Source organism: Mycobacterium sp. BK086 (assembly GCA_004362315.1).
In the GTDB taxonomy this organism is placed as follows: Bacteria; Actinomycetota; Actinomycetes; order Mycobacteriales; family Mycobacteriaceae; genus Mycobacterium.
In genome coordinates, this window is record SNWL01000005.1 from 340,472 (window position 1) to 396,082 (window position 55,611).

The 55,611-nt window shown below is 67.6% G+C and carries 59 protein-coding genes (2 of these 59 only partly in view); 39 read left to right on the forward strand and 20 right to left on the reverse strand.

The genetic code is table 11. The annotated features are described in order from the left end of the window. The 4 genes in view from dprE2 to EV580_RS18040 are tightly spaced (each overlapping or abutting the next) and all read left to right on the forward strand, a layout consistent with a single transcriptional unit that may run on beyond the window. Positions 1 to 73, forward strand: partial view of a decaprenylphospho-beta-D-erythro-pentofuranosid-2-ulose 2-reductase gene (gene dprE2, locus EV580_RS18025; RefSeq protein WP_133692571.1) — the final stretch only. It extends 671 nt beyond the left edge of the window; the window shows 73 of its 744 coding nt (coding positions 672–744); the start codon falls outside the window, past its left edge; it ends in the stop codon at positions 71 to 73. Then, positions 70 to 1,272 carry a precorrin-6y C5,15-methyltransferase (decarboxylating) subunit CbiE gene (gene cbiE, locus EV580_RS18030; protein ID WP_133692572.1) on the forward strand — a complete coding sequence of 401 codons (1,203 nt, stop codon included), beginning with the start codon at positions 70 to 72 and terminating at the stop codon, positions 1,270 to 1,272. Before dprE2 ends, cbiE begins: the two co-directional genes overlap by 4 nt. Continuing rightward, positions 1,269 to 2,024 carry a precorrin-4 C(11)-methyltransferase gene (gene cobM, locus EV580_RS18035; RefSeq protein ID WP_133692573.1) on the forward strand — a complete coding sequence of 252 codons (756 nt, stop codon included), beginning with the start codon at positions 1,269 to 1,271 and terminating at the stop codon, positions 2,022 to 2,024. Before cbiE ends, cobM begins: the two co-directional genes overlap by 4 nt. Then, on the forward strand, positions 2,024 to 2,752 hold the full coding sequence (locus tag EV580_RS18040; RefSeq protein ID WP_133692574.1) for a cobalt-precorrin-6A reductase: 729 nt from the start codon (positions 2,024 to 2,026) through the stop codon (positions 2,750 to 2,752). The genes cobM and EV580_RS18040 overlap by 1 nt, the downstream gene beginning before the upstream one ends. Here EV580_RS18040 and EV580_RS18045 read toward each other — a convergent pair. The 4 genes from EV580_RS18045 to cobG all read right to left on the reverse strand — a co-directional run bounded on the left by EV580_RS18045 (position 2,681) and on the right by cobG (position 7,373). After that, positions 2,681 to 4,084, reverse strand: coding sequence for an HNH endonuclease signature motif containing protein (locus EV580_RS18045; RefSeq protein ID WP_133692575.1), 1,404 nt, complete (start codon positions 4,082 to 4,084; stop codon positions 2,681 to 2,683). The genes EV580_RS18040 and EV580_RS18045 overlap by 72 nt on opposite strands. 76 nt (positions 4,085 to 4,160) lie before the next feature. Next, positions 4,161 to 5,621 carry a precorrin-2 C(20)-methyltransferase gene (locus tag EV580_RS18050; RefSeq protein ID WP_133692576.1) on the reverse strand — a complete coding sequence of 487 codons (1,461 nt, stop codon included), beginning with the start codon at positions 5,619 to 5,621 and terminating at the stop codon, positions 4,161 to 4,163. Next, entirely contained in the window at positions 5,618 to 6,244 is a 627-nt protein-coding gene (locus EV580_RS18055) for a precorrin-8X methylmutase (protein WP_133692577.1), read from the reverse strand. Before EV580_RS18055 ends, EV580_RS18050 begins: the two co-directional genes overlap by 4 nt. A gap of 16 nt (positions 6,245 to 6,260) precedes the next feature. Next, a complete protein-coding gene (cobG, locus tag EV580_RS18060; protein WP_133692578.1) occupies positions 6,261 to 7,373 on the reverse strand; it encodes a precorrin-3B synthase in 1,113 nt (370 codons plus the stop codon). A 30-nt stretch (positions 7,374 to 7,403) separates the two neighbouring features. Here cobG and EV580_RS18065 point away from each other — a divergent pair, with 30 nt between their 5' ends. From EV580_RS18065 to EV580_RS18090, 6 genes are read left to right on the forward strand one after another with little or no spacing between them, the layout of a single operon-like run. After that, positions 7,404 to 8,861: a flavin-containing monooxygenase gene (locus EV580_RS18065; RefSeq protein WP_133692579.1), complete on the forward strand. Its 1,458-nt coding sequence runs from the start codon at positions 7,404 to 7,406 to the stop codon at positions 8,859 to 8,861. 32 nt (positions 8,862 to 8,893) lie between these two features. Further along, on the forward strand, positions 8,894 to 9,814 hold the full coding sequence (locus EV580_RS18070) for a DUF4129 domain-containing protein (RefSeq protein WP_353619854.1): 921 nt from the start codon (positions 8,894 to 8,896) through the stop codon (positions 9,812 to 9,814). Continuing rightward, positions 9,811 to 10,287 carry a hypothetical protein gene (locus tag EV580_RS18075; protein WP_133692581.1) on the forward strand — a complete coding sequence of 159 codons (477 nt, stop codon included), beginning with the start codon at positions 9,811 to 9,813 and terminating at the stop codon, positions 10,285 to 10,287. The genes EV580_RS18070 and EV580_RS18075 overlap by 4 nt, the downstream gene beginning before the upstream one ends. Then, on the forward strand, positions 10,284 to 11,252 hold the full coding sequence (locus EV580_RS18080) for an AAA family ATPase (RefSeq protein ID WP_133692582.1): 969 nt from the start codon (positions 10,284 to 10,286) through the stop codon (positions 11,250 to 11,252). The genes EV580_RS18075 and EV580_RS18080 overlap by 4 nt, the downstream gene beginning before the upstream one ends. Then, a complete protein-coding gene (locus EV580_RS18085) occupies positions 11,252 to 12,508 on the forward strand; it encodes a DUF58 domain-containing protein (protein WP_133692583.1) in 1,257 nt (418 codons plus the stop codon). The genes EV580_RS18080 and EV580_RS18085 overlap by 1 nt, the downstream gene beginning before the upstream one ends. Then, positions 12,505 to 12,924 (forward strand): hypothetical protein, encoded by a 420-nt coding sequence (locus EV580_RS18090; protein WP_133692584.1) that lies wholly within the window; start codon positions 12,505 to 12,507, stop codon positions 12,922 to 12,924. Before EV580_RS18085 ends, EV580_RS18090 begins: the two co-directional genes overlap by 4 nt. Here the strand turns inward: EV580_RS18090 and EV580_RS18095 are convergent. Continuing rightward, the gene (locus EV580_RS18095; RefSeq protein ID WP_133692585.1) at positions 12,921 to 13,853 is read right to left on the reverse strand and encodes a TauD/TfdA dioxygenase family protein; all 933 of its coding nucleotides are present in this window, start codon (positions 13,851 to 13,853) and stop codon (positions 12,921 to 12,923) included. The two genes, EV580_RS18090 and EV580_RS18095, sit on opposite strands and share 4 nt — an antisense overlap. A 96-nt stretch (positions 13,854 to 13,949) precedes the next feature. Here EV580_RS18095 and cobN point away from each other — a divergent pair, with 96 nt between their 5' ends. From cobN to EV580_RS34650, 7 genes are all read left to right on the forward strand, one after another. Beyond that, positions 13,950 to 17,519, forward strand: a complete 3,570-nt coding sequence (gene cobN / locus EV580_RS18100) for a cobaltochelatase subunit CobN (RefSeq protein WP_133692586.1) — start codon at positions 13,950 to 13,952, stop codon at positions 17,517 to 17,519. A gap of 9 nt (positions 17,520 to 17,528) precedes the next feature. Then, positions 17,529 to 17,909 (forward strand): PPOX class F420-dependent oxidoreductase, encoded by a 381-nt coding sequence (locus tag EV580_RS18105; protein WP_133692587.1) that lies wholly within the window; start codon positions 17,529 to 17,531, stop codon positions 17,907 to 17,909. Between the two features lie 41 nt (positions 17,910 to 17,950). Continuing rightward, a complete protein-coding gene (locus EV580_RS18110) occupies positions 17,951 to 18,349 on the forward strand; it encodes a PPOX class F420-dependent oxidoreductase (RefSeq protein WP_133692588.1) in 399 nt (132 codons plus the stop codon). Positions 18,350 to 18,411: 62 nt separating this feature from the next. Beyond that, positions 18,412 to 18,891: an FxsA family protein gene (locus EV580_RS18115; RefSeq protein WP_208114634.1), complete on the forward strand. Its 480-nt coding sequence runs from the start codon at positions 18,412 to 18,414 to the stop codon at positions 18,889 to 18,891. A 39-nt stretch (positions 18,892 to 18,930) separates the two neighbouring features. Further along, entirely contained in the window at positions 18,931 to 20,523 is a 1,593-nt protein-coding gene (locus tag EV580_RS18120) for an amidohydrolase (RefSeq protein WP_133692589.1), read from the forward strand. Next, positions 20,516 to 22,252 (forward strand): apolipoprotein N-acyltransferase, encoded by a 1,737-nt coding sequence (gene lnt / locus EV580_RS18125; protein ID WP_133692590.1) that lies wholly within the window; start codon positions 20,516 to 20,518, stop codon positions 22,250 to 22,252. Before EV580_RS18120 ends, lnt begins: the two co-directional genes overlap by 8 nt. Beyond that, positions 22,249 to 23,022: a polyprenol monophosphomannose synthase gene (locus EV580_RS34650; protein WP_133692591.1), complete on the forward strand. Its 774-nt coding sequence runs from the start codon at positions 22,249 to 22,251 to the stop codon at positions 23,020 to 23,022. The genes lnt and EV580_RS34650 overlap by 4 nt, the downstream gene beginning before the upstream one ends. Before the next feature lies 1 nt (position 23,023). Here the strand turns inward: EV580_RS34650 and EV580_RS18135 are convergent, their stop codons facing one another. Then, positions 23,024 to 23,362 (reverse strand): RNA polymerase-binding protein RbpA, encoded by a 339-nt coding sequence (locus EV580_RS18135; protein ID WP_133692592.1) that lies wholly within the window; start codon positions 23,360 to 23,362, stop codon positions 23,024 to 23,026. Between the two features lie 141 nt (positions 23,363 to 23,503). Here EV580_RS18135 and EV580_RS18140 point away from each other — a divergent pair, with 141 nt between their 5' ends. The 10 genes from EV580_RS18140 to EV580_RS18185 all read left to right on the forward strand — a co-directional run bounded on the left by EV580_RS18140 (position 23,504) and on the right by EV580_RS18185 (position 32,127). Further along, complete coding sequence (locus EV580_RS18140) at positions 23,504 to 23,833, forward strand: hypothetical protein (RefSeq protein WP_133692593.1); 330 nt, start codon at positions 23,504 to 23,506, stop codon at positions 23,831 to 23,833. Continuing rightward, a complete protein-coding gene (locus EV580_RS18145) occupies positions 23,833 to 24,852 on the forward strand; it encodes a zinc-dependent alcohol dehydrogenase (protein ID WP_133692594.1) in 1,020 nt (339 codons plus the stop codon). Before EV580_RS18140 ends, EV580_RS18145 begins: the two co-directional genes overlap by 1 nt. Before the next feature lie 34 nt (positions 24,853 to 24,886). Continuing rightward, a complete protein-coding gene (locus tag EV580_RS18150; RefSeq protein ID WP_166654763.1) occupies positions 24,887 to 26,113 on the forward strand; it encodes an alpha/beta hydrolase in 1,227 nt (408 codons plus the stop codon). Between the two features lie 51 nt (positions 26,114 to 26,164). Next, positions 26,165 to 26,860 (forward strand): hypothetical protein, encoded by a 696-nt coding sequence (locus EV580_RS18155; protein ID WP_133692595.1) that lies wholly within the window; start codon positions 26,165 to 26,167, stop codon positions 26,858 to 26,860. A gap of 173 nt (positions 26,861 to 27,033) precedes the next feature. Continuing rightward, positions 27,034 to 27,840: an ABC transporter permease gene (locus EV580_RS18160; RefSeq protein ID WP_502703936.1), complete on the forward strand. Its 807-nt coding sequence runs from the start codon at positions 27,034 to 27,036 to the stop codon at positions 27,838 to 27,840. Then, the gene (locus tag EV580_RS18165; protein WP_133692596.1) at positions 27,837 to 28,574 is read left to right on the forward strand and encodes an ABC transporter ATP-binding protein; all 738 of its coding nucleotides are present in this window, start codon (positions 27,837 to 27,839) and stop codon (positions 28,572 to 28,574) included. The genes EV580_RS18160 and EV580_RS18165 overlap by 4 nt, the downstream gene beginning before the upstream one ends. 38 nt (positions 28,575 to 28,612) lie before the next feature. Then, positions 28,613 to 29,614 carry an ABC transporter substrate-binding protein gene (locus EV580_RS18170; RefSeq protein WP_133693121.1) on the forward strand — a complete coding sequence of 334 codons (1,002 nt, stop codon included), beginning with the start codon at positions 28,613 to 28,615 and terminating at the stop codon, positions 29,612 to 29,614. A gap of 11 nt (positions 29,615 to 29,625) precedes the next feature. Continuing rightward, complete coding sequence (locus tag EV580_RS18175) at positions 29,626 to 30,723, forward strand: LLM class flavin-dependent oxidoreductase (RefSeq protein ID WP_133692597.1); 1,098 nt, start codon at positions 29,626 to 29,628, stop codon at positions 30,721 to 30,723. A gap of 40 nt (positions 30,724 to 30,763) precedes the next feature. Beyond that, entirely contained in the window at positions 30,764 to 31,126 is a 363-nt protein-coding gene (locus tag EV580_RS18180; RefSeq protein WP_133692598.1) for an ArsR/SmtB family transcription factor, read from the forward strand. Beyond that, positions 31,126 to 32,127, forward strand: coding sequence for a cation diffusion facilitator family transporter (locus tag EV580_RS18185; RefSeq protein ID WP_133692599.1), 1,002 nt, complete (start codon positions 31,126 to 31,128; stop codon positions 32,125 to 32,127). The genes EV580_RS18180 and EV580_RS18185 overlap by 1 nt, the downstream gene beginning before the upstream one ends. Here EV580_RS18185 and EV580_RS18190 read toward each other — a convergent pair. Continuing rightward, positions 32,124 to 32,807, reverse strand: a complete 684-nt coding sequence (locus EV580_RS18190) for a hypothetical protein (protein WP_133692600.1) — start codon at positions 32,805 to 32,807, stop codon at positions 32,124 to 32,126. The genes EV580_RS18185 and EV580_RS18190 overlap by 4 nt on opposite strands. Positions 32,808 to 32,883: 76 nt before the next feature. On the opposite strand from EV580_RS18190, the gene EV580_RS18195 reads away from it, so the two are divergent. The 4 genes from EV580_RS18195 to EV580_RS18210 all read left to right on the forward strand — a co-directional run bounded on the left by EV580_RS18195 (position 32,884) and on the right by EV580_RS18210 (position 37,089). Further along, positions 32,884 to 34,404 (forward strand): carboxylesterase/lipase family protein, encoded by a 1,521-nt coding sequence (locus tag EV580_RS18195; RefSeq protein ID WP_133692601.1) that lies wholly within the window; start codon positions 32,884 to 32,886, stop codon positions 34,402 to 34,404. 83 nt (positions 34,405 to 34,487) lie between these two features. Beyond that, positions 34,488 to 36,473 (forward strand): DUF7064 domain-containing protein, encoded by a 1,986-nt coding sequence (locus EV580_RS18200; RefSeq protein WP_133692602.1) that lies wholly within the window; start codon positions 34,488 to 34,490, stop codon positions 36,471 to 36,473. Positions 36,474 to 36,552: 79 nt separating this feature from the next. Next, positions 36,553 to 36,843, forward strand: coding sequence for a hypothetical protein (locus EV580_RS18205; RefSeq protein WP_133692603.1), 291 nt, complete (start codon positions 36,553 to 36,555; stop codon positions 36,841 to 36,843). A 27-nt stretch (positions 36,844 to 36,870) separates the two neighbouring features. Next, a complete protein-coding gene (locus tag EV580_RS18210) occupies positions 36,871 to 37,089 on the forward strand; it encodes a hypervirulence associated TUDOR domain-containing protein (RefSeq protein WP_133692604.1) in 219 nt (72 codons plus the stop codon). 9 nt (positions 37,090 to 37,098) lie between these two features. On the opposite strand, the gene EV580_RS18215 is transcribed toward EV580_RS18210, so the two are convergent. Continuing rightward, positions 37,099 to 37,986 (reverse strand): SCO6745 family protein, encoded by an 888-nt coding sequence (locus EV580_RS18215; RefSeq protein WP_133692605.1) that lies wholly within the window; start codon positions 37,984 to 37,986, stop codon positions 37,099 to 37,101. Between the two features lie 116 nt (positions 37,987 to 38,102). On the opposite strand from EV580_RS18215, the gene EV580_RS18220 reads away from it, so the two are divergent. Continuing rightward, positions 38,103 to 38,846, forward strand: coding sequence for a DUF4333 domain-containing protein (locus EV580_RS18220; protein WP_255496983.1), 744 nt, complete (start codon positions 38,103 to 38,105; stop codon positions 38,844 to 38,846). A gap of 1 nt (position 38,847) precedes the next feature. Here the strand turns inward: EV580_RS18220 and EV580_RS18225 are convergent, their stop codons facing one another. Further along, a complete protein-coding gene (locus tag EV580_RS18225) occupies positions 38,848 to 39,552 on the reverse strand; it encodes a FadR/GntR family transcriptional regulator (protein ID WP_221218359.1) in 705 nt (234 codons plus the stop codon). A 139-nt stretch (positions 39,553 to 39,691) separates the two neighbouring features. Between EV580_RS18225 and EV580_RS18230 the strand changes: the two genes are divergently transcribed. Together EV580_RS18230 and EV580_RS18235 are read left to right on the forward strand one after the other, a co-directional pair. Further along, positions 39,692 to 40,195 (forward strand): gluconokinase, encoded by a 504-nt coding sequence (locus EV580_RS18230; RefSeq protein WP_133692607.1) that lies wholly within the window; start codon positions 39,692 to 39,694, stop codon positions 40,193 to 40,195. Continuing rightward, positions 40,192 to 41,619 carry a GntP family permease gene (locus EV580_RS18235; protein WP_133692608.1) on the forward strand — a complete coding sequence of 476 codons (1,428 nt, stop codon included), beginning with the start codon at positions 40,192 to 40,194 and terminating at the stop codon, positions 41,617 to 41,619. The genes EV580_RS18230 and EV580_RS18235 overlap by 4 nt, the downstream gene beginning before the upstream one ends. Before the next feature lie 9 nt (positions 41,620 to 41,628). Here EV580_RS18235 and EV580_RS18240 read toward each other — a convergent pair whose 3' ends face one another. The 4 genes from EV580_RS18240 to EV580_RS18255 form a co-directional block, all read right to left on the reverse strand. Beyond that, positions 41,629 to 42,264, reverse strand: coding sequence for an RDD family protein (locus EV580_RS18240; protein ID WP_133692609.1), 636 nt, complete (start codon positions 42,262 to 42,264; stop codon positions 41,629 to 41,631). Between the two features lie 89 nt (positions 42,265 to 42,353). Beyond that, positions 42,354 to 43,271: a DoxX family protein gene (locus tag EV580_RS18245; RefSeq protein ID WP_133692610.1), complete on the reverse strand. Its 918-nt coding sequence runs from the start codon at positions 43,269 to 43,271 to the stop codon at positions 42,354 to 42,356. A gap of 43 nt (positions 43,272 to 43,314) precedes the next feature. Then, a complete protein-coding gene (locus EV580_RS18250; protein ID WP_133692611.1) occupies positions 43,315 to 43,815 on the reverse strand; it encodes a DUF6328 family protein in 501 nt (166 codons plus the stop codon). 36 nt (positions 43,816 to 43,851) lie between these two features. Continuing rightward, positions 43,852 to 44,424, reverse strand: a complete 573-nt coding sequence (locus EV580_RS18255; protein ID WP_133692612.1) for a TetR family transcriptional regulator — start codon at positions 44,422 to 44,424, stop codon at positions 43,852 to 43,854. 82 nt (positions 44,425 to 44,506) lie between these two features. Between EV580_RS18255 and EV580_RS18260 the strand changes: the two genes are divergently transcribed. Next, entirely contained in the window at positions 44,507 to 45,187 is a 681-nt protein-coding gene (locus EV580_RS18260) for a class I SAM-dependent methyltransferase (protein ID WP_133692613.1), read from the forward strand. On the opposite strand, the gene mmpH is transcribed toward EV580_RS18260, so the two are convergent. Genes mmpH through manT form a run of 3 tightly spaced genes read right to left on the reverse strand, consistent with a single transcriptional unit; the run spans position 45,177 to position 48,236 of the window. After that, a complete protein-coding gene (mmpH, locus tag EV580_RS18265) occupies positions 45,177 to 46,253 on the reverse strand; it encodes an MMP endo-(1,4)-3-O-methyl-alpha-D-mannosidase (protein ID WP_133692614.1) in 1,077 nt (358 codons plus the stop codon). The genes EV580_RS18260 and mmpH overlap by 11 nt on opposite strands. Beyond that, positions 46,237 to 46,968 (reverse strand): class I SAM-dependent methyltransferase, encoded by a 732-nt coding sequence (locus EV580_RS18270; RefSeq protein ID WP_133692615.1) that lies wholly within the window; start codon positions 46,966 to 46,968, stop codon positions 46,237 to 46,239. The genes mmpH and EV580_RS18270 overlap by 17 nt, the downstream gene beginning before the upstream one ends. Further along, a complete protein-coding gene (manT, locus tag EV580_RS18275) occupies positions 46,962 to 48,236 on the reverse strand; it encodes an MMP alpha-(1->4)-mannosyltransferase (protein WP_133692616.1) in 1,275 nt (424 codons plus the stop codon). The genes EV580_RS18270 and manT overlap by 7 nt, the downstream gene beginning before the upstream one ends. A 190-nt stretch (positions 48,237 to 48,426) precedes the next feature. On the opposite strand from manT, the gene EV580_RS18280 reads away from it, so the two are divergent. Beyond that, complete coding sequence (locus tag EV580_RS18280) at positions 48,427 to 49,122, forward strand: MBL fold metallo-hydrolase (RefSeq protein ID WP_133692617.1); 696 nt, start codon at positions 48,427 to 48,429, stop codon at positions 49,120 to 49,122. 1 nt (position 49,123) lies between these two features. Here EV580_RS18280 and EV580_RS18285 read toward each other — a convergent pair whose 3' ends face one another. Beyond that, positions 49,124 to 52,054: an aminotransferase gene (locus tag EV580_RS18285; protein ID WP_133692618.1), complete on the reverse strand. Its 2,931-nt coding sequence runs from the start codon at positions 52,052 to 52,054 to the stop codon at positions 49,124 to 49,126. 56 nt (positions 52,055 to 52,110) lie between these two features. Here EV580_RS18285 and EV580_RS18290 point away from each other — a divergent pair, with 56 nt between their 5' ends. The 3 genes from EV580_RS18290 (at position 52,111) to EV580_RS18300 (ending at position 53,818) form a co-directional block, all read left to right on the forward strand. Next, entirely contained in the window at positions 52,111 to 52,668 is a 558-nt protein-coding gene (locus EV580_RS18290; protein WP_133692619.1) for a nicotinamidase, read from the forward strand. Further along, the gene (locus tag EV580_RS18295) at positions 52,665 to 53,459 is read left to right on the forward strand and encodes a ketosteroid isomerase family protein (protein WP_133692620.1); all 795 of its coding nucleotides are present in this window, start codon (positions 52,665 to 52,667) and stop codon (positions 53,457 to 53,459) included. Before EV580_RS18290 ends, EV580_RS18295 begins: the two co-directional genes overlap by 4 nt. 149 nt (positions 53,460 to 53,608) lie before the next feature. Continuing rightward, positions 53,609 to 53,818, forward strand: coding sequence for a hypothetical protein (locus EV580_RS18300; protein ID WP_133692621.1), 210 nt, complete (start codon positions 53,609 to 53,611; stop codon positions 53,816 to 53,818). Positions 53,819 to 53,910: 92 nt separating this feature from the next. Here EV580_RS18300 and EV580_RS18305 read toward each other — a convergent pair whose 3' ends face one another. The 3 genes from EV580_RS18305 to EV580_RS34655 all read right to left on the reverse strand — a co-directional run. Beyond that, a complete protein-coding gene (locus EV580_RS18305; protein WP_133692622.1) occupies positions 53,911 to 54,732 on the reverse strand; it encodes a DUF1206 domain-containing protein in 822 nt (273 codons plus the stop codon). Between the two features lie 68 nt (positions 54,733 to 54,800). Beyond that, positions 54,801 to 55,169, reverse strand: coding sequence for a DsrE family protein (locus EV580_RS18310; protein WP_133692623.1), 369 nt, complete (start codon positions 55,167 to 55,169; stop codon positions 54,801 to 54,803). A gap of 28 nt (positions 55,170 to 55,197) precedes the next feature. Further along, positions 55,198 to 55,611, reverse strand: partial view of a PGRS repeat-containing protein gene (locus EV580_RS34655; RefSeq protein ID WP_133692624.1) — the 3' end only. It continues 843 nt past the right edge of the window; only the last 414 of its 1,257 coding nucleotides appear in the window; the start codon falls outside the window, past its right edge; its stop codon occupies positions 55,198 to 55,200.

The following is a 55,611-nucleotide window of genomic DNA, read 5'->3' on the forward strand; positions in this document are numbered from 1 at the left end:
GGCGCCGCTTGCGGTGCTGGCCTCCGCATTTCGGATGACGCCTCGCTTCGTATGGCGGAGGATGCCCCGATGATCTTTGTGGTCGGTATCGGCGCCGACGGGATGGCTGGCCTGGCGCCCGCATCAGCGGCTGAATTGCGCAGGGCAACAGTTGTTTACGGCTCCCGGCGGCAGCTCGATCTGTTGGACGATTCGGTCGCCGCCGAGCGGCGGGAATGGGGTAAGCCGTTCCTGGACGGCCTGTACGCGATTCGCGACTTCGACGGGGACGTGCATGTGGTGGCCAGTGGTGACCCGATGCTGCACGGCGTCGGCGCCTCGCTGATTGGGCTGTGTGGCGCCGGGCGGGTGACGGTGCTGCCACACGTGTCGAGCGTGACCCTGGCGTGCGCGCGGATGGGATGGGCGGTCCAGGACACCGAGGTGATCAGTTTGATGACCGCGCAACCGTCCGCCGCCATTCGCCGCAGTGGACAGGCGATCGTCCTGTCCAGCGGTCCGCCCGACGTGCGAGCAGTCGCCATCGCGCTCTGGAACCACAACCGCGGCGATTCCGAATTGACTGTCCTCGAGCAGTTGGGCGGCCCGGGCGAACGCCGCCACGACGGCACCGCCCGGGAATGGGCGGACGACCCGCCGGTCGACATCGACGCCCTGCACGTGATCGCCATCCGGTATCTGCCGGCCGAGCCGGTGTGGTTGCTACCCGACAGTGCGTTCACCAGCGACGGACAGATCACCAAACAGTCCATCCGATTGGCCACCCTTGCGGCACTGGCACCCAAGCCTGGCGAGCGGTTGTGGGATGTCGGTGCCGGGTCGGGGAGCATTTCGGTCGAATGGTGCCGCGCCTGGCCGGACTGCACCGCGGTGGCATTTGAGCGCGATGAGCGAAGGCGTCTGTTCGTCGGACTCAACGCGGTCTCCCACGTTGTCGACATCGAGGTACACGGGGAAGCACCGGACGCGTTCGGCGACGCCAGGCTCAGGGATGGTGGCGTCGACGGCGTGGCGCGTCCATCGGCGATCTTCATCGGCGGCGGCATCACCAACCCCGGGCTGCTCGAGGCGTGCTGGGAGCACTTGCCCGTCGGCGGGCGGCTCGTCGCCAATGCCGTCACCGTGGAATCCGAAGCCCTTGTCGCCCAGTGGTATTCGAAGCTCGGTGGTGAGCTTCGTAAATTCCAGCACTACCAGGGCGAGCCGCTGGGGGACTTCACCGCCTGGCGACCGGCCATGCCGATCACACAATGGGTCGTGACCAAACAATGACCGTCTATTTCATCGGCGCCGGTCCGGGCGCGGCCGACCTGATCACCGTCCGCGGGCAGCGGATCCTGCAGCGCTGCTCGGTCTGCCTCTACGCCGGCTCGATCATGCCCGACGACCTTCTGGCGCTGTGCCCCGTCGATGCCAAGGTGGTCGACACCGGTCCGCTGACCCTGGAACAGATCATCGCCGAGTTGGCCGATGCCGACGCCGCCGGACTCGACGTTGCGCGGCTGCACTCCGGTGACCCCGCGATCTACAGCGCGCTGGCCGAGCAGTGCCGCCATCTCGACGCCCTGGGCATCGCCTACGAAATCGTCCCTGGCGTACCGGCATTCGCTGCTGCCGCCGCCGCGCTCAAGCGCGAGCTCACCGTCCCCGGCGTCGCCCAGACCGTGACACTCAGCCGGGTCGCGACGCTATCGACCGCCATGCCCGACGGCGAGGACCTCATCACGCTGTCCCAGCCCGGCGCCACGCTGGTCCTACACCTGGCCGCCCACCGGATCGACGCCATCGTCCCGCAGCTCATCGAAGGCGGCTACCGGCCGGACACCCCGGTCGCCGTCGTCGCGTTCGCCAGCTGGCCCGAGGAAGTCGTGCTGCGCGGCACACTGACCGACATCGCGGGGCAGATGCACGACGCGGGGATCACCAAGACCGCGGTGATCGTCGTCGGCGATGTGCTTGCCGCGGAAGGGTTCACCGACAGCTACCTGTATTCCTCGGGCCGGACCCGGGGCAGTCGGCACTGATGCGGATCCTGCTGCTGGGCGGTACCGGCGAGGCGCGCGCGTTGGCGGCTCGGCTGCATCCGGAATACGACATCGTCAGCTCGCTCGCCGGCCGCGTGCCCGACCCGGCGCTACCGGTCGGGACGGTGCGCATCGGCGGCTTCGGCGGGGTGGCGGGCCTGCGGGAGTGGCTGAACGACAACCAGATCGGCGCCGTCGTCGATGCGACCCATCCGTTCGCGGCGACGATGACCGCGCACGCCGCGCAGGCGTGTGCCGAGCTCGGCTTGCCGCACCTGGTGCTGTCGCGCCCGGCCTGGGATCCGGCCGGGGCGATTCGGGTGGGCTCTGACGTCGAGGCCGCGCAGGTCGTTGCCGACCAACACTATTCGCGGGTGTTCCTCACCACCGGGCGCTCCGGGGTGGGCCCGTTCGTCAACAGTCATGCGTGGTTCCTGATCCGGGTGGTGACCCCGCCCGATGCCGTGGTGCTGCCGTGCAATCACGAACTGCTGCTCTCCCGCGGACCGTACGGCTACGCCGACGAGTGTGCGCTGTTGCGGGACAACAGAATCGATGTGCTGGTGACCAAGAACAGCGGGGGAGCGCTCACCGAGGCCAAGCTCGCCGCCGCCGCCGATCTGGGCATCGCGGTGGTGATGATCGACCGGCCGGCGCTACCCGCTGGAGTCCATGCGGTCGGCACCGTCGACGAGGCAGTCGACTGGATAGCGCGCCTCGCGGCATAGCAGCTCCTCGGGGTGATGGTGGTAGTTCACGCGGGTCTGTCCGCGATCGAGGTGCGGTGGTGGTATCCATTCGGTTCTGTTGTCTCTTCGGCGTTTTCGGGTGGTCCAGCCGGCCGGGCCGTCGTTGACCATGCGGTTGTCGCAGCCGCAGGCCAGGGTGAGTTCGTTGATATCGGTGTTGCCGCCGTGGGCGAAGTCTCGGCTGGCGTGGTGGACCTGCGAGTGATACGCGGCACCGGTGCAATCGGGTTTTGTGCAGCCCCTGTCGATTGCGAAGAGGGCAAGGCGCTGTCCGGGCGACGCCGTACGCCGCGAGCGCCCGTGGTAAAGCTTGATCTCTCTTGGTGATTCGAACACCGTCAGGTAGGGGTGGGCGTGGGCGGCCATCCGAATGAGTGTTGGTATGGGTAGGTAGCTGCCGCCGCCGGTGTGGGCCAACCCCGCTGCGGAGGTCAGCTGTTCCAGCGTGGTGGTGGCGACGATGGTGACGGGCAGGCCGTTGTGCTGACCGAGCTGCCCAGAGGAGAGCATGGCCATGCACACCGTCTTGAGTGCGTCGTGGGTGCGCTGTGCGGCCGATCGCGTGTCGTTGGTGACCTGCGATTCGGTGGGTGTTCCGTCCACGCAAGGAGTCTCGTCGTCCGGGTTGCAGTAGCCGGGGGCGGCGAGCTTTGCGTTGGTGGCGTCCAGGGCCGCCCGCATTTCCGGATCCACCCACCCGGTGACCTTGCTCATTCCGTCGACTTGTTGTGGCCCTAGGGTGATTCCGCGTTTGCGGGCCTGGTCGCGTTCGTCGTGGAGGGCGCCGTCCTGGTTGATCATCGCCATCAACTGCTGAGCGAGTTTGCGCAGTCCTTCTGGGCTGAGCCCGCCGGCCAGCCCGCCCAGTTGAGCTTCGGCATGCTCGCGTGTCTCCGCATCGACGGCTGCGGGCAGATGGTTCATGAATGACCGGATCACGGCCACGTGGTCGGTGCCGATTTCACCACGAGCTTGGGCGGCGGCGGTCGTGGGCAGCGCCGGCGGCAGCGTTTCCCCGGTGATGGCATGCCGTGGCCCCAGTTCCGCGGCCTCGGTCAGCCGTTGGCCGGCGTCGGTACCGCTGATCCCGAGCCGGTGGGTGAGCACGGCACGCCACGATTTGGCGCCCACGGCGATGGGTGTCGTTTGCGATTGCAGCTGGGTCAGGACGGTGTGTTCGACCGCGGGCAGCAGGCGGCGCAGCCGTTCCATCCGCTCGAGCGCGACCAGAAGTTCGGGTGCCGGCATGTCGGCTGCCGGTAACGCTGCCACCTTGTCCCAGGCGGTCAATACGTCATCCAACGCGTCCACATGATTCGAACACTAGTTCGAATGACGGACAAGAATCGTCAAAATGTGACCCCTGTGGCCAGAGGGCCGAAAGAAATTATTGAGGTCCCGGATAGCGCCGCGGCGTGAACACCGTGTCGCCGTACCACTGGGTCTGGGACGAGCCGACGATCAGCAGGCAGCGCATGTCGACATCGGCCGGATCGAGGTCGCCTAGCCGGACGATCTTCACCGTCTCGCGCGGACCGGCGATATCGCGGCCGATCACCACCGGCGTGCCCGGTTCGCGGTGCTCCAGCAGCAGATCCCGCATCGTGGCGACCTGCCACGTGCGGCTCTTGGACGCCGGGTTGTAGATCGCCAGGACCATGTCGGCCTGCGCCGCGGCGGACAGCCGCGACGCGATGACGTCCCACGGCTTGAGCCGGTCGGACAGTGAGATCACCGCATAGTCATGGCCCAGCGGGGCGCCGACCCGGCTGGCGACGGCCTGGGCGGCCGTCATTGCCGGGATCACCCGCACCGCGACGTTCGGCCACTGCTTGGCCTCCTCGAGCACGGCGGTGGCCATCGCGAACACCCCGGGATCTCCCGAGGAGATCACCGCGACGGCGCGGCCCTGCTCGGCCAGCTCGCAGGCCAGCCGTGCCCGCTCCGGCTCGTCGGTGTTGTCGCTGGGGTGTCGGCGCTGCCCGGGCTGTGCCGGCACCCGATCCAGGTAGGGGCCGTAGCCGATCAGGTCGGTGGCCGCGGCCAGCTCCTGGCGGCTCTGCGGCGTCATCCAGTCCACGTCACCGGGGCCCAGGCCGACGACGGCGACACCGCCCGTGGCCGGCTTGACGCGACTCCCGCCCGGCAGGATGGCCAGTGAGAAGTACGGCACCGACTCGGCCTCGACCTCGCCGGCGGGCAGCACCCGCTGCGAGTCGGTGCTGGCCCGCTCGACGTAGAACGCCTCATCGAGGCGGCCTGCCATCGAAAGCGCTTCCCGCACTTGTGGATACGTCCGGCCCAGCTTCATCACCACTGCGGCGTCGGCGTCGGCGAGGCGACGGGCGAGCTCACGCACCGGCATCGTGCCGGGCAGGATCGAGAGCACCTCGTCGCCGGTGACCAGGGGAGTGGCGATCGCCGCCGACGCGGCGCTCACCGACGTCACACCCGGGATGATCACCGCGCTGAAGCGTTCGGTGAGCCGGGTGTGCATATGCATGTAGGAGCTGTAGAACAGCGGATCACCCTCGGCCAGCAGCGCGACATCGCGGCCCGCGTCCAGATGAGCGGCGATGCGCTCGGCCGACTCCCGGTAGAAATCCTCCATCGCGCCGGCATAGCCGCCGGGATGCTCGGTGGTCTCGGTGGTGACCGGATAGACCAGATGCTCCTCGATCTGGCCGTCCCGCAGATAGGGCCCGGCGATCCGCCTCGCGATGCTGCGACCGTGCCGCGCGCTGTGATAGGCCACCACGTCGGCCGCGCCGATGATCCTGGCGGCCTTGACCGTGACCAGCTCCGGATCACCCGGACCCAGCCCGACGCCATAGAGAGTGCCCGTCATTCCTGTTCGCTCGCAATCGCATTCACCGCGGCGGCCGCCATCGCGCTGCCACCCCGACGACCCTGCACCAGCAGGTACTCCATCCCGCGCGGCCGGTCGATCAGCTCCTGCTTGGACTGCGCGGAGCCGACGAACCCGACCGGCCCGCCCAGCACCGACACCGGGCCCGGGACGCCGTCGTCGACCAGTTCCAGCAGCCGGAACAGGGCGGTCGGCGCGTTGCCGATGGCCACCACGGCCCCGGCCAACCGGTCGGCCCACAGTTCCACCCCGGCCGCCGAGCGGGTGTTTCCGGTGCGCTGGGCCAGCTCGGGTGCCCGCGGATCGGCCACCAACGAGACCACCTCATTGCCGGCAGGCAGGCGGGCCGCGGTGATACCGGCCGCGACCATCGACGAGTCGCAGAGGATCGGGGCCCCGGCCAGCAGGGCGGCATGCGTGGCAGCGACCACGCCGGGCGTGAACGCCACGTGCTCGGCGACGTCGACCTGTCCGCAGGTATGGATCAGCCGGACGACCACACGTGCGACATCCTCGGGAAACGGCGTCAGGTCGGCTTCGGCACGAATCGTCGCGAACGACTGCCGGTAGATCTCGGCGGCATCGCGAATGTAGTCGAGCACGGCAACACCCTACGACCTACCGCGCGACCGGCCGGAACCCCTCCGGCGTCGCCACGAATACCTGGCCGGTCGGGGGGCTGCCGCAGGCGCGCTCGCAGCCCACATAGTGGACATGCCCGTCGACGTCCTCCTCGGCGGCCACCCGGGTCGCCTCGGCCCGCACGTCAGCCTGTGACTTCTCGCAGCCCGGGCTGCCCACGCAGGCGCTGATGTCCAGCCACGGCGAGTTCTCGTCGAACACCAGTCCCATCGGGGCGAGCACCCGCAGCGACGTATCGGCCACCCCTTCGGCCAGGTCGCAGACCAGCAGGGAGCGCCACGGCGTGATGACCACGGGCGCATCGATGGCGGCGACGAACTCGGCCTGCCGGGCGGTCAGGACACCCAGTGGGATCGCCGCACCAAGCGCCACGTGGGCGTCGTCCTGAGTGATCCAGCCGACCGGCGGACGCAGCACCGGCGGGTAGGTCGCCCCGGCCGGTGCGGTGGGCTCGAAATCAGCGGTCAGCGGCGAAGGGTCGGCCAATTCCGTTATCCGCCACGACTTTCCGCGGATCTCGACGAACCGTCGGGCGACGGCGATCAACGCGGTGACGACGTCGCCCGGAGCCACCCTGATTCCGGTGTCACACCCGGCCAGCAGCAACGCGACGCAGTCGGCCAGCACATGGGCGCCGACGTCGGCGCCGAGGCCGGAGATGTCGCCACGGCCGTCGTCGATGCCGAACAGGAACCGGCCGGGCAGCCGTTCCAGGTCCGGGTCGGCCTGGATGGCGGCATCCAAATCGGTGACCCACGGCCGCACGTCGGCCAGCCCGCCGGCCCGGCCGGACAGCGGCGAGGCGACGATATTGCGCACCCGTTCGTGGGTGGGCGAAGGCAGCAGCCCGGCGGCGGCCGCGGCGTCGGCGACTGCTGTCGCATCACTCACCCCGCGCAGCTGAAGATTGCCTCGCACGGTCAGCTCCAGCGTGCCATTGCCGAACTCGGTGGCCGTGTGCGCCAAAGCTTCCAGCTGTGCCCCGGTGATCATTCCGCCGGGCAATCGCAACCTGGCCAGCGCGCCGTCGGCGGCCTGGTGCACCTGCAGGGCACCGGGGCAGGCGTCGTCGTCACGCAAACGCTTCACCCGTCCACCGTACGGGCGTATGTTCGGGCCATGGCGACGGCTGCCACACCTCGGGTGGGAATCATCGGCGCCGGAATGTCCGGCCTGTGTATGGCCGTGAAGCTGCAGGACGCCGGCATCGACTCCTTCGTGATCTACGAGCAGGCCGACGAGGTCGGCGGCACCTGGCGGGACAACACGTATCCGGGTCTGCATTGCGACATCCCGTCTCCGTTCTACAGCTACTCGTTCTTCCCGAACTCGGAGTGGTCGCGGATGATGCCGCCGGGCGGGGAGATCCAGCAGTACCTGCGCCGGGTCGCCGACGAACGGGGCATCCGGCGACACATCCGGTTCGGTACCGAGATCACCGCCGCCCGATACGAAGACGGACGCTGGCGCCTGTCCGCCGATTCCGGCGACGACGAATGCGATGTGCTGATCACCGCGACGGGTTTCCTGCGGGTGCCGCGGATGGCCGACATTCCTGGCCGGGACAGCTTCGCGGGACCGATGTTCCACTCCGCGCGTTGGGATCATTCGATCCCCTTGGCGGACAAGAGAATCGGCCTGATCGGCACCGGATCCACCGGGGTTCAGATCGTGGCCGAGCTCGGTGGAAAAGTCAATCAGCTCAAGGTGTTCCAGCGCACTGCGCAGTGGGTGCTGCCGTTTCCCAACCTGCGATTTACCCGGCTTCGCCGCGAAATGATCCGCAGATTTCCCGTGGTGGCGCGGCCGGGATACGTATTCTGGTCGCGGGTCATCTCGACGGTGTACGGCCGCGCGCCGATTCGGCCCGGTCCCGCTCGCCGCTACTTCCAGACCATGTGTCAGCTGAATCTGCGCTTCTCGGTGCGGGACCGAACGCTGAAGCGCAAGCTCACGCCGGACTACCAGGCGATGTGCAAACGCCTGATCATCTCCGGCCACTACTACCGGTCGATCCAGCGGCCGGGGGTCGACGTGGTCACCGACGAGATCGACCACATCGAACCGCGGGGCGTTGTGACAACGGACGGCCTCCTGCACGAGCTCGACGTGCTGGTTTTCGCGACAGGGTTCGATGCGCGCGCCTATGTGCGGCCGATGACGATCGTCGGCGAGAACGGTCACACGCTCGACGAGGTGTGGGCCGACGGGCCGCACGCGTACCGGTCGATCGCCGTGCCGGGCTTTCCGAATCTCTTCATGTTGATGGGCCCGCATTCGCCGATCGCCAACCAGTCCCTGGTTCCGGTCGCCGAGGATCAGGCCGACTACGCGATGTGGTGGATCGAGCAGATCCGCAGCGGCCGGATCACCAGCGCCGCACCCACCGAGGCCGCGACCAAGCATTACAACGAGGACATCAAAGCCGCTCTGCCGGAGACGATCTGGGCCAGCGGGTGCAACAGCTGGTACATCGGTGCGGACGGGCTGCCCGAGGTCTTCCCGTGGCACCCCGGGCGGCATCGCGAGCTGCTGCGGGGCCCCGTGGTCGCCGACTTCGACGTCCGCGGCCCGTAACCGTGTCCGGGACCAGGCAAGCGAGAGTGCGGGTGGCCGCGCTGGTCGCCCTGGTGCTGGTCCTCGGGGTGGCGCTGCGCGGTCAGCTGCCCGGCGTTCAGCCGACCGATCGCGCGCAGCCGACCGACAACACCGCGGGGCTGCTGAGCATGCTGGCGTTGGTGATCGCCTGCCTGCTGGTGATCATCGTGTCGATCGTGGCGTCGCTGCGTGATCCCCAGCGAGCCAAACAGGCTGCCCGCTATGAGGTCCCGGGCGGGGGAGGCGGCGGTACCCGGCGGAGCTGGCGCGTCGTTCTGGTTGTCCTGGGCGCGATTCTCGCCTGGCTGCTGGTTGCCTTCCTGCTCGCTGCGCTGCGCCCGCCGCAGCTTAGGGACAACTCGCCGGCACCCCCGACGAACGCCACGGCGCCGAGCATCGCACCGCCCGTACCCGATGCCGCCCGGCGCCCCCCAGTACCCGAGCCGGACGCTCCAGACCCCCTTGTCTGGTCTCTCGTGGTCGCCATGGCCGCGCTCCTGGTGGTCATTCTCATCGGGATGGTCGTGCTCCGGTTGCGACGACGTGAGCCGATGGCCCCGCTCGTGACCGCTGATACCGCAACGGAATCCCTCGCGCCCGGCCCGGGATCGCTGGCTCTGGCCGCCGAGCGGGGACTGGCCGAGGTCGGCGACCTCAGCCGGGAACCGCGCGAGGCCATCATCGCGTGTTACGCGGCGATGGAGCACGCGCTGGCCAACGCCCCGGGCGCGGCGCCACAGGAGTCGGACACCCCATCAGAAGTGCTGGCCCGCGCCGTCGAGCACGAGGCGATCCATGCCGGCAGCGCAACCGAACTCGTCGCCCTCTTCGCAGAAGCCCGGTTCAGCACGCACGTGATGAACGAGGGGCATCGTGAAACCGCCGAACGCGCACTGCGTCTGGTTCTCGACGAGCTGCGGAGCCCGGTGTGATCCGCCTGGTGGCCGGTGGGCTCTTCCTGGTCGCGGGGGTGGAGATCCTGGTGTTGGTCTTGGGGGCGCGACAGTGGGTTCTCCCGGTGGCCGGGCTGACGCTGGTGGTGTTTCTTCTCGCTGTGCGCCTGAGTTTCGCTGCGGCACAACATCGTACGTCTGCCGAGGTGGGTGCGGACGATGCGGGCGAATCGTTGCGGCGCTGGCGGTCCCGCACCGAGTCGACCATTCAATGGGCGGATGCGACCACGGGCGATTGGGATCGGCATTTGCGGCCCCGGCTGGCTCGTGAGTTCGTGCTCGCCACCCGGCAGCGAGATCCGGTGGCGCTGCAGGCAACCGGACGCATCGTGTTCGGCGACGACCTCTGGGGCTGGGTGGACCCCAACAACGTCACCCGTGGCGATGACCGTGAACCCGGTCCCGGGTACGCGACTCTCGAGGAGATCCTGCGACGGATGGAAGACCTATGACGATGCCGGCGCCGGCGATGACGGCCTACTGCGAGGCGGTGCTCGACGAGATCGAGCGCGTGGTGGTCGGGAAACGCGCCGCGCTGACGCTGATCCTGACCACTGTGCTGGCCGGCGGGCACGTGCTGATCGAGGACCTGCCCGGTATGGGCAAGACACTGATCGCCCGATCGTTCGCCGCGGCACTCGGCCTGCGCTTCACCCGCGTGCAGTTCACCCCGGATCTGCTGCCCGCCGATCTGCTCGGGTCGACGATCTACGACATGCAGTCGGGCCGTTTCGAATTCCGGCATGGCCCGATCTTCACCAATCTGCTGATGGCTGACGAGATCAACCGCACCCCGCCCAAGACGCAGGCCGCGCTGCTGGAGGCCATGGCCGAGAGCCAGGTCAGCATCGACGGCGAAACTCACCGGCTGCCTTCACCGTTCATCGTCCTGGCCACGGACAACCCAATCGAGTACGAGGGCACCTATCCGCTGCCGGAGGCCCAGCTCGACCGTTTCGCCGTCAAGGTCGCACTGAAGTACCTCTCCGAGGCCGAGGAGGCGTCGATGTTGCGCCGCCGCATCGAGCGGGGTTCGACGGAGGCGACCATCAACCAGGTGGTCGACGCCAAAGATCTTCTGGCCATGCGGGAATCGGTGGAAGAAGTGTCGGTGCACGACGACGTCCTGCACTACGTGGTGTCTGTGGCGACGGCCACCCGCAGTCACCCACAGGTGGCTGTCGGCGCCAGCCCGCGTGCCGAACTCGACCTGGTCCAGCTTGCCAGGGCGCGTGCGCTGGTGTCCGGCCGGGACTATGTGATTCCCGAGGACGTCAAGGCGCTGGCCGTTCCGGCGATCGCCCACCGGATCAGCCTGCGACCGGAAATGTGGGTGCGCAGCGTGAACGGCTCCGACGTGGTCGAACAGCTGCTGCGCCGGTTGCCGGTACCGCGCGCACGCGGGCAGGGGCAGTGATGGACGCGGAATTACCAGAAGCCCGCCATACCGAGGCCGTATTGCGTTGGAACGCATCGCCCTTGACCCGCACGATCGCCACCTGCGCGGGTGTCGCGCTGGCCGTTGCCGTGATCGGGGCACGGTGGCAGTTGATCGCATTCGTGGCGCCGATGCTCGGGGTGCTTGCCTCGATCGGCTGGCAGCGCAAACCGCCTACCGCGGCGGTGGTGGGAAACCCGGCCGTGACACGGTGTTTCGAGAACGAGCCGATGCAGCTGAGCGCCGAGTTGGCCGGGGAGTCGACCGATGCGGCGAGCCTGACCGTGTGCCCGGTGCCCGGTATGCAGATTGAGCTGATCGAGAGCGACCACACTCGCGCGACGGTATCCGCCCAAGCGTCGCGGTGGGGCCGCTACCCGTTGCGCACCCGGGTCGAGGTCGTCGCGGCCGGCGGACTTCTCACCGGCACCGCGATCGTCGAGGCCGCCGACCTGTTCGTCTTCCCGGTGGCTCCGCCGCAACCGACCGGCATTCCCCGAACCGAGCTGCCCGACCGGCTGGGCACCCACCTGACCCGGCATATCGGTCCAGGTGTCGAATTCGCCGACATTCGTCCCTATCTTCCGGGTGATCAACTGCGCGCGGTGAATTGGGCCGTCAGTGCCCGTCGCGGCAGCCTGCACGTCACCGAGCGGCTGACCGACCGCGCCGCCGATGTCGTGGTGATCGTCGACATGAGCGCACAACCGGCAGGCCCGGCGACGGCGGCCACCGAACGGATCCTGCGCGGCGCGACCCAGGTGGTGCAGACCGCGCTGCGTAACGGCGACCGGGCCGGCATCGTGGGGCTGGGCGGTCGCCGTCCGCGCTGGCTCGGCGCCGACATCGGGCGTAGGCAGTTCTACCGGATTCTCGATGCCGCGCTCGGAGTCGGCAGCGAATATCAGGACACCGCCGGTACATTGGCGCCTCGGGCCGCCGTCCCGCCGGGCGCGGTCGTCGTCGGCTTCTCCACGATGCTCGACACCGAGTTCGCGCTTGCGCTGATCGACCTCTGCAAACGGGGGCACACCGTGGTGGCGGTCGACGTGCTGGAAGGCTGGCCCTTCGCCGACGGCCACGATCCGATCCTCGAACGGATGTGGGCGCTGCAACGTTCGGCGATGTACCGCGACATGAAGGTGATCGGTGTGGACGTGGTGTCCTGGCCGGCCGATGTCACCCTTGATCAGGCGATGAGCCTGGTGCCCGACCGCGGCCGGCGGCCGGCGTGACGTCGCGGCGGCTGCTGGCGGCGGCGTTCGGAACGGCGATGGCCGGATCCGCGGCCGTGGGCGCCGACACGCGCGGGCTCGCCGCGGTGGCGGTGGCCCTGATCGCCGTGTTGGCCGGGCTCTATCTGCGGGTCGCGGCGACCGTGGCGGTGCTGGCGGTGATCTGCGCGGTTGCCCTTACCGATCAGCAGCCGGCCCTCGCGGCGCTGACGGGCGTGTGCGCCGCGGCATACCTGGTACTGACGCACTTCGCGATGACCCGGCCGACGGCCGTGGGAATCGCCGGATTCGCGGTGGTCGGGGTCCTGGCCACCGCGCTACCCGCCGGATTGTCGTGGCTGCCACTGCTTGCCCCGGTGGCCGTGGTGGCGGCGATCGGACTGGCGTTGAGCCCGTTCAGCCACGCCGGGGACTAGCCGACCGGAACCGGCTGTGCGGCAATCACATCGGGCGCCACCACGTCGGAGTAGTGCGAGGCATCGCCAGCGATGACCCGGCTGGGCCTGCCGTCGACGTCAACCGGAAGGTCACCGGCCAGCGTCACCCGGCTCAGGAAGCGGGGCTGGTCGTCGTAGTCGGCCACGCCGTAGTGCTGGGTGGCCCGGTTGTCCCATATCGCGAGATCGCCGGTCTGCCAGTTCCACCGGACGGTGTTCTCCAGCCGGGTGATCCGGTTCTGCAGCACCCGGAACAGGTCTGCCGACTCGCTGCTGCTCAGCCCGACGAACTTCTTGACGAAGTGTCCCAGCAGCAACACGCGCCGACCCGTCTCGGGGTGAACCCGCACCACCGGGTGTTCGGTCTCGTAATAGGCGCGCTCGAATTCCGCTCGGTAGTCCCGGGTTTCGTCCGAGATCGCCTCGCGGTGGCCGTCCACGTAGTCGTAGATGTTGGTGTGGGTGGCCCACAGATTCTCAGCCAGCGCCCGAAGTGCCTGCGGCAGCTGATCGTAGGCGGCTTCGGTCGAGGCGAACACCGTGCTGCCGCCGTAGGCGGGCAGCGTCACCGCGCGCAGAAGCGACGCCTTGGGCAGGCGGTCGACGAACGTGACATCGGAATGCCAGGAGTTGGCCTTGTCGTAGCGCGAGTCGATGGGCAGCACGGTGTCACCGCGCGAGGTGACCGTGGGGTGCGCGATCGTCGGCACCCCGAGCAGCTCGGCGAACGCCACCTGGCCGTCGTCGTCGAGGTGGTGTTGGTCGCGGAAGAAGATGACCTTGTGTTCGAGCAGTGCCGCGCGAATGTCGGCGACGGTGTCGGGATACAGATCGCCACCGAGGCGAACGCCGGATACCACCGCGCCGATATTCGCGCCGAGCTTGGAAACGTCGGGAGAAAGGGACATGACCTCGATGGTGTCGGTGCACCGGGGCCCTGTACACCGTTGCGCTGGCCACGATCCGAATAGGGCACGACGCTGGCCATACGGTACGAATGGTGGGTGCCTGGAACCGTCTTGCTGCTGTCGACGTCGGATACCGACCTGATCACCGCCCGCGCCAGCGGCGCGGACTACCGGTGGGCCAATCCGGCACGGCTCGTCGACGGTGAGCTGGCCGAGCTTCTGGACGGCGCGGACGTGGTGGTGGTGCGCATCCTGGGCGGCTATCGGGCCTGGCAGGACGGTATCGATCAGGTGGTGGCCAGTGGCCGCCCGACGGTCGTCGTCAGTGGCGAACAGGCCCCCGACGCCGACCTCATGGAGCGTTCGACGGTGCCCGCGGGCATCGCCGTCCAGACCCACATCTACCTGGCGCAGGGCGGCGTGGAAAATATGCGGAACCTCCAGTCCTTCCTGTCCGACACGCTGCTGATGACCGGCTTCGGCTTCAACCCGCCGTCGGCCACTCCGGCCTGGGGAGTCCTGGAACGATCGGGCGACGTGGACGGGCCGACGATCGCGGTGCTGTATTACCGCGCTCAACAGCTGGCCGGCAACACCGCCTATATCGAGGGACTGTCCGCGGCGATCGAGGAGGCGGGCGGGCGCGCGCTGCCGGTGTACTGCACGTCGCTGCGCACTCCTGAACCCGAACTCCTGGAGCTGCTCGGGACCGCCGACGCCATGGTGGTGACCGTGCTGGCCGCGGGCGGCGCCCGTCCTGCGACGGCCGGAGCCGGCCACGACGACGACAACTGGAACGTCAAACACCTTGCTGCTCTTGATGTCCCGATCCTGCAAGGATTGTGTCTGACGAGTTCGCGAGCCACCTGGTCCGACAACGACGACGGCCTGAGCCCGCTGGATGTCGCCACCCAGGTCGCGGTGCCGGAATTCGACGGGCGCATCATCACGGTCCCGTTCTCGTTCAAGGAGATCGACTCCGACGGCCTGATCTCCTATGTGCCCGACGCCGAGCGGTGCGCCCGGGTGGCCGGCCTGGCCGTCAAGCACGCCACCCTGCGTCGCGTGGCCCCCGCCGACAAACGGCTGGCCCTGGTGTTTTCGGCCTACCCGACCAAGCACTCACGGATCGGCAACGCGGTCGGGCTGGACACCCCGGCCAGCGCGGTCGCGCTGCTGCACTCGCTGCGCGATGCCGGCTACCAGATCGGCGAGATCCCCGGTGTTGACGCCGCCGATGGTGACGCCCTGATGCACGCGCTCATCGAACGCGGCGGCCAGGACCCGGACTGGGTCACCGACGGTCAGCTGGCGGGCAATCCGATTCGCATTCCGGCCGCCCAGTATCGCGAATGGTTCGCGACGCTGCCCGCCGAGCTGACCGACGCGATGGTCACCCACTGGGGACCGCCGCCCGGGGAGCTGTTCGTCGACCGCAGCCGTGACCCCGAGGGCGAGATCGTCGTGGCCGCAATCCAATCCGGCAACATCGTGATCCTGGTTCAGCCGCCGCGCGGATTCGGGGAGAACCCCGTCGCGATCTATCACGACCCCGACCTGCCGCCGAGTCACCACTACCTGGCCACCTACCTGTGGTTGCGACACGGATTCGGTGCCCATGCTGCCGTGCATCTGGGCAAGCACGGCAACCTGGAGTGGTTGCCAGGCAAGACCGTTGGCATGTCGGCTGCCTGCGGCACCGATGCGGCACTCGGCGACCTGCCGCTGATCTATCCGTTCCTGGTCAACGATCCGGGCGAGGGCACCCAGGCCAAGCGCCGGGCGCACGCCACCCTGGTCGACCACCTCATCCCGCCGATGGCGCGGGCGGAAAGCTACGGCGACATCGCCCGGCTGGAGCAGCTGCTCGACGAGCACTCCAACATCGCCGCACTGGACCCGGGCAAGCTGCCCGCCATCCGCCAGCAGATCTGGACCCTGATGCGGGCGGCCAAGATGGACCACGACCTCGGGCTGGCCGAACGGCCCGAGGAGGACTCCTTCGACGACATGCTGCTGCACGTCGACGGCTGGCTCTGCGAGATCAAGGACGTCCAGATCCGCGACGGCCTGCACATCCTGGGCGCGGCGCCGTCCGGCGAGGCCGAACTGGACCTGGTGCTGGCTATCCTGCGGGCCCGGCAGCTGTTCGGTGGTGAACAGCACCTGCCGGGCCTTCGCCAGGCTCTCGGGTTGGCCGAGGACGGCACCGCCGACCGGGTGACCGTCGATGAAGCCGAACAGCAGGCCCGCGCTCTGCTGGCCGGTCTGCAGGCCCACGGCTGGGACGCCGGCCGGGTTGGCGAGCTCACCGACGACGAGGGCGTCGCGGCCATCCTGCGATTCGCGGCGACCGAGGTGGTTCCGCGACTGGCCGGCACCGCAGGCGAGATCGATCAGGTGCTGCGTGCGCTGGACGGCCGGTTCGTCGAGGCCGGCCCCTCGGGTTCACCGTTGCGCGGCCTGGTCAATGTGCTGCCCACCGGGCGCAATTTCTACTCCGTGGACCCCAAGGCTGTGCCCTCGCGGCTGGCCTGGGAAACCGGTGTGGCCATGGCGGATTCGCTGCTGGAGCGCTACCGCAAAGACCACGGCGACTGGCCCCGCTCGGTCGGGCTGTCGGTGTGGGGCACCTCGGCGATGCGGACCTCGGGCGACGATATCGCCGAAGTCCTTGCGCTGCTTGGCGTCCGGCCGGTGTGGGACGACGCCTCGCGTCGCGTCGTCGACCTCGAGGCCATCTCCTTGGCCGAGCTGGACCGCCCCCGCATCGACGTGACCGTGCGGATCTCCGGCTTCTTCCGCGACGCCTTCCCACACGTCGTCACGATGCTCGACGACGCGGTACGGCTGGTCGCCGGCCTCGACGAGCCGGTCGAGCAGAACTTCGTCCGCGCTCACGCCCAGGTCGATCTGGCCGAGCATGGCGATGAAAGACGCGCCACCACACGTATTTTCGGCTCCAAGCCGGGAACCTACGGCGCCGGCCTGCTGCAGCTGATCGACAGCCGCAACTGGCGCGACGACGCCGACCTCGCCGAGGTGTACACCGCGTGGGGCGGCTTCGCCTACGGCCGCGAGCTCGACGGCAGACCCGCCGCCGACGACATGTCGACGCAGTACCGCCGAATCGTGGTGGCCGCCAAGAACACCGACTCGCGCGAGCACGACATCGCCGACTCCGACGACTACTTCCAGTACCACGGCGGCATGGTGGCGACCGTGCGGGCACTCACCGGCAAGGCGCCGGAGGCCTACATCGGTGACAACACCCGTCCCGACGCGGTGCGCACCCGCACGCTCTCCGAGGAGACCACTCGGGTGTTCCGGGCCCGGGTGGTGAATCCGCGGTGGATGGCCGCGATGCGTAAGCACGGTTACAAGGGCGCCTTCGAGATGGCCGCGACGGTGGATTATCTCTTCGGTTATGACGCGACCGCCGGTGTGATGGCCGACTGGATGTACGAGCAGCTCACCGAGAAGTACGTGCTGGACCCCGAGAACCGCAAGTTCATGAACGAGTCGAATCCCTGGGCGCTGCACGGGATGTCGGAGCGCCTGCTCGAGGCCGTCGGGCGGGGCATGTGGGAGAACCCGGATCCGGCCACGCTGGACGGGCTGCGCCAGGTGCTGCTCGAAACCGAAGGGGACCTGGAAGCGCGCTAGATTGGCGACATGCCGCTTACGTTTGCCGAGGTCGTTCAGGCGAAATACATCACGCTGACCACGTTCACCAAGGACGGCCGGCCCAAGCCGACCGCGGTCTGGGTCGTCCCAGAAGGGGACACCGCATTGGTGATCAGCGAAAAGAACGCGTGGAAGGTCAAGCGCATCCGCAACACCCCGCGGGTGACGGTGGCCATCTGCGATATGCGGGGCAACGTCAAGAGCGAGGCCGTCGAGGGAGTCGCGAGCGTGCTCGACGAATCCCAGACTGAGCGCGTCTATCAGGCGATCGGCAAGCGCTACGGGATCGTCGGCCACGTCTTCAACTTCTTCAGCAAGCTGCGCGGCGGTACCAACCGCACGATCGGCCTGGAATTGCGCGCCGCCTGAGGTCGATGCTTCAAGACGCGGCCTAGCGGGAACAGGCACGCATGGCCAACTCGGTGGCGAACCCCACCTTCCACGATGTCGCCCAGGCGAAGTACCTGTTGCTCACCACCTTCACCAAGGACGGCACTCCGAAGCCGACCGCCATCTGGGGCGTGCCCGACGGTGACCGGCTACTGGTCATCACCGACCGGGTGTCCTGGAAGGTCAAGCGGATCCGCAACACACCCCGGGTCACCATCGCCGAGAGCCATTCACTCGGAAAGCCAAAGGGCCCCGCGGTCGAGGCGACCGCCCGGGTGCTGCCGGATTCGGAGACCCGCGACGTCTACAACAAAGTGCTGCGGCGGTATTGGCAGCACTCGGTGTGGTTCTACCTGCACAGCCTGGTCCGCGGCGGTATCGACAAGGTGCACGTGGCCCTCGAGATCACTCCGCAATAGAACTCTCAGGCTGCTATCAGCGGTCGCCGGAACCCGCCACGACGCCGACTCGTTGGCAATGCATGGTGCTGCGGACGTTTTTCTTGTACGCCCTGGTCGAGATCGCGGTTCTGGCCGCCTTGACGTGGTCCCTCGGGCTCGGGTGGACGTTGCTCATCCTGCTGGCCACCTCGGTGGTCGGTGTCGCGCTGGCCGGCTCGCAGGTCAAACGACAGATCCTCAAGCTGCAGCAGGCCCGCACGAATCCGCAGGGCGCGGTGGCAGACGGCATGCTCGTCGCGTTCGGCACCGTGCTGGTGTTCATCCCCGGCCTGGTCAGCACTGCCGTCGGCGCGCTGATGCTGCTGCCGCCGACTCGCAGCATGGTTCGCCCGCTGGCAGGCACGCTGCTCACCCGCGGCATCGCCCGCCGGGTCACCGTCGTCAACCTGACCGCGCCGGGCTATCCCGGCCGCGGCGACTACATCGATGGCGAGGTTGTCGACCAGGACGGGTACGTTTCGGGCCCGGTCCACGACGCCAACATCGTCCGGCGCTACTGACGTCCGGCACCCCGCGGCTGCGGGGCAGACTGGTCCACCGTGACCACACTGCTGCTCAATGGGCGCATCCACAGCCCGTCGCATCCGGATGCCACCGCGATGGCGGTTCGCGACGGCGTCGTCGCCTGGCTGGGCAGCGATGACGTGGGCCGTTCGCAGTTCGGCAATGCGCAGGTCGTCGACCTGCAGGGCGCGTTCGTGTCGCCCGCGTTCGTCGACAGCCACATTCACCTGACCTCCACCGGCCTGCTGATCACCGGGCTGGACCTCACGGCGGCGACGTCCAAGCAACACTGCCTGAGCCTGGTCGCCGAGCATGTCGCGGCCCACCCCGGCCAGCCGGTCTGGGCGCACGGCTGGGATGACGCCGGCTGGGCGCGCGACGAAGTCCCGAGCACCGCGGAGCTCGACTCTGTCGCCGGTGCCGTCCCCGCCTACTTGGCCCGCATCGACGTCCATTCCGCGGTCGCCTCGACGGCACTGCGTGAGCTGGTGCCCGGGCTGGCGGCGGTCGCCGGATACGACCCGGACCGCCCGCTGTCGGCCGACGCCCACCACCTGGTGCGCAGCGAGGCCCGTCGGCTGCTCACCGCGGGCCAGCGCGCCGACGCGCGGCTGGCCGCCCTGGATGCCCTGGCCGCCGCCGGCATCGTCGCCGCCCACGAGTGCGCCGGACCCGATATCGGGGGATCAGACGACTGGCAGGAGCTGCGTGCCACCGCGCACGGCGTCGACGTCATCGGCTACTGGGGCGAGGCGGTGTCCACCGCCGCACAGGCCAAGGCGCTCATCGAGGCGACCGGTGCCCGGGGCCTTGCCGGTGACCTGTTCGTCGACGGCGCGCTCGGCTCGCACACCGCGTGGCTCTGCGAGCCGTATGCGGACGCCCCGGACAGCACCGGGAATTGCTACCTGGACCCCGATGGCGTCGCCGAGCACCTGATCGCCTGCACCGAAGCTGGGGTGACGGCGGGGTTCCACGTGATCGGCGACGCGGCAGTGAGTGCGGTGGTCGACGCGGTGGTCGGTCTCGTCGAGCGGTTCGGGGCACCGGCGGTTGCGCGCTGTGGGCACCGGCTCGAGCACCTCGAGATGGTGAACGCCGAGCAGGCCGGGATTCTCGGCCAAAGCGGGATCACGGCCAGTATGCAGCCCAATTTCGATGCGTTGTGGGGCGGCGACAACGGCATGTACGCCCGCCGGCTGGGTACGGCCAGAGCCGCCCTGCTCAACCCGTTCTCGCTGTTAGCATCGGCAGGCGTGCCCATGGCGTTCGGCTCAGATGCCCCCGTGACCAGCATCAATCCGTGGGCGACCGTACGCGCGGCCAGCCACCATCAGACCCCGGGAAGCGCGATTTCCGCGCGGGCCGCCTTCGCCGCCGCAACACGGGGTGCCTGGCGGGCCGGCGGTGAGCGCGACGGGATCAGCGGCACCTTGGTGCCGGGCGCGCCCGCGTCGTACGCGGTGTGGGAGACCGGAGAGGTCGATGTCAGTGCGCCGGCCGACAGTGTGCAGCGGTGGTCCACGGACTCGCGCTCGCGGGTGCCCGCACTCCCGCGGCTGGATCCCGGCGAACCGCTGCCGCACTGCCGCCAGACGGTGCACCGAGGTGTCGTGCTCCATGGGTAGCCGGCTGCTCACCTGGTTGCGCACCGCGCTGCCGCCGCGGATGATGCGGCTGCTGGTCGCGGTGACCGCGGGGCTGCTGCTCTGCATCAGCTTTCCGCCGATCGGCTGGTGGTGGTCGGCGGTGCTGAGCTTCGCGATGTTCAGCTGGGTTCTGTTGCACCCCAAGACAACTGCGGCCGGTGGGCTCGGGTACGGGTTTCTGTTCGGGCTGGCCTTCTACATCCCGCTGATTCCGTGGATCAGCGGACTTGTCGGCCCGGTGCCGTGGCTCGCGCTGTCCGCCATGGAGGCGTTGTTCCCGGCGCTGTTCGGCTGGCTGGCCGTCGTGGTGCGCAGACTGCCGGGCTGGCCGCTGTGGCTGGCGCTGATGTGGTCATTGCAGGAGTGGCTCAAGTCGACCGTCCCGTTCGGTGGATTCCCATGGGGCGTAGTGGGTTTCGGGCAGACAGGAGGTCCGTTCCTGTCGCTGGTTCAGCTCGGCGGCGTGCCGCTGCTGTCATTCGGCATCGTCCTGCTCGGCACCTCACTGGCCGCCCTCGTTCTCGAGGTCGTGCACTGGTGGCTGCGCAGCGCGGAAAGCAAAGAGAAGGACCATGTTTCACTGCCCGGCGTGCTGCTGCCCGGGCTGTGCATCACCGCGGTGTTGCTCACCACTGCGGTGGCCGCGCCGCAGGTACGCCGTGCCGCCGGGGGCGCAGGCAACGAACCGACGGTCACCGTCGCCGCGATCCAGGGCAACGTCCCGCGGCTGGGGCTGGACTTCAATGCTCAGCGTCGCGCCGTCCTGGACAACCACGTCCGTCAGACCGTGCAACTGGCCGAGGATGTGCACGCGGGTAGGGCACCGCAGCCACAGTTCGTGATCTGGCCGGAGAACTCCTCCGACATTGACCCGTACACCAATACCGACGCGGCCCAGCAGATCAGCGTGGCCGCCCAGGCGATCGGTGCGCCGATTTTGGTCGGCACCGTCGTCGCCCGGCCGGACTGGACGCCGGAGAACCCGGCGGCGTCCAACACCGTCGTCGTCTGGGATCCGGTCGGCGGGCCGGGGGAGCGCCACGACAAACAGATCATCCAGCCGTTCGGCGAATACCTGCCGTGGCGGGGCTTCTTCCGGCATCTGTCCTCGTTCGCCGACCGCGCCGGCTACTTCGTGCCCGGCAACGGCTCAGGCGTCGTGCACGCCGCCGGGGTGCCGGTCGGGGTGGCGACCTGCTGGGAGGTCATCTTCGACCGGGCGCTGCGCGAGTCGGTTCTGGGTGGCGCCCAGGTGCTGGCGGTGCCCACCAACAACGCCACCTTCGACCGGAACATGAGCGAACAGCTGCTGGCGTTCGCCCGGGCCCGCGCCGTCGAGCACGACCGCTACGTGGTGGTGGCAGGCACCGTCGGAATCAGCGCGGTGATCGCGCCCGATGGCCATGAACTCAGCCGGACGGAGTTCTTCACGCCGGGCTATCTCGACATGACCGTCCGCCTCAAGACGAGCCAGACACCGGCCACCCGCTGGGGGCCGCTGGTGCAATGGGTGCTGGTCGGAGCCGCCATTGCCATTGTCCTGGCCGTCATACTGCACAATGGTTGGTTCATGCGTCCGTTTCGCCGCAGAAAGCGGCAACGGGACGCAGACAGCATGTCCGGGGGCGGAGACGATGGCGATAACCCGCCGGAGCAGGGCGAATCATCCTCAGCTCTGGCCGGACAGCACGATGAAGGAGAGTCATGACCGACCGGGGCAAGACGGGCGCTGAGCTGCCCAGCCAGCGCACCCTGGTGATCATCCCCACATTCAACGAGCTGGAGAACCTGCCGCTGATCGTGGGCCGCGTGCACAAGGCCTGCCCGGACGTCCACGTGCTGATCGTCGACGACGGCAGCCCTGACGGCACCGGTGAGCTCGCCGACGAACTCTCGCTGGCCGATCCCGACCGGATTCATGTCATGCACCGCACCGCCAAGGACGGCCTCGGTGCGGCCTACCTCGAAGGGTTCGCCTGGGGGCTGAACCGGCAGTACAACGTGCTCGTCGAGATGGACGCCGACGGCAGCCACGCTCCCGAGCAGCTGTATCGCCTTCTCGACGCCATCGACAACGGCGCGGACCTGGCCATCGGCTCGCGCTACGTCCCCGGCGGAACGGTCCGCAACTGGCCGCACCGGCGGCTCGTGCTGTCCAAGACCGCCAACACCTATTCGCGGGTCCTGCTCGGCGTCGACATCCACGACATCACGGCCGGTTACCGCGCCTATCGCCGCGAAGTGCTGGAGAAGATCGACCTGTCGGCGGTCGACTCCAAGGGCTACTGCTTCCAGATCGACCTGACCTGGCGCACGATCAACAGCGGTTTCACCGTCACCGAGGTGCCGATCACTTTCCGCGAGCGCGAACTCGGAGTGTCGAAGATGAGCGGCTCGAACATTCGCGAAGCGATGGTCAAGGTCGCCCAGTGGGGCATCAACGGGCGCATGGACCGCGCCCGCGGCGTCGTCCGCTAGATCAGCTGCCGCGGCGCTTGGACTTGATCAGGTCCATCCGCTCTTTGAGCAGTTCCTCGAGCTCTTCGACCGAGCGGCGCTCCAGCAGCATGTCCCAGTGGGTACGCGGCGGCTTGACCTTCTTGGGCTCGGGCAGATCACCGTCGATGAGGGTGCCGTCCAGGCCGTTCTTGCAGGGCCAGGTGCCGGGAATCTCGGCGTCGTCGGCGAACGGAACCTCGAATTCCTCGCCGTTCTCGGTGCGGTAGCGCGCGATCTGACGCGGCGCCAGGTCGTGGTTGCGGTCGGTCTCGTAGCTCACGGCTCCGAGCCGGCTGCCTCTCAGGACACGATCAGCCATCGTCAATCTCCTCAGTGTCTATCCAGGGCCGGGGCCCTCTACGAAGTCCGGGTGTTCAACGCGAGACCACGCACTGCGGTTCCCGACTCGACCCACCATGATACCGGGATCACCGCATCAACCCGTCTACAGTCACAAGGCGTGACGCGTCGTGCCCGCTCCCAGCCGTGCCGGTGGTGCGGCCGCGAGGTGGCCGATGCCGGGATGGGTCGGCGCAGGCAGTACTGCAGGCAGTCGTGCCGGCAGCGCGCCTACGAGCAGCGCGCCCTGGTCAAGGGCAGCGCGATCCCCGAGGACGCGGTGGTGCTGTCGGCCGACGAGGCCGCTGAGCTGTCCGATCGCGTCTATCAGGTGCGCTGCGCCGCCGAGGACGTGGCGACCGCGGTCGACGAGGGTGCGGCCACCCATGAGCTGCGCGAACTGTGCGATGCACTCGTGCAGGCGGCCAAGGCTGCCGACGGGTGGCGCTGATGAAGGCGTCCATCGTGACGGGCCCGGGCACCGCCGAGGTCATCGACATCCCACGCCCGCAGATCGGTCCGGCCGACGTGCTGGTCAAGATGCGCGCGTGCGGTGTCTGCGGATCCGACGGGTTCTACATCTCGATCGGCGGACTCCCGCCGCGGCAGGGGCACACCCCGCTCGGTCACGAACCGGCAGGGGAGATCGTCGAAGTCGGCGCGGAGGTCACCGGGATCGCGGTCGGCGACCACGTCGTCATCAACCCGATGGCCCAGCCGGCCAACATCATTGGCAACGGCGGCGACAGCGGTGCCCTGGCCGACTACCTGCTCATCGAGAACGCCGTCCGCGGGGTGAGTCTGGAGGTCATCCCCGACCACGTGCCCTGGGAGGTGGCCGCACTCAACGAGCCGATGGCCGTCGCCCGGCACGCCGCCAACCGCTGCCGGCCCAAACCGGGCGACACGGTGGTCGTTTTCGGGGCCGGGCCCATCGGGTTGGGCGCCGTGCTGGCCTTCAAATCGCTGGGGGTCGGCCACATCGTCGTCGCCGACCTGATTCCGGCCCGGTTGGCCAAGGCGCGCCAGATCGGCGCCGACGCCGTCATCAATTCCGCAGAGGACGACGTGATCGCGAAACTCATCGAGCTGCACGGCCCCGGTGAAGCGATGTTTCCCGGCAAGGCCGGAACCGATATCTACCTCGATGCCGCCGGGGCTCCCGCCGTGATCGACACCGCACTGGCCGCAGCCAAGAAAGGCGCGACACTGGGCGTCGTCGCCGTGCACAAGAAGCCGGTGCCGATCGAGTTCGTCAACGTCATGAGCAATGAGATCACCATCCTCGGATCGATCGGATACCCCGACGAAATATTCGATGTGACAAGCGATCTCGTCGCGAACTGGGAGACCTACCGGCTGATCGTCAGCCACACGATCCCGTTCGGGGACGTCGGCGAGGCACTGCGGCTGGCATCCGACGCGGGTGCGGCCGACAAGGTCGTCGTCACCTTCGGCGAAGACGACTGACCGGCCACAGCCGTTTCGCAGCTAAGATCGGAACGTGCTTCCGGAGTCAGCTCCATCGGTGCCCGCCGAATCGGGCGTCTGGCGCTTCGACGACTTCGTGCTGGACACCCCCAATTACGAACTGCGGTCCGGGGACACGGTGATTCGGGTCGAGCCCCAGGTGTTCGACGTCATGGCGCATCTGGTCGCCAACCACGAACGAGTGGTCACCAAAGAGGAACTGTTCGATTCGGTGTGGGGCGGCAAGTTCGTCGGTGAGGCGGCGCTGACCAGCCGGATCAAGGCGGCTCGGCGCGCACTCGGCGACGACGGGGAGTCGCAGCGCTATATCCGGACCGTGCGGGGCCGCGGCTACCGCTTCGTCGGGACGGTGACGACGACGGCCGAGCCGGCCGAACCGGTGGTCGTCGCGGCGCCACCCCAGCACATCTCGTTCTGCCGGGCGGGTGACGGGGTGCGGCTGGCGTATGCGACCGCGGGCGAGGGACCGCCGTTGGTGCGGGCCGCGAATTGGATGACGCATCTGGCCTACGACATCGAAAGCCCGGTCTGGCGGCACTGGGTCAGCGACCTGTCCGCGGACCACACGTTCATCCGGTACGACGAACGCGGGTGCGGACTCTCGGACTGGGAGGTGGGGGAGTTCACCTTCTCCGACTGGGTGGCCGACCTGGAGTCCGTGGTGGATGCGATTGGACTGCAACGCTTTCCGCTACTCGGGGTGTCACAGGGCGGTGCCGTCGCAATCGAATACGCCGCCCGGCATCCGGAGAAGGTGAGCCACCTGGTGCTGTGCAGCGCGTACGCCCGCGGACGCGGAGTGCGTGCGGTCAGCCCTGAGGAACAGCGTGCTGCGGCACTGGATCTGGACCTGGCGCGTGTGGGTTGGGGTCGCGACGATCCCGCCTTCCGCCAGGTGTTCGCCGCCCAATTCCTCCCGGACGGCAGCCGTTCGGACTGGGCGGATTTCGACCAGCTGCAGCGGCGCACCACGTCGTCGGAGAACGCGGTGCGCTTCCTCACCGAGTTCGCCGCGATCGACGTGCGCGAGGCGGCCAGGCAGGTGGCGTGCCCGACGCTGATCCTGCACTCGCGCAACGACCACCGCGTGCCCATGCAGTTCGGCGAGGAGCTGGCCGAGCTGATCGCAGGATCGCGGCTGGTGGCGCTGGCCAGCAACAATCATCTGCTGACCGGTGTCGAGCCGGCCTGGCAGGTGTTCTGCGACGAAGTTCGCCGGTTCCTGGCGATCTCCACCTAATCTCCATACATTCTCCAAGTACCGGACCTGCCGGTACCCGAAGCTGGTGACATGAGAAAACACCTACGCACCCTGTTGGCCTGCGTGATCGCGACGGTCGCCCTCGGCACCGTGACCGCCTGTTCAGGCGGGTCCAACACCACCGCGAACTCCCCGACACCCACATCGAGCGCAGCGGCGGTCAAGGACTTCCCGAAGTCGGCGCACTACATCGCCGACATGCCGATGGCCGGCGGCGGAACGATGACCATCGGCGTGGCCGTGGAGGGCGACAAGATCGCCGCCTACGCCTGCGACGGTTCCACGGATGAGGCCTGGTTCTTCGGCACCCAGAAGGACGGCGCCCTGGACATCACGTCCAAGTACCAGGACACGCTCAAGGCGTCGTTCAACGGCACCGCGGTCGAGGGTCAGCTCACCATGAACAACGTCAACTACGCGTTCACCGCCCCCTCGGTGGCGCTGCCGTCGGCCATGTACACCGCGGCGGCCAACGGTGTGCGCGCCTCCTGGGTGGTTCGGCCCGACAACACCATCACCGGTGTGCAGTTCAAGACGTCGAACGATTCCGATACCTCTGATCTGGTGCAGGCCAACGAGCAGAAGTTCCGCGATCAGGTCCGGCAGCGGCGCCAGGCCCGTCTGCTCCAGCCCGCCCCGCCGCTGGCGTTCGGCACCTGGACCGCGACCGTCAACGGTGTGCCGGTGACGGCGATCCGGGTCGACGGGGACACCCGACTGAGCTGACGCCGCGCTGAGGAAACCCGCCCCGGACCCTGTGTCCCGGGCGGGCTTTCTTTTGGTCACCACGAATCAAACCCTTAACCCCGGGTTCGGTGATTCCTAGGGTCGAAGCACGCGACTTTTGCGATGTCGCACGCCCACAGCCACCCACGCGCCACTTCGGGGAGACCCACACCGTGACGACGCCAGCCGCGCCGGTCCTGCCGGCCGGCCCCCGCACGCCGGCTCGACGCCGGCACCGGAAGTGGACTGTTCTGCGGTGGGTCACCCCGGTGGTCCTGCTCGCGTTGTGGCAGCTGGGCAGTGCGGTGGGCATCATCTCCCAGGAAGTCCTGCCCGCTCCCTCGTTGATCGCCGAGGCCGGGCTCGAGCTCATCCGCGACGGCCAACTCGCCGACGCGCTACAGGTGTCCGGGCTGCGGGTGATCCAGGGGCTGCTGCTGGGTGGCGTGATCGGGGTCGGGCTGGGGACCGCGGTCGGTCTGTCGCGCTGGACCGAGGCGACCGTCGACCCGCCCATGCAGATGTTGCGGGCACTGCCGCATCTGGGCTTGATTCCGCTGTTCATCCTGTGGTTCGGGATCGGCGAGCTGCCCAAGGTGCTGTTGGTCGCGCTCGGCGTCAGCTTCCCGCTCTACCTCAATACCTTCTCGGCGATCCGGCAGGTCGATCCGAAGTTGTTCGAAACCGCTGACGTGCTTGGGTTTTCATTTCGGCAGCGGTTCAGTCACATCATTCTTCCCAGCGCCGCCCCGCAGGTGCTGGTGGGGTTGCGCCAGTCGCTGGCGATCGCCTGGCTGACATTGATCGTCGCCGAACAGATCAACGCCGACAAAGGCATCGGCTACCTGATCAACAATGCGCGGGACTTTCTGCGCATCGACATCATCATCTTCGGTCTGATCGTCTATGCGCTGCTGGGCATCACGACCGACGCCGTCGTCCGCGCTCTCGAGCGCCGAGCCCTGAGGTATCGGTCATGACTGTGACACACGAACACAAGACCGCGGTGGCCGCCGAACTCCGGCACATCGACAAGTGGTACGGCGAGCACCGCGTCCTGCACGATGTTTCGCTGACCGTCGGCGCCGGTGAGATCGTCGCGCTGGTGGGACGCAGCGGTTCTGGCAAGTCCACGATCCTGCGGGTCCTCGCCGACCTGTCCGACGATCACACCGGCGAGCGAGTGGTCGCGGGCGCACCGGCGCTGGCCTTTCAGGAGCCGCGGCTGTTCCCGTGGCGCTCGGTTCGGACGAACGTCGGGTACGGGCTGACCCGATTCCGGTTGCCCCGCAACGAGGTGGTGGCCAGGGCCGAGCAGGCGCTGGCCGATGTCGGGCTGGCCGACCGGGCCGACGCGTGGCCGCTGACGTTGTCGGGCGGCCAGGCCCAGCGGGTATCGCTGGCCCGCGCGCTGGTCGCCGAGCCGCAGTTGCTTCTGCTCGACGAGCCGTTCGGCGCCTTGGACGCGCTCACCCGGCTGTCCATGCACGCGCTGCTACTGGAGCTGTGGCGCAGGCACGGATTCGGGGTGTTACTGGTCACCCATGACGTGAATGAGGCTGTGGCACTGGCTGATCGGGTGCTCGTCCTGGATTCCGGCCGGGTTGTTCATCAGACCGAGATCGCCGATCCGCGGCTGCCGACGGGGACGTCGTCGGCGGCCATCGAGAGCCATCGAGTCGAGTTGCTGGAGCAACTCGGCGTTCAAATCTGACAGGAGCAAGCGTGTATCCCAGAGTATTTCGCCGTGTGATGGTCTTGCTGGCTGTATTGGGCCTCCTGCTGACGGGTTGCGTATCGCGCCACGAGAACTCCGGTGCGTCCCAGGCGCCGCCGACGGTCGCGCTGACCGAGCTGTCGGATCTGACCTTGCAGGTGGGCGACCAGAAGGGCGGCACCGAATCGCTGCTGCGTGCCGCCGGGGCGCTGGACAACCTGCCGTACAAGATCGCGTTCTCCACCTTCACGTCCGGCCCGCCGCAGATCGAGGCCGCGACCGCGGGCAAGATCGACTTCGCGATCACTGGCAACACCCCGCCGATCTTCGGCGCGGCCTCCGGCGCGAAGGTGAAGGTGGTCTCGGCCTACAACGGTGGCGGTATCGGCGACCAGATCCTGGTTCCCGCGAATTCGCCGATCACCTCGGTGGACCAGTTGCGGGGCAAGAGCATCGCGGTCGGCAAGGGCAGTTCCGCGCACGGCAACGTGCTCGGGCAGCTGGAGAAGGCCGGGCTGACGCCCGCGGATGTGAATCTGGTGTTCCTCCAGCCTGCTGACGCGCTGTCGGCATTTCGGGCCAATCAGGTTGATGCGTGGGCGATCTGGGATCCGTTCACCGCGCAGGCCGAGCAGCAGCTGAAGGTGCGGTCGATCGCGCAGGCCAAGGGCGTCACCAACGGCTACTGGTTCGGGGTTGCCTCCGATGCCGCACTGGCGGATCCGAAGCGCAACTCCGCGCTGGCCGATCTGCTGGTGCGTTTCGCCAAGGCAGCGAAGTGGGCTCAGGATCATCCGCAGGAGTGGGCGCAGAAGTATGCCGCCGCTGTGGGATTGGATCTCCAGGCGGCCGAGGTGTCGCAGAGCCGGAGCCTGCGTCTGCCGACAGCGCTGAGCGACGAGGTGGTTGCCTCCGAGCAGAAGATCGCGGATCTGTTCGCCAAGTCGGGGCAGATCCAGTCCGCCCCTGATTTTTCCAAATGGGTCGATCGCCGCTACGCCGGTGTGCTCGAGCCTGTTCTCATCAGTTCCAATTAGAGGAGAATCTGTTGTCTGCCAAGTTCTTTTGGTTCCTGCCCACCAACGGGGACAGCCGCTCGATCGTGGGTGCGTCGCACGCGTCGTCGCATCACACGATTCCCGACGGCTACCGCGCACCGACCCGCCGGTATCTGGCCGAGGTGGCCAGGGCAGCCGACCGGCTTGGCTTCGAAGGGGTGCTGACCCCGACCGGAACATGGTGCGAGGACGCATGGTTGACGGCGTCGGCCCTGTTGGCGGAGACCGAGCGGCTCAAGTTCCTGGTGGCGTTCCGGCCCGGGCTGGTACCGCCCACCCTCGCCGCCCAGCAGGCGGCGACGTTGCAGCGCTTCTCGGACGGCCGGTTGCTGCTCAACGTGGTCAGTGGCGGCGATGATGGCGAGCAGCAGCGGTTCGGCGACTGGCTCAACCATGACGAGCGGTACGCCCGTACCGGGGAGTTCCTTCAGATCGTGAAGTCAGTGTGGGGGCAGGACTCTTACGACTTCGACGGCGAGTACTACAAGGTCCGCGACGGCCGGGTTTCCGAGCCGCCGAACCCGTTGCCCGAGTTCTACTTCGGTGGTTCGTCCGCGGCTGCGCTGCCGATCGCCGCCGAGCATGTGGACGTCTACCTGACCTGGGGTGAGCCGCCGCAGGCCGCGGCTGCCAAGATCAACGAGGTGCGCACGCTGGCGCAGGCGCGGGGGCGCAACGTGCGGTTCGGCATCCGGCTGCACACGATCACCCGCGACACCTCGGAAGCGGCCTGGGCGGTCGCGCAGGAATTGGTGGACGAGCTGACACCGGATCAGATCGAGCAGGCCACCAAACTGCATGCCAGTTCCGAGTCCGAGGGTCAGCGCCGGATGACCGCCCTGCACGGCGGACGCATCGACAAGCTGGAGATCTATCCGAACCTGTGGGCGGGTGTGGGTCTGGTCCGGGGCGGTGCCGGTACCGCGTTGGTCGGCAGCCACGAAGAGGTCGCCAACCTGATCTGGGAGTACCACACGGTCGGTTTCGACGAGTTCATCCTGTCCGGCTACCCGCACCTGGAAGAGGCCTACTGGTTCGCCGAGGGCGTCTTCCCGCTGCTGCGTGCCAAGGGAGTTCTCGCTGCCTGAGCCGCGGCCTTGGTGAGCGATCATCTGCTACTATCTGCGTATGAATGCAGATAAGCAGCTGGCGGAGGACCATGCTCATCTGGTCGTCGAGGTCTTCCGCATGCTGGCCGATGCCACTCGCGTGCAGCTGCTGTGGGCGCTGATCGACGGTGAACTGAGTGTCAACGACCTCGCCGAATGCGTGGGCAAACCGTCGCCGTCGGTGTCCCAGCATCTGGCCAAGCTGCGGATGGCGCGCCTAGTCCGTACCCGCCGTGAGGGCACTCAGGTGTTCTATCGGCTCGAAAACGATCACGTCCGTCAACTCGTGGCCGATGCGGTCTACAACGCCGAACACGCGGCCGGCGGGACGCCCGCGCACCATCGCGGAGTTCACGAACTTTCGGACCGGGGGAGCGCCTGATGGCCCACCTGCACGATCACGATCACGCCCATGATCACGACCACAGCCACGACCACCCGAAGGGGTTGCGCGGGGCCATCGCAGAGATCTTCGCACCGCACTCGCACGACGCTGCCGACAGCTTCGACAGCGCGCTGGAGTCCAGCGCCGCAGGTATCCGCGCGGTCAAGATCAGCCTTGTGGTGTTGGGGCTCACCGCGATCGCCCAGATTGTCGTCGTCGTCGTGTCGGGGTCGATCGCGCTGGCTGCCGACACGATCCACAATTTTTCCGACGCCCTGACCGCGGTACCGCTGTGGATCGCGTTCTCGTTGAGCACCAAGGCTGCCACCCGCCGCTACACGTATGGCTTCGGGCGGGTCGAAGATCTGGCCGGAATGTTCGTCGTCGCAATGATTGCCGTGTCGGCGATCATTGCGGGTTACGAGGCCATCGGACGTCTCATCGATCCGCGGCCCATCGACCATCTCGGCTGGGTTGCCCTGGCCGGACTGGTCGGCTTCATCGGCAACGAATGGGTGGCCCTCTATCGCATCCGCGTCGGACGCCGAATCGGCTCAGCCGCTTTGGTTGCCGACGGACTGCACGCCCGCACCGATGGCTTCACATCGTTGGCGGTGGTCATCGGCGCCGGTGGCGTCGCGCTCGGCTTTCCGCTGGCGGACCCGATCGTCGGCCTGGTCATCACCGTGGCCATTCTCGCGGTGCTGCGCACGGCAGTCCGGGATGTGTTCCGCCGCTTGATGGATGGCGTAGATCCGGCGTTCATCGATACTGCCGAGACGACGTTGGCCGCACGCCCGGGAGTGCGGTCGGTGCGCAGCGTGCGGATGCGGTGGATCGGGCACCGGCTGCACGCGGATGCCGAACTCGATATCGACCCCGATCTCACGCTGGCGGAAGCCCACGACATCGCCCACAGCGCCGAGCACGACCTCACCCACGCCATCCCGAAGCTGGATACCGCTGTCGTGCATGCCTATCCGGCGCACGCGCATTAGCAGGTGTACTGCTCGCCGACTCCTGGCGGCGGTGTCACCTGTTGCGCGCAGGCATAGGCGTTGACTCCCTCGGCGGCCAGGCGCACTGCCGACTGCTTGGCATAGTTCACGCAGACCAACGCGTTGGCGTCGGTGCGACAGCGGTAGTCGGCGAACGACAGCGAAGTGTCATAAGGCAATTCGCGGCCCTGCCCATAGGTGAAGCGGCCAGGATCGCCGTGCGCGGACCCGACCTGGACGGTGCTGCCGTCGAAATCGACCCAGCCGCCCTTCCACTGGCCGTAGACGTCCTGCGGCCGGGGTGGTGGATTGGTGAGCTCCACCAGGCAGGCCAGCCCCGGTGCGCCGTGCTTGGCATCGGTCATGCACGTCGTGCCCGCCGGCGTCGTGAATGCGACGTCATCGCCGAGATCGGTCGTGACAGAGCCGCGCAACGCGATGTGGTACTGCGCGGCATCGATCGGGGGACCGGCCTCGATCCACTTGATGGCCTCCGCGATCGGGGCTCCGGCCGCCGGAGCCGGCACCGACGACGTGGTCGTCGACGGTGACGCCGACGACGAGGTTGCCGAGCGTGACGGTGTGATCGGGGTCAATTGCGTCTGCTTCGCCTGGCCGCCGGTCGACCCGGAACATCCCGCGACCAGCAGCGACGCGGTGAGCAACACGGCGATTCGCATCCCGACAGGCTAGCGGCCCCGTCCCGTCCGGTTTGTCAGGCGCGTCGAGAAGCGAGATGTTCGCTACCGTCGTGTGATGCACGAACACACCGTCCGCGCCACCACCGGCAGCGGCGTCGTCGAGGGGTTCACCCGCCACGGGGTGAACAGGTGGCGTTCGATTCCCTACGCGCGCCCGCCGGTCGGCGCCTTGCGCTTCCGCGCGCCACAGCCGCCGCAGCCCTGGCGGGGCGTGCGGTACTGCCACGGATTCGCCAACTGCGCCCCTCAGCAGCGGCGTTACACGATGTTGGGGGTGGGCAAGTACCAGCCGATGGGCGAGGACTGCCTGACGCTCAATGTCGTCACCCCGCAATGGTCTGGCGCGGAGCCGGATCACGAACCACTGCCGGTGATGTTCTTCATCCACGGCGGCGGTTATCTGATGGGCAGCTCGGCCACGCCGATCTACGACGGCGCGGCGCTGGCTCGCCGCGGCTGCGTCTACGTGTCGGTGAACTATCGGCTCGGTGCGCTCGGGTGTGTGGACCTGTCGTCGTTGTCCACCCCGGACACCCCGATCGACAGCAACCTGTTCCTGCGCGATCTGGTGATGGCCCTGCGCTGGGTGCGCGACAACATCAGCGCATTCGGCGGTGATCCCGGCAATGTGACGATCTTCGGCGAGAGTGCGGGCGCACACGCCGTCGCGACCCTGTTGGCCGTTCCTGACGCCGAAGGTCTTTTCGCCCAAGCCATTTCGGAGAGTCCAGCCTCCGGGCTGGTGAGTGGTCCGGAGACCGCGGCCAAGATTGCGGGCAAATTCGCCACCCTGCTGGGAGGCGGTCCCGACGACGGCGCCGAAACATTGATGCGGGCCCGGCCACGGGATCTGGTCGACGCGCTGGACACCCTGCTGGCCCAGAGCCTCACCGATATGGACGGTGCGTTCTCCCTCGGCCCGACCTATGGAGACGACGTCCTGCCCGACGACCCCGTCGCCGCCATGCGGGCCGGCGCCGCTCACAAGGTGCCGCTGATCGTCGGAACCAATGCCGACGAGGGCAGGCTGTTCACCCGGTTCATGAAACTGCTGCCGACCACCGAACCCGCCATCGAACGTCTGCTGTCGTCTGCGGATCCGCAAGCGCGCGAACGGATTACCGCCGCATACCCGGGATATCCACGCGCCGATGCCTGCGTGGCGCTCGGCGGCGACTTCGCGTTCGGGACGGCCGCGTGGCAGATCGCCGAGGCGCACACCGCCCACGCGCCCACCTACGTGTACCGCTACGACTACGCCCCGCGGACTTTGCACTGGTCGGGGCTGGGCGCCACCCACGCCACCGAGCTACTGGCGGTCTTCGATATCTACCGCACGCGGTTCGGGTCGGCCCTGACGGCTGCCATGGACCGTCGCTCGGCGCGCAACGTCAGTCGTGACGTGCAGACCCGGTGGCGCAGCTTCAGCCGCAACGGCGTGCCCGGCGAGGACTGGCCGCGCTACACCGATCCGGAGCGCCCGGTGCTGGTATTCGACCGGCACACCCGGGTGGAACACGACCCGCACGCACATCGCCGCACGGCGTGGGCAGGCTTTTCCCTCGCCAACCGCTAGCCTGACCAGGGTCGAGTTGACACCCGTCAAGAATTGACCGGAAAACCCTTCGTCCGGCCGCTGATCTGACCTAAGTTGGTCGCGTGCAGACCAACGACATCGTCATCGAACGCCCGAGTGATCTGACCGCGCCGTGGCTGGCCGCCGCGATCGGAGCCCCGGTGACCGGATTCACCGTCGAGCGCATCGGTACCGGCCAGATGAGCGAGTGCTATCGGATCGGCCTGAGCTACGACGACGGCGCCGAGGGGCCCGCCTCGGTGGTTCTCAAGGTCGCCGCCACCGATCCGACGAGCAGGCAGACCGGCCTCGCGCTGGGACTCTACGAGCGCGAGGTCAAGTTCTACTCTGACGTGGCGCCCAGTCTTGGCGGCCCCGTCGCCGAGTGCTATCACACCGCCTACGACCCGGAGACGGGGATCTTCGCGCTGTTGCTCGACGATGCCGCACCGGCCGAGGTGGGCAACGAAATCCGCGGCGCTGCAATCGAAGACGCCGTACTGGCGCTGACCGAGCTGGGCCGGCTGCACGCCCCGGTGATCGGCAGCGATAGCCTGGCCGACGCGGAGTGGCTCACCCGTGCGGCGCCGCTGAACCAGGCCTTGGTGGCGGGGCTGTGGGCCGGCTTCGCCGACCGCTACGGCGACGCGATCACCCCGGATCAGCGGTTGGTGTGCGAGCGACTGGTCGCGAGCTTCGATGCCTATATGGAGCAGGAATCGGTGCCCGACCGGATCAAGGGTCTGGTGCACGGCGACTACCGGTTGGACAACATGCTCTTCGGCCGCCCCGGCTCGCGACGTGACCTCACCGTGGTCGATTGGCAGACCGTCACCTGGGGCCCGGCCATGACCGATGTCGCCTACTTCATCGGCTGTGCGGTCGCCGTCGACGATCGCCGAGCTCACTATGACGAGCTCCTCCGTGCGTATCACCAAGGGCTGGGCCCAGATTCGACACTGACGCTCGACGACGTGCGAGAAGGTGTGCGGCGCCAGAGCTTCGCGGGTGTGATGATGGCGGTGGTGTCGTCGATGCTGGTCGAGCGCACCGATCGCGGCGACGAGATGTTCCTGACGATGCTCGACCGGCACACCAGCCACGTGCTCGACACCGGGGCGCTCGACGTTCTGCCCGCACCCGATGCTCCGCAGGCTCTGACGCCGGAGCCCGCAGAGGAAGGCGCTCACCCGCCGGGCGACGAACCGCTGTGGAACGAAAGCTGGTACTGGGATTTCGCCGATTCAGCTCAGAACGTCGGCGGCTGGATCAGGCTCGGCCTGGTACCGAACCAGAACGTCGCGTGGATCAATGCTCTGGTGTGCGGGCCCGACATGCCGACCGTCGCGCTGGTGAACTTCGAGGCACCGTTGCCCGCGGACCCGGCAGTGGCCACGGCCGAGGGCGCCGAACTGCGCCACGGCGCGATCACCCCACTACAGACCTACCGTGTCCAAGTGCGCGGCACCGCACAGGAATACGACGACCCGTCGGCGCTGCTGCGCGACGAACCGGGACGGCCGGTGGACCTGACGATGGACCTCACCTGGACGTCGGTGGGCACCCCGTACGCGTATCGCATCACCACGCGCTACGAAATCCCGTGCACGGTCACCGGAACCGTCACCATCGACGGCCGTGCCTACGAGTTCGAAGCCGTGCCGGGGCAACGCGACCACTCCAACGGTGTGCGGGACTGGTGGAGCATGGACTGGGTGTGGAGTGCGCTGCACCTTCAGGACGGCACGCACCTGCACGGCGTCGACATCCGCATCCCCGGAATATCGCCGGTCAGCGTGGGCTATCTGCAGCGATCGGGCGTGCCGGTGACCGAGACGACGAGCGTCACCGCGGATGCGACGTTCGCCGACAACGGATTGCCGTTGACCACCAGCATTCTCTACGAACCGGGAGCCGTGCAGGCGACGGTCGATATCCGGGGACACGCACCGGTCCGGTTGGTCGGCCCAGACGGGCAGATCAGCCAGTTCCCGCGGTCCTGGGTCACCGTCGAGACGGCCGACGGCAGAAGCGGTGTCGGCTGGGTGGAGTGGAATCGCAACCTCTGATTCGGAGATTAATCGAAATATCAGGACGTTCTCAGGCGCGCGAATTACGCTTCCGTCACCAGTGGTTCGGGGGTGACAGATGACGGACAACCTCGAGCCGACGAGCGGGTCGGTATTCGCCCAGACAGTTCTGCTGGGGTTGGGTACCGCGCTGTCCGGCGTGCTCACCTGGTTCTTGTTCCGTAATCTCTACGGCGCCTTGGTGTTTGTCGTTCTCTTTGTGATCGGTGTCGCGATCGAGGCGGCGCGGCAACGGCGCGCCAAGGCTCAGCAGATCGAGGCTGACGTAGCGATGGGGGATTACCTTTCACGGCTGTACGACACCGCGCGGAAGTCGGGTGTCGACCTGAAGTCGCCCCGCGAGGATTGAGCACGTCGTCGGCGGGTATGCGCTGGCATGGGAAAAGACGAGTTCCACAAAGGCGATAAGGTCACCTGGAGCAGCCACGGCGGTACCGCCGAGGGAACGGTGGAGGAGAAGATCACCACCGACACCACCGCAGCCAAGCGGACCGTGCGGGCGTCGCCGGAGGATCCCCAATACCGTGTGCGCAGTGATAAGAGCGGCAACGACGCGGTGCACAAACCCGAAGCGTTGCACCGTAAGTCGGACTGAGAGATGAAGCTACAGCCCCGCGGAGTTGTCGTCGAGTTCGTCGCGGCGCAGCGCCATCGGAGTGGCGGCAGGAAGGTCGCCGCCGGCGATGACCTGCCGGGTGATCGGCGTGAGTGTCTGGAACAGCCGCTCCACCGCCGCGTCGTCGAGGGCGGTCAACGCGCTCAGTGCGAGAGTGTCGGTCCGCAATTCGATGTGGTCTTTCAGCGCGCGCCCCGCGTCGGTGAGAGTGCATGTGGGCGTGAGTAATCCACGCTCAACGAGGGAGTGCACACACGAGTCCCACTCCTCGTCGGAGTAGTCGCGGCTGCGTTTGATGAAATCGGGGGGCACCGCCCCCGCGGCGACATGGAAGACGTTGGATTCGCGGCCACTGATGCCCTCGCTCACCAGAGTTGCCACGTGGCCGTCCCCGCGGTGCTCGCGGAGCAGGGTCGTCGCATGCCACAGGGCGGCCAGTGGGGAATCGGGCCACGACAGCGCCAGGTTGGCCGCGAACAGCGGCCGGCCGTCCGGCGGTGCGGTGCGGGCCGCCACCCCCGCCAGTTCGGCGGCTTCCGCCAGACCCGGTGTGTCGTCGCTCAGCCCGTAGCCGCGCAGGGTGTCGACCGCGGTGTCCCGCCGCACGGACACCATCTGCTCCGGTGTGGCGATGTCCCAGATCGCCGGTACCGCCTTGCGTACCCGTTCTTCTGAGAAGTTGTAGAAGATCGCGGTCACGACCTCGGCCGGAACCTGACCCAGTGGCGCGGCGCGGCCCGCGAAGTAGCCGCGCCAGAACCCGATGAACCCCATGGCGTCCAACACGGTTCGGATTCCCGGGGCGAAGTAGGTGATGCCGTGGACCGGTTCGTAGCGGTCGAAGAAGCGGCGCGCCAACTCAGGTGATCTGCTCACCCCTGTAGTGAACCACTACCGACAGCGCTCGTTTCTTCACGGTGGCTTGGTATCTTGCACGCGGAAACGCGCGATGCCCGCGACGTTGGCAAATGTGGGAGGTCATGATGCGACGGATGATGGTGCTCCCGCGGCTGGGAGCCGCGCTGACCGCGGCGAGCCTTGCCGGCGCGGCGCTGGCCGGTTGTTCGTTCAACGTCAGCAGCGGCGTCTCGGTCTCGAAAACCGACCTCGAGAAGGACATCTCGCAGCGGCTCGAAAAAGCCGGGCAGAAGCCGCAGACGGTGACTTGTAAGGACGATCTGAAGGGTGAGGTCGGAAAGACCACGCGCTGCGAGGTGGTGCTGAGTAGCGACAACAGCTTCGAACCGGTCGTCACCGTCACCAAGGTCGAGGGCACGACGGTCAGCTACGACATGACGCCGGCGTTGTCGAAGGCGCAGCTGGAGAAGGGCGTGTCCAACCTGCTGGCCCAAGCCTCCAGCACCAAGGTCGACTCGGTGAGTTGTGACGGCGGACTCGAGGGCAAGGAGGGCACCGAGACTCACTGCGATGTCACCGCCGGTGGCGTGACATCGAAGCGCACCGTCGTCGTCACCAAGGTCGAAGGGCTGATGCTGTACTTCAATGTGCTGCCGGTGCTGGAGAAGGCTCAGGTCGAGAGCTCGCTGCTGGATCAGCTTGCCAGCCAGCTGGGCAGCCGCCCGGATTCGGCGGACTGCACCGACAACCTGGAGGGCAAGGTCGGCAACTCCATCACCTGCACGGTGGTCGCCGGCTCGGAGACCCAGGACTTCACGCTGACCGTCACCGACGTCAACGGTGACCGGATCGACTTCAACTACAAGCCCGCCGGCTGATTCAGCTGGGCCCAGAGGAGAGGTCGTCGGCGAGTGCGGCGGCCGATTCGTCGATGATCGCCCGCATGGCGCGTTCCGCGGCTCCCTCGTCACGCAGTCGTATCGCGCGTGCGACCTCGTCGTGCAATTCGATCGCCGTCGGGTTGGGTTGGGCCGGCATCATGCCGTGATGCGTTCGTCCGGTGAGCACCTCGGCCACCACGTCGTTGAGAGCGCGAAACATCTCGTTTCCGCTGGCTTCCAGCAGCGTGCGATGAAAGATTTTGTCCGCCAACAGATATGACTCCAGATCGCCCGAGCGGCCATGGACGACCATATCCGAAACAGCGGCCGCCATGATGCGGCACTGATGCGGGTCGGCCCGCCGGGCGGCCAATGCCGCGGCGGCCGGTTCGAAACCGCGCCGCAACTCCGACAACGACATCAGCTGCGCGGCGCGGTCGCCGGCATCGAGGCGCCAGCGAATCACCCTGGGATCGAACACATTCCACTTTGCCGGTGGCTGGATCGTGATGCCCACCCGCCTGCGGGGAGCGACCATCCGCATGGACTCCAGCACCCGGATCGCCTCGCGGGCCACCGATCGGGACACGCCGTGTTGGGCGCTGACGCCGTCGAGGGTGAGCACCTGGCCGGGTTTGTAGCGTCCGGACACGATGCCCTCGCCGAGCGCGGTCAGCACGTTGCTGTGCAACTCGCTCACCATTGGCTCTGAACTCACGGATACATCTTGTCATACGCTGCGCAAACTACATTAAAAACAGATTCAACACGCTGAAGCCTTGCAAAAGTATGACTATTAATGAATGCTGTGTGGCATGGCGCACAGCAGGGTAGACGCAGGCATGGCCTCACCCATCGTCGTCATGGGAGTGTCGGGTTCGGGAAAGTCGACCGTCGGCGCGGCACTGGCCCAGCGGCTGCGGGTGCCCTTCGCCGACGCCGACGACTTCCATCCGCCGGCCAACATCACCAAGATGACCGCCGGGCACGCATTGGACGACAACGACCGCTACCCGTGGCTCGAGGCCATCGGTGAGTGGCTCGCCGAGCATCACACCGGCGGTGTCATGAGCTGCTCGGCGCTCAAGCGCCAATACCGCGACCAACTTCGCAGCCACTGCGGTGACGTGAGATTCCTTCATCTGAGCGGCACCGAAGACGTCATCGCACGCCGACAGGCAAGCAGGCCTGGTCATTTCATGCCTGCGGCCTTGCTCGCCTCGCAATTCGAAACCCTCGAACCTCTCGATGCCGACGAACACGGAATCAGCATCGACGTCGACCAGAGCATCGACTCGATTGTCGACACCTACGTATCCCGCGTTGAAGGAGAAGAACGCCGATGACTCTGCACGCGACCATATTGGCCGAAGCCCCCAAGCTGGCGACGCCGGTCGCCCCCGGCTGGCAGCTCATCCTGGCGTTCCTCGCAGGTATCGCGGTGATCGTCGTCCTGATCACGCTGGTTCACCTGCATCCGTTCCTGGCGTTGATCTTTGGTGCGCTGACGGTCGGCATCGTCGCCGGCGAGAACCTGGAGAAGGTGCTCAAATCGTTCTCCGACGGCTTCGGGTCCACGGCGGCGGGGGTCGGTATCCTGATCGCGCTCGGCGCGATGTTCGCCAAACTCCTGGCGGATTCCGGTGGCGCCGACGAGATCGTCGACACCATCGTCGGGCATGCGTCGCCTCGGGCCTTGCCGTGGGCGATGGCGTTGGTCGGCGCCATCATCGGCCTGCCGATGTTCTTCGAGATCGGCCTGGTTCTGCTGATGCCGGTCATCTACCTGGTGTCGCGACGCTCCCAGCTCTCGCTGGTCACCGTCGGAATCCCTGCGCTGGCAGGACTTTCGGCGATGCATGGATTCGTGCCGCCGCATCCGGGGCCGTTGACGGCGATCAGTCTGCTGCACGCCGACCTGGGCCTGACGCTGGCTCTCGGTGTGGCGGTAGCGATCCCGACGATCATCGTGGCGGGCCCGCTCTTCGGGAAGCTGGCCGGGCGCTGGGTCGTCGTCGAGGCGCCCGACACCTTCGGATCGGGCTCGGCGGCACTGGGGCCCGAAGGCGAAGTGATTCCCGACAAGAACCGCGGTGTGCGACGGCCCTCATTCGGGGTGACGTTGTTCAGCGTGCTGCTGCCCGTCGTGCTGATGCTCGGCAAGGCGCTCGTCGATATCTTCATCGACAACGAGAATCAATGGTTCAGAATCACTTTCGACGTCCTCGGCACCCCGCTCGTGGCGCTGCTCATCGCGGTCATCGTCGGCATCTTCACCCTCGGGCGCGGCGCGGGCATGTCCCGGGCCGACGTCATGAAGTGCGTAGAGTCGGGCCTGCCTCCGGTGGCGGGCATCATCCTGATCGTTGCCGCCGGTGGCGGATTCAAGCAGGTTCTCGTCGACAGCGGCATCGGCACACTGCTGGCCGATTGGGCCAAGAGCGCCAACATCTCGGTGATCCTGCTGGCCTGGGTGCTGGCCGTGTTGATCCGGCTGGCGACCGGCTCCGCGACGGTGGCCACCATCACCGCCTCGGCACTGGTGCTCGAGTTGGTGGAGGGCCTCAGCACGGGTCAGGTGTCCCTGGTCGTGCTTGCCGTCGGGGCCGGCTCGCTGTTCTTCTCACATGTCAACGACGCCGGATTCTGGTTGGTCAACCAGTATTTCCGGATCACCGTGGGGCAGACGATCAAGACCTGGTCGCTGATGGAGACGATCCTCTCAGTGGCAGGCCTGATCGTCGTGCTACTGCTCAGTCTCGTGATCTGAGCGCAGTGTTCAGCCCTGGACGACCTGCGTGCCGCCGGCCAGTTCGTCGTGCTTGCCCTGCTTGGTCGGGCTGCTGTTGATCGTCACGCCGATGACGATCTCGGCGATGAACCCGAGAAGTGGCCCCACGAACGGGATGATCGACAGCAGCATGAACGAATTGCGGATAGCCGACTGCTGAGCGGTCGGCTTGGCCGCACCGCCCGGTCCGTGCACCTGGAGCTTGAGGATCTTCTTGCCGAGGGTCGCGCCCTGGCTGACCTCGAGGCCGACGAAGTAGGCAAACGGCACCAGCGCCAGAACCACGCCGCCGATGTAGCTGTACGTGTCGGTACCCCAGAACGGCAGCGAGATCAGGAACACCACGATGCCCGTGATGATCCAGTCAATCAGGCGCGCGGCGAAGCGAATCCACACCCCGCCCGGCTGACCGGCACCACTCGGTACCGGCGGCGGATAGTCGCCGCCGTAGCCCGGGCCACCGAACTGCTGCGGCGGGGGATAACCGGGGGCACCCTGCGGCGGCGGAGGCGGGGGATAGCTCGACGGTGGCGGCGGGTAACTGCCTGGCTGCCCGGTCGGTGGCGGAGGGGGATAGCCCCCGGGTGGGCCGTACGCGTTGGGATCGTAGTCACCCGTGGTCATTGATCGCTCCTCCCGCTGAAGTAAGTCCGGCCCAATCTACCTTGGCCCGGTGACTCCGCAGGGGCTTGACTTCGGCGCGATCCGAACGGCTAGTGCTTGGCTAACTTCTTAGCTTGTTTCTTCGCTTGCTTGTTGGCCTTCTTCGCGCGGGCGCGGGTGGTGTCCACCAGTTCGCCACCCTGATCCCTGGCCACGTCGGCGAATTCGGCGCCGCGCTTGCGGGCGATCTCGGCGAGCTCAGCGCTTCGTTCGCCGGCGATGTCGGCGAATTCCGCGCCCCGTTTGCGGGCGATGTCAGCGAATTCGGCGCTTCGCTCGCTGGCGACGTCGGCAAGCTCGGCACCTCGTTCGCGGGCGATCTCGGCGAATTCGGCGCCGCGCTTGCGGGCGGTTTCCAGTAGGGGCGCGGTACGCTCGCCGGCGGCCAAGGCCAACTCCCGGCCGCGTTCGGCGCCGACCTGCAACCCGTGGCCGACCTTCGGGCCGTACTTGTCGAGTAGGTCGCTGTCCAGCAGGCCGTGGCTCGATCCCGGCAAACCACTGGAGACGGCTTCGCTGACCTTGCGGGCCGCGCGGCGTCCCCGCCAGCCGAGGGACGGTTTGCCTGCGGTGTCCGCCGAGGCGATGATCAGCCCGCCCAGCAGGCTGAGATCGGTCAGGAACGCCCGGCGCTTCTCGGCCTTGAGCTGTTGGTCGGTCTCGTCCCAGAACATGTGTGCGCCGAGGTTGGCCGGAATCACGGTGGCCGCCAACGCAGCTGACGCAAATCGCGGCATGCGTCCGGACGCCAGCAGCAGTCCGCCGCCGATCTGGACCGCGGCGGTGATCTTCGCGAATGTTTCGGGGTCGCTGGGGACGTTGGCGCTGACCTGCTCCGGCAGCTTCTGCAGACCTTCGACGGTCGGGCGGGCGGCTTCAGCGGCCCCCTTCGGGCTCTTGAGCGCTTCGAATCCCTGACCGATGAAAACCGCCGCCAACATGGGCCGGGCAACTCTGCGAATCAACATGGCGCCCGTGTTCCCTACTGACAGCGGGGTCAAACCCGGGTGGTCAGCTCCTCAGACGGCGCAGCATGAGCGGGTACACGATCCAGGCGGCCAACATCAAGACGCCGGTCACGACTCCGGCTATCACCCCGGCCTTCTCGTCGAGAACCGCGGCGAACACCACGACGGCGACACCGGTCAAGGCAACACCGAGGAGCAGCAGCCCGTAGATCGCAAAGCGATGTGCGGCCGACACCAACGCGCGCAGCTTGTGTCGGCGAAACAGCATGCGATGCATGCCGACCGGCGCGACCAGCAGCACCGTCGCAGCCAATGAGCACGCCACCGTCATCAGGTACACCGTGTGCATCTCGTCGCTGAGCCGGGCGAATCGGTCTTGAAAAGGGAGTGTCAACAAGAACCCGGTCAGAAGCTGGACGCCGGTCTGGGTCACGCGGAGTTCCTGGAGCAGACTGGACCAATTACGGTCCAGTCGCTCTTCCTCGGTCTCAGACCGGGCCGCGGCGTTCCACCGCTGGTCCAGTTCGGGATGGTCGACATCCACCTGGTGGACATGCCCCGGCAGGTACCGCTTGAAACGTCAGGTCAGCAGCAGCCGCGCCGAGGCCTCGAGTCGGGAGGCGATCTCGGTATACGAGGCGTATCCCATGCCTGCCCGTACCAGCGCACCGGCGTATAGCTGCTCAAGAGATTCGACGACATCCGAATCGCTTTGTGTACCAAGGGCAGACGTCAACCGCTGATGGATTTCGCGACCGATGCGAAAGCGTAGGTGCTCGACGTCGGGATCCTTGCCGAGAAGCGCGGTCGTCACGGCGCCTGCGAGTTCAGGCTCATCGGCGACCAACAGGGCGATATGCCGGAGCACACCCACCACACGGTCGACCGGGTCGGGGGAGTCGTCGGGAGGGACCGGGGTCGAGGCCAGCCTGCGCCAGAACACCTCGGCGACAAGATGCTCTTTGGACGAGAAATACGTGTAGGCCGTCGCGGCGCCGACACCGGCCTCGGCGGCAACCATCCGGATCGTGAGGCCGGAGAACCCTTCCCGGCTGAGCACGTCGACCGCGGCGCGACCCAATCGGTCGACCGTGGCGGCTTGCTTTGCTGTCAACCGGCGTCGCGTCGATTCCCGAGCTACCGGATCAGACACATGTCTGGACGCTACTACAAGCCACCTGCACCGACAAGGTGCGCGCTGGCCATTGACCATGCGTAAGGGTTAGGTTCGGAACATGAGCCGCACCGACACTACCCTCGCCGCGCAAACTTCCCGTCTTTTCGAATTGGCCGAGCAGGTCGTGGGCTTCATGCCCGCCGACGAGGGGCGCGCGCTCTACGACGCGGCCATGCGCTACCTGGACGGCGGCGTGGCGGTCGAGATCGGCACGTACTGCGGCAAGTCCACCGTCATGTTCGGCGCCGCCGCTGCGGCGACCGGCACTGTTCTGTACACCGTGGACCATCATCACGGCTCCGAGGAGCACCAGGCGGGCTGGGAATTCCACGACACGACGATGGTGGATCCGGTCAGTGGCCGGTTCGACACGCTGCCCACCTTCCGTCGGACGCTGGATGCGGCGGGCCTCGACGACACGATCGTCGCGGTAGTGGGCAAGTCGCCGGTCGTCGCCCGCGGCTGGCGGACGCCGCTTCAGGTGCTGTTCATCGACGGCGGGCACAGCGAGACGGCTGCGCAGCAGGACCTCGAAGGCTGGGCCAGGTGGGTCGCACCGGGCAGCGCGCTGATCATTCACGACGTGTTCCCCGACCCTAAGGACGGCGGTCGGCCCCCGTACAACATCTATTGCCGCGCACTGGAATCCGGTCATTTCACCGAAGTCGGCTGCACCGGCTCGCTGCGGGTGCTGGAGCGCACCGCCGGAGCGGCGGGCGAGGATCCGTTCAGCGCCTGACGCATTCACAGTCGTAGTCACCCTCGAGGCCGCGCGGCAGGTCGGCGGCACGGAAGATGCCGCTGCCCCCGGTGGTCGCCGACAGCGCGTCGGCGGCCAGGATCACCGCCGCACCGGTCCACGTGGTCCGCTCGACCGGCCAGCGCTTGCCGTCGGCGAAAACCAGCCCGGTCCAGTAAGACCCGTCTTTCTCACGCAGGTGCTGCATCGCCCCGAACTGCGTCATGGCCCGCCGCCGCTTGCCCATCGCGTCCAGCGCCATGACCAGTTCGCAGGTCTCCGCCCCGGTCACCCACGGTCGATCGTCGACGCAGCGGATGCCCAGCCCGTCGACGACGAAATCGTCCCAGCGCTGGGCGATTCGGGCGGTGGCCGCCGGGCCGCGGAGCGCGCCGCCGAGGATCGGGTAGTACCAGTCCATCGAGTGATGCGGCTTCTCGGTGAAGGTATCAGGGTGCTCTGCGATGGCGTGGCCGAGGCGGCCAAGGGCCACCTCCCATTCCGGTTGCGGGTCGTCGAGTCGCTCGGCGAGCGCCACCGCGCAGCGGATGCTGTGGTAGATGCTGGCGCAACCGGTGAGCAGCGCCTCTTCGAGGACACCCGATGGGCCTTGTGCCCAATAGATTTCACCGGTACCGGCCTGTAGGCCGAGGACGAAATCGATACCCGCGCGAACCGTCGGCCACATGTGCTCGGCGAACGTCAGATCGCTCGTCACCAGGAAGTGATGCCAGACTCCGGCGGCGATGTACGCACAGAAGTTGCTGTCGCTGTTGGCATCCTCGATCACACCGCGGCGGTACTGGATCGGCCAGGAGCCGTCGGCCCGTTGCTCACGGCGGCACCATTCGTAGGCCGCGCGGGCGGGTTCGAGCAGTCCCGCCGACGTCAGTGCCATCGCGCACTCGACGTGATCCCACACGTCGGTGTGCCCGGTTTCCGACCATGGGATCTCGCCCGAGGATTCCTGTACGGCAGCAATGGATTCCGCCGTCTGGCGGCACTGCTGCGGTGTGAGGATGCCGGCGACGCCGGGTACACCCTCGAGATCAGATGGCCGCGGCATTCGTGATCGGCTTCTCGAAGTAGAGGGCGACGCTCTTACCCACGAGCGGATTGAGCGCGGCTTCGGCCACCCTGGTCAGCGCGGGCCGCGACATCATGTCCCACACCAACAGCTTGTGATACGCCTTGACCGCCGGGTGTTCCGGCTTCTCCACGCCGACAGCGCATTTGAGCCACCAGAACGGAGAATGCAGCGCGTGCGCGTGATGGGTATGGGTGTAGGTGAGCCCACCGCGAACCAGCTTGTCCTGCAGCTGATCCGCCTTGTAGATGCGGATGTGGCCGCCCTCGTTGGCGTGGTATTCGTCGGACAGCAGCCAACAGATCTTCTCGGGCAGCCAGCGCGGCACCGTGACCGCGAGCTTGCCGCCGGGCTTGAGGACCCGGATCAGTTCGGCGATCGCGGCGTCGTCCTCGGGGACGTGCTCGAGGATTTCCGAGGCGACGACGACGTCGAATTCGCCATCGGGGTAGGGCAGTGCCAGGGCATCGCCGACCACGACCTGCGCCTTGGCCGACGCGGGGGCCTCACCGGCCTCGCCCATCGCCTGCAGCAGGGTGTCGACGTCGGCCAGCCCCTCGGCGTCCATGTCGAAGGCGATGACATCGGCACCGCGGCGGTAGGCCTCGAAGCTGTGTCGCCCGGCGCCGGCACCGACATCGATGAATTTGGTTCCCGGTCCGACAGCGAGGCGGTCGTAATCAACGGTCAGCATGATTCGTCCACTGCCTCGACGGTGCTGGTGATGCGGCGGCCGGTCCGCGCGATGGCCTGCTCGTACACGCGCACCGTCTGCGCGGCCACGGATTCCCAGCTGAACACGTCCAGTGCGCGACGCCGGCCCGCGGTGCCGAGCCACTGCCTGCGGGCGGGGGACTCCAGCTGCCTGCCCAGCGCGGCGATCAGTTCGTTGACGTCGCCCGGTGTCACCAGGTCGGCGCATTCACCGTCAGGGCCCAGCACCTCGGGCAGCGCTCCGGCCCGGCTGGCCACGATCGGCGTGCCGCTGGCCATGGCTTCCACCGCAGGCAGCGAGAAGCCTTCATACAGCGAGGGAATACAGGCGATCTCGGCCGAGGCGAACAGCCCCGCCAACTCTTCGTCGGACAAGCCGCTGGAGGTGTGCACGATATCGCTGATACCCAGTTCGGCGATGAGTTTCTCGGTCGGCCCGTTGGATTCGAGCTTGGCCACCAGCTGCAGCTCCAGATCGTGCTCGACGCGCAGCTTGGCCACCGCGTGCAACAGGTGGCCGATGCCCTTGAGCGGGCGGTCCGCGCTGGAGATCGCGATGATGCGACCCGGCACTCGGGGCAGGTCAGACGGCTTGAACAGGTCGGTGTCCACTCCGAGCGGCACGACGCGCAGCTGCTGGGGGCTGACCCCGAAGTCGTCGGCGATGTCGGTGGCCGACGACGACGAGACCGTCAGTAGATCAGGAATGCTCCTGGCGACCTTCTTCTGCATCTGGGCAAAGCCATACCACCTGTGTACCAACGGCTTTCGCCACCACTTGGCGGCGGCCAGGTCAAGCACCCGGTCCTTGGTGATCGGGTGGTGGACGGTGGCGACAACAGGCAGACCCATATCGGCGATGCGCAGTAGGCCGGTGCCGAGGCACTGGTTGTCGTGCACGACATCGAACTGATCGCGGCGGGCGGCCAGCAGTCGGGCCGCCCGAAGGCTGAAGGTGCGTGGTTCGGGGAAGCCCGACGTCCACATGGTGGCCAGTTCGAGCGCATCGATGCGGTCGCGGATCTCACGGGGGTGTGGCACCCGGAACGGGTCGGGTTCGCGGTAGAGGTCGAGGCTGGGTACCTCGGTCAGCCGAACCCGCGGATCGAGGATTTCGGGGTAGGGCTGGCCGGAGAAAACCTCGACGTCATGGCCCAGTTCGACCAGGCCGCGACTCAAGTGCCGTACGTAGACGCCCTGCCCGCCACAGTGGGTTTTGCTGCGATAGGACAGCAACGCGATCCGCATTTTCACACTCCTGCAACGTCCATGACCGATACGGCCGAACTACGCGCCGGGCTCGCATATGTCATCGTGTTAATAACCGGACACGGTCAGCGAGCTGTCTGGACATGTGTCTGGACTATAATTCGCTTAGCTACATACTGCAACGTAAGTGCCCGCTCCCACCCTATGTCAGGGACTATCTTCTACGGGTATGCACTACAGCTGGGAGACGCTGTCAGACCGCGTGTACCGCTGCCGATTGCCCTTCCTCGACGTCACCGTCGGATTGGTCAGCGGCACCAATCGGACTTTGCTGATCGATTGCGGCACAACCCTTTCCGAGGCCGCACGGATCACCGATGACGTCGGCGAACTCACTGGTGGCACGGTGACCGACGTGGTGATGACACACCACCATTTCGACCACATTCTGGGCTCGGCGGGATTCGGTACGGCCGTCCTATACGCGCCTGCCGCCGTGGCCGAGGCGCTGACCACCCGAATCGGTGAGGTTCGCGCCCATGCGCTGCAGTACGGAGCCGACCCGGAACGCCTGGACCGGGCGATCGCCGGGGTCCGCGCTCCCGACCACATCGTGACCAACATCGACCTGGACCTGGGCGGCCGCAGCGTGCACCTCGAACTGGCGGGGCCGGGACATACCGACCATGACCTGGTCGTTGTCGTCCCAGGTCAGCCCGCGGTGGTGTTCTGCGGCGATCTGATCGAAGAGTCCGGCGACCCGGTGATCGACGCGGGCTCCGATCTACCGGCCTGGCCGCACGCCGTGGACCGGGTCCTGGCCTGGGGCGGGCCCGACGCGATCTACGTCCCCGGGCACGGCGCGGTGGTGGACGCGCGATTCGTGTCCACTCAGCGGGACTGGCTATCGGATAGAGACGGCTGACTCACCAGCCGGTGGACAGCACCCGGTCGAGCATGTCGACGAAGAAGTCGGCCGATTCGCGCGTGATGCACATCGGCGGCTTGACCTTCAGCACGTTCTGCCGATCACCGGTCGGCTGGACGATCACACCCAGTTCGCGCAGCCGCTCGCAGATCGCGGCGGTCTCCTCGACGGCGGGTTCCAGGGTGGCGCGGTCGCGCACCAGCTCCACGCCCATGTACAGCCCGCTGCCGTGCACGGTGCCGATCAGCGGGTGGCGGGTCGACAGGTCGCCGATGCGGGCCTTGAGGTGGTCGCCGACGGTCAGGGCGTTCTGTTGTAGCCCTTCGGACTCCAGCACGTCGAGGACCGTCAGGCCGACCACACACGACACCGGGCTGCCGCCGGCCGAGGAGAAGAAATAACCCTGGGTGCGGTATTTCTCGGCGATCTCCCGAGTGGTGATCACCGCTCCGAGCGGCTGGCCGTTACCCATGGCCTTGGCGACGGTGACGACGTCGGGCACGACGTCCTGCTGTTGGAAGCTCCAGAACGACCGGCCGGTGCGGCCATAGCCGACCTGCACCTCGTCGGCGATGGCCAAGCCGCCGGCCGCTCGCACGGCCGCGTAGACGGCCTTGAGGTAACCGTCGGGCAGTGCCATCCCGCCGGCATTGCCGTAGAACGGCTCGCAGATGAATCCCGCGGGTGGTTTGCCGTGTGCGACAAGGTTTTCGATGATCTCGACGGCTTCAGGGGCGTAGCGGATCGCATCCGGTCCGCGGTGCTCGCCGCGGTAGGAATTGGGCGAGGGCACGGTGTGCACCCAGTCCGGCCGGGTGGCCAACGCGTTGGGATTGTCGGCCACCGACGTCGAGATCGCGTCGGTGGCGTAGGTCCAGCCGTGATAGGCCTCGGCGACCGCGACCACGTCATGGCGCCCGGTCGTCGCCATCGCCAGCCGCAGCGCCAGGTCGACCGCCTCCGAGCCCGAGTTCACCAGGAACACGGTGTCCAGCGGATCGGGGAGCGTGGCGGCCAGCCGCTCGGACAGCGCCACCACCGCCCCATAGTTGAACCGCGAATTGGTGTTGAGTCGCCGCCACTGCCCGGCCACGGCGTCCGCGAGCACCGGGTGGCCGTGGCCGAGTACGGCCACGTTGTTGACCATGTCGAGGTAGCTGCGGGCGTCGTTGTCCAGCATGTGCTCGCGCCAGCCCCGCTCGATGCGCGGCGGGTTGAGGTAATAGTGCTCCTGGACGCTGGCGAAGGAGTCGCCGCGGCGGCGCCACAACGCCTCGCTGTCGTCGGCCGCCAGAGTCGCCGGTGGCAGTCCGAGCAGCACGCTGGGGTCATCGACCAGGCTCAGCCAGCCCGCGGCGTATTCGGCCCGGACGAAGTCGGGAACAGCCACCTCGGGCTGCTTGCGGCACTGAACCCACACGTGGCCGTCCGCGATGCCGAGCGCGGTGCCCGCGGGCACACTCTGGCCCGGTTGGAGCTCATCGCTGACCCGCAGTGCACCCCGCACCCGAAGTGATCCTGCGGTGCCGGTCAGGGTGACGGAATCGTCGCTGACGTCGTCGACGACACCGGGCCACGGTGCGGTGACGGGCATCGGCCCGCTGGGCCACACGTCCACCCCGGTGCCGACGGTGGCCGCGGACGTCGGGCTCAGCGGCACCGACCGGGTCAGGCGCGGCTGGCCGAACGTGCTGACGACGGCCGCGGCGCCCTGGATCAGCGCCTTGGTGACGAGATCGCCTTCGCAGCCGTCGGCCAGCCAGCGGCCGCCGTCCATCGCGTCGGCCTCCGCCGACAGGTCCAGCCGGGCCACCGTGGCGGGGTCCAGCCCACCGATCAACGGGACCTCGACCGGGAGCGGATCGGCGGCGTGCGCGGCGCCCAGTGCGGTGCGAATCTGGGCGGTCATGACGTCGGCGGGCACCTCGACGGCGCGTTCGAAGATCCGCCACTCGTAGGCCAGGGCGCTGGTCGCGTAGTCGTTGTCGACATCGATCGTGGCCTGATGGATGCCGCTGACCACCAGGACGGCCGCGCGCAGCACGACCAGCGGCCACAGCGCGTCGATCTCGGCGGGCCCCAGCGGGCGTACGGCGTGGAACGCGGCGATGGCGGGCAGTGTGGCGACGGGTTCGCCACCCTCGTGCCGCAGCAGCGACGACACCGCGATCGCCAGTTCCCCCACGGTCCAGGATCGCGTCAGGTCACCGAGGTCGATGATGCCGTCGGGCATCCGGCCGGCCTCGGCGGGAGAACACACCACGTTGTCGTCGGTGAGGTCGCCATGGATCACCTGGACAGGCAGATCCTCGGCGAGATCGGCGACCACTCGCCAGGCCGCGGCCGTCGCCGACTCGATGGCGTCGCGACGGGCGGCGTCGGTGACGTGCGTGGCGAGCACCTCGACGGTGCGCTGGGCATGGCGCAGATCCCACTGCAGGACGCGGTCGACGCCGGTGTGTTCGAAACCGGCGAGGGCGCGCGCGGTCCGTCCGGCCAGCGCGCCCAGCGCCGCCGCTCGAGCCGGGGTGACGTACTGTTCGCCGCTCATGGAGCCGCCCGGCAGATGGGCGATGATGCGGGCGTAGAGCGCCGAGCCGTCCTCGCCTCGCAGCTCGGCGATCGGCACCACGCCGGCCGGAGCGATATTGGTCGCCGTGCGGATCCCGGGCTCGGCCTGCGGGATGTAGGCGGCCGCCGCATCCTGAGCCTCGAGCTCGATGAGCGAGAACGCCGGATTGGCGATCTTGAGCACGCCGATCGGATCGCCGTCCGGGCTGCTCAGCAGAAAATTCGCGTCCTGCTGGCTACCCAGAGCGGTCACCTCCGCATCGACCCCGAACTGAGTCGTGGCGATATCGCGGGCCTGCGCCGGGGTGATCGCCGGCACCGGAAGTTCCTCTGCTTGGAAGAAGTCGAACAGTGTCATCTCGCTACGCACTGTACTGCGGGTAGACCCCATCGGATCTGTCGTACGGTGGGCAGATGCGGGCGCTGATCATCGTCGACGTGCAGAATGACTTCTGCGAAGGGGGATCGCTGGCCGTGACGGGTGCGGGTGCGGTGGTCCGGGCGATCAATGCGCTGCTGGCCGGCGACCACGGCTATGACCATGTGGTGGCGACCAAGGACTACCACGTGGACCCGGGGACTCACTTCGCCGACCAACCCGATTTCATCGACACCTGGCCACGGCACTGCGTGGCCGGAACCACCGGTGCCGACTTCCATCCGGAGCTGAACACCACCGCGGTCGAGGCGGTGTTCCACAAGGGTGCCTACACCGCCGCCTACAGCGGTTTCGAAGGCGCCACCGACCACACCTCACTGACCGACTGGCTGCGTGCCCGCGGTGTCGACGAAGTCGACATCGCCGGTATCGCCACCGACTACTGCGTGCGCCAGACCGCGGCCGACGCCGCCCGCGCGGGTTTCACAACGCGTGTCCTGGTGGATCTCACGGCCGGGGTCGCCCCGGGGACGACCGCCGAGGCGCTGGACGAAATGCGTTCCGGCGGAGTCGAACTGGTTCACACCGCATGATGCCGGAACCGCGTTCGGCGCTGGTCGACGCTGTCGACCGCTCCCCATTGATGGCGGCCGAGCACGACCGCGCCGGCTGGGTCGGCCTGTTCACCGCTGACGGCCGGGTGGAAGATCCGGTGGGGTCGCGACCGCATGTCGGGCCCACGCAGATCGGACGGTTCTACGACACGTTCATCGCGCCGCGCCAGATCGTCTTCCACCATGAGGCCGATATCGTCTCGGAGACAACCGTTATCCGCGATGTCGTGCTCGAGGTCGGCATGGGACCCGCGGTGACGATGCGCATCCCCGCGGTGCTGCGCTACGACCTTCGCGATGATTCGGCGCAGTGGCGGATCGAACGGCTGCGCGCGTACTGGGAGCTACCTGCGATGGTCGTGCAATTCGCAGGCAACGGCTTGGCGGCCGGCCCGCAGGCCGTGGAACTTGGCCGTGCGCTCATCCGCAACCAGGGATTGCGTGGCTCACTGGGATTCGCCACCGGCTTTCGCGGTGCCCGCTTCCGGGGCAAGCGCACGGTGCGGGCCTTCCTCGACGCGGTTGCCGCGGGCGACCAGCTGCGAGCCTGGCGGTCGCTGGGGCCGGGTGCGCTGATCACCCGAGGTGAGGGAAACCCCCTGAAATTCGGGGCGTTCAGTGACGAGCTGTCCGGAATGACGTGGACCAAGGTGATCGCCGCCGGTTCGTCGGTGACCGCGTCGCTGCGCGGCCCGCGACCGGGTGTCCTGATCGCCGAACTCGGTAACGCCGGTGGCCAGATCGCCAGGGTGCGCTACTTCGCGGAATAGTCCGTCGCGGCGCTCGTGCGCCGAATCTTTGAATTGTGCGAGGAATCGCGCCTTCTCGACCTGAAATGCTTCCCCTCGGTGGCGTCTGGCCGCACCATTTCGCCAATCACCAATGCGGTGATCATCGAAATGGTAAGGGAGGCAACACAATGAGGAAGATCGGGTTTGCCACAGTGGCCGCGTTCGGCCTGGTTGGCCTTGGCATGTTCGTCAGTGACGGTACCGCCCTTGCCGGCGGGCTGGACGCGTCGCCGCCGGCCATCATCGACGACGACGGCTTCCAGGAGTATCACACGTCGACGTACCCGGAGTCGTCGTCGTGGCCGGGGCAGTCGTCGCATCCCTGCTGTTCGCGATGAGTGCACAAAGTCACTGAAAAACGTTGACAGACAGCATGACTGGCGTGATCACCCGGCTGGGGTTCGAGGGGTAGCCGGGTGATCACGCCCCACTACATCCGCGAAAAGCGGGCGAGGACGAAGCAGTATGCGCCGTAGGCGGCGAATCCGACCGCGGCCGCGATGAGCAGTGCCTTACCGAAGGGTGCCTCGCCCAGGCTCTTGACCGCCGCATCCAGTCCGGCGCCCTTGGACGGGTTGGCGGTCACCGTCGCCACCACCAGGAGGATCCCGGCGCCGCCGAGCACGACACCCTTCGCCGTGTATCCCGCGATACCCAGCGGGGTGATCAGCGGGCCCCCGCCGGCGACCGTCAGATCGTCTTCGAATTTCGTCGACAGCCCCTTGTAGATGTGGTAGCCCCCGATACCGACGATCGCGGCGGCGGCGATCAGGAGAAGTGCTTTGCCCCAGTAGCTTTGGAGCAGTCGGGCGGTGAGCCCGGTGTTCTGCGCGCTGTTCGATTGCCCACCGCCATTGGCGAATTTGACCGCGGCGAGTGCGATGCCCGCGTAGATCATGGCGAGGCCGACGGACTTCGCCCGGTCGAACAGGTCGTAGGCGCCGTCGTGTTCGCGCCCCGGTTCGGTGGGGTGCGAGCCGAGAACGGCCTCGGCGACCCGCCACAGTGCCAGGGCAACCAAACCGGCAGCGGTCAACCACAGAGCGATCTTGCCGCCGGGCTGCGCTGCCAGCGTCGCCAGCGCGCCGGACTGGTCGGCGTCGCCCGAAGAGCCGAAGGGCAGTCGCACGATGATGTAGGCGATCAGGAGATGCAGGATGCCGCTGACGCTGTATCCGGTCCGCGCCGCGATCTCGAACGACCTGTTGCGCGTGGCAGACCGGACGGCACCGTGCACTGCATTGTCGGCCATGGCGATTGACTTACCCCAAGAAGCCCCGTCGGCAAACGCTGGCAGGGCTCTCGGTTCCTAGCGGCGATTCAGTAACTGAAGGTCGTGGCTCCGTCGCCGATCCACTCCCAGAGCTGAACGGTTCCACCGGCCTCGGCGCCGGCGATGAAGGCGGCGGCGTCCAGGTTCCTGGACCGCACGCACAACGGGCAGACCAGGTAACGGCCGCCGGCGCGCTCGTAGCGTTCGATGAGTTCGGCCAGTGGGGGACACCCTTCGCATGCGGTGCCGATACCCACTCCCGGGACGGCAAGGCGCGCGGCCTCTTTCGCGAGGAACATCATCGTCGGGCGGCCCGCCTCGGCGGCGCCGAGTGCGACCAGGAATGCGACCGTGACGCGCTCGGGATCCTCGAGGCCGGTGGTGAGGCTGATCGCTGCTTTGTTGTTGGTGCTCATAGGTTTTCCTCCTGTGTGTTGTTTGCTGCTAACCGTCTTGTCCAGTGCGACCGGTCTTGCCGTTGTCTGTCTTGCCTTGGCCGCCGGCCCCGCCGTTGCCACCCCGGCCACCTGGGCCGCCGTTGCCGCCGTCACCCCCGTTGCCCCCGTAGGCCTTGCCGGTGTTGGTTCCGCCGTTGCCGCCTCTGCCGCCGGTACCTCCAGATGCGCTGAAGCCGCCCGCGCCACCGTCGCCGCCGTCGCCGGCAATACCATTGCCCGAGTTGGAGAGTCCGCCGTTGCCAACCCCGCCGTTGCCACCGGCGCCCGCGAGACCACCCCGGCCACCGTCACCGCCTGAACCGCCGTTGGCTTGACCGGAATTGCTTTGCCCGGAACCGCCGTTTCCCCCGACGCCGCCGCGGTCGATGAGACCGCCTCGTCCGCCGTCGCCTCCGAAGCC

Bases quoted from the DNA above. Each gene is read 5' to 3' on its own strand.
- EV580_RS18245 (WP_133692610.1), bottom strand. From the start codon at position 43,271: ATGTTGATTCGCAGAGTTGCCCGGCCCATGTTGGCGGCGGTTTTCATC.
- EV580_RS18195 (WP_133692601.1), top strand. From the start codon at position 32,884: ATGCACGAACACACCGTCCGCGCCACCACCGGCAGCGGCGTCGTCGAG.
- EV580_RS18220 (WP_255496983.1), top strand. From the start codon at position 38,103: ATGATGGTGCTCCCGCGGCTGGGAGCCGCGCTGACCGCGGCGAGCCTT.
- EV580_RS18260 (WP_133692613.1), top strand. From the start codon at position 44,507: ATGAGCCGCACCGACACTACCCTCGCCGCGCAAACTTCCCGTCTTTTC.
- mmpH (WP_133692614.1), bottom strand. From the start codon at position 46,253: ATGCCGCGGCCATCTGATCTCGAGGGTGTACCCGGCGTCGCCGGCATC.
- EV580_RS18145 (WP_133692594.1), top strand. From the start codon at position 23,833: ATGAAGGCGTCCATCGTGACGGGCCCGGGCACCGCCGAGGTCATCGAC.
- EV580_RS18285 (WP_133692618.1), bottom strand. From the start codon at position 52,054: ATGACACTGTTCGACTTCTTCCAAGCAGAGGAACTTCCGGTGCCGGCG.
- EV580_RS34650 (WP_133692591.1), top strand. From the start codon at position 22,249: ATGACCGACCGGGGCAAGACGGGCGCTGAGCTGCCCAGCCAGCGCACC.
- EV580_RS18085 (WP_133692583.1), top strand. From the start codon at position 11,252: ATGGACGCGGAATTACCAGAAGCCCGCCATACCGAGGCCGTATTGCGT.
- EV580_RS18105 (WP_133692587.1), top strand. From the start codon at position 17,529: ATGCCGCTTACGTTTGCCGAGGTCGTTCAGGCGAAATACATCACGCTG.
- EV580_RS18270 (WP_133692615.1), bottom strand. From the start codon at position 46,968: ATGCTGACCGTTGATTACGACCGCCTCGCTGTCGGACCGGGAACCAAA.
- EV580_RS18205 (WP_133692603.1), top strand. From the start codon at position 36,553: ATGACGGACAACCTCGAGCCGACGAGCGGGTCGGTATTCGCCCAGACA.
- EV580_RS18050 (WP_133692576.1), bottom strand. From the start codon at position 5,621: ATGACGGGCACTCTCTATGGCGTCGGGCTGGGTCCGGGTGATCCGGAG.
- cbiE (WP_133692572.1), top strand. From the start codon at position 70: ATGATCTTTGTGGTCGGTATCGGCGCCGACGGGATGGCTGGCCTGGCG.
- EV580_RS18185 (WP_133692599.1), top strand. From the start codon at position 31,126: ATGGCCCACCTGCACGATCACGATCACGCCCATGATCACGACCACAGC.
- EV580_RS18040 (WP_133692574.1), top strand. From the start codon at position 2,024: ATGCGGATCCTGCTGCTGGGCGGTACCGGCGAGGCGCGCGCGTTGGCG.
- EV580_RS18305 (WP_133692622.1), bottom strand. From the start codon at position 54,732: ATGGCCGACAATGCAGTGCACGGTGCCGTCCGGTCTGCCACGCGCAAC.
- lnt (WP_133692590.1), top strand. From the start codon at position 20,516: ATGGGTAGCCGGCTGCTCACCTGGTTGCGCACCGCGCTGCCGCCGCGG.
- EV580_RS18095 (WP_133692585.1), bottom strand. From the start codon at position 13,853: ATGTCCCTTTCTCCCGACGTTTCCAAGCTCGGCGCGAATATCGGCGCG.
- EV580_RS18210 (WP_133692604.1), top strand. From the start codon at position 36,871: ATGGGAAAAGACGAGTTCCACAAAGGCGATAAGGTCACCTGGAGCAGC.
- EV580_RS18110 (WP_133692588.1), top strand. From the start codon at position 17,951: ATGGCCAACTCGGTGGCGAACCCCACCTTCCACGATGTCGCCCAGGCG.
- EV580_RS18115 (WP_208114634.1), top strand. From the start codon at position 18,412: ATGGTGCTGCGGACGTTTTTCTTGTACGCCCTGGTCGAGATCGCGGTT.
- EV580_RS18300 (WP_133692621.1), top strand. From the start codon at position 53,609: ATGAGGAAGATCGGGTTTGCCACAGTGGCCGCGTTCGGCCTGGTTGGC.
- EV580_RS18190 (WP_133692600.1), bottom strand. From the start codon at position 32,807: ATGCGAATCGCCGTGTTGCTCACCGCGTCGCTGCTGGTCGCGGGATGT.
- manT (WP_133692616.1), bottom strand. From the start codon at position 48,236: ATGCGGATCGCGTTGCTGTCCTATCGCAGCAAAACCCACTGTGGCGGG.
- EV580_RS18295 (WP_133692620.1), top strand. From the start codon at position 52,665: ATGATGCCGGAACCGCGTTCGGCGCTGGTCGACGCTGTCGACCGCTCC.
- EV580_RS18240 (WP_133692609.1), bottom strand. From the start codon at position 42,264: ATGACCACGGGTGACTACGATCCCAACGCGTACGGCCCACCCGGGGGC.
- EV580_RS18170 (WP_133693121.1), top strand. From the start codon at position 28,613: ATGGTCTTGCTGGCTGTATTGGGCCTCCTGCTGACGGGTTGCGTATCG.
- EV580_RS18310 (WP_133692623.1), bottom strand. From the start codon at position 55,169: ATGAGCACCAACAACAAAGCAGCGATCAGCCTCACCACCGGCCTCGAG.
- cobM (WP_133692573.1), top strand. From the start codon at position 1,269: ATGACCGTCTATTTCATCGGCGCCGGTCCGGGCGCGGCCGACCTGATC.
- EV580_RS18290 (WP_133692619.1), top strand. From the start codon at position 52,111: ATGCGGGCGCTGATCATCGTCGACGTGCAGAATGACTTCTGCGAAGGG.
- EV580_RS18230 (WP_133692607.1), top strand. From the start codon at position 39,692: ATGGCCTCACCCATCGTCGTCATGGGAGTGTCGGGTTCGGGAAAGTCG.
- EV580_RS18225 (WP_221218359.1), bottom strand. From the start codon at position 39,552: ATGGTGAGCGAGTTGCACAGCAACGTGCTGACCGCGCTCGGCGAGGGC.
- EV580_RS18155 (WP_133692595.1), top strand. From the start codon at position 26,165: ATGAGAAAACACCTACGCACCCTGTTGGCCTGCGTGATCGCGACGGTC.
- EV580_RS18180 (WP_133692598.1), top strand. From the start codon at position 30,764: ATGAATGCAGATAAGCAGCTGGCGGAGGACCATGCTCATCTGGTCGTC.
- EV580_RS18080 (WP_133692582.1), top strand. From the start codon at position 10,284: ATGACGATGCCGGCGCCGGCGATGACGGCCTACTGCGAGGCGGTGCTC.
- EV580_RS18235 (WP_133692608.1), top strand. From the start codon at position 40,192: ATGACTCTGCACGCGACCATATTGGCCGAAGCCCCCAAGCTGGCGACG.
- EV580_RS18165 (WP_133692596.1), top strand. From the start codon at position 27,837: ATGACTGTGACACACGAACACAAGACCGCGGTGGCCGCCGAACTCCGG.
- EV580_RS18135 (WP_133692592.1), bottom strand. From the start codon at position 23,362: ATGGCTGATCGTGTCCTGAGAGGCAGCCGGCTCGGAGCCGTGAGCTAC.
- EV580_RS18065 (WP_133692579.1), top strand. From the start codon at position 7,404: ATGGCGACGGCTGCCACACCTCGGGTGGGAATCATCGGCGCCGGAATG.
- EV580_RS18280 (WP_133692617.1), top strand. From the start codon at position 48,427: ATGCACTACAGCTGGGAGACGCTGTCAGACCGCGTGTACCGCTGCCGA.